This window comes from Streptomyces sp. NPDC021225 (assembly GCF_044332865.1).
Lineage (GTDB): Bacteria > Actinomycetota > Actinomycetes > Streptomycetales > Streptomycetaceae > Streptomyces.
This window is the reverse complement of record NZ_JBIRPV010000002.1, coordinates 1,132,248-1,188,956: the sequence shown is the minus strand read 5'-3', so window position 1 is coordinate 1,188,956 and position 56,709 is coordinate 1,132,248. Positions and strand designations below refer to the sequence as shown.

Here is a 56,709-nt window from a genome sequence, read left to right as displayed (position 1 = left end):
CGAGGCGGCCTTGTACCCCTGGTCGTCCTTCGAGGTCGCGGCCTGCTACGACATCCGGTTCCTAGCTCAGGCCCGCGCCGCGCGCCCGCTCCACCACCGGGCCGATCGCGTCCGCCACCGCCTCCACATCCGCCTTGGTGGAGGTGTGGCCGAGCGAGAAGCGCAGCGTGCCGCGCGCCAGGTCGGGGTCCGTGCCGGTGGCCAGGACGACATGGCTGGGCTGGGCGACGCCCGCGGTGCAGGCCGAGCCGGTCGAGCACTCGATGCCCCGCGCGTCCAGCAACAGCAGCAGCGAGTCGCCCTCGCAGCCGGGGAAGGAGAAGTGCGCGTTGGCCGGGAGGCGGCCGGCCGGCTCCGGGTCGCCGCCCAGGATCGCGTCGGGGACGGCGGCCTGGACGGCGCCGATCAGCACGTCGCGCAGCGCGCCGATCTCGCGGGCGAACTCCTCGCGGTGCGCGGCGGCGTGGGCGGCCGCGACCGCGAAGGCCGCGACGGCCGGGGTGTCGAGCGTGCCGGAGCGCACCTGGCGCTCCTGGCCGCCGCCGTGCAGCAGCGGCGCCGGGGTCCACTCGCGGCCCAGCAGCAGCGCGCCGATGCCGTACGGCCCGCCTATCTTGTGGCCGCTGACCGTCATCGCGGCCAGGCCCGAGGCGGCGAAGTCGAGGTCGAGCTGGCCGAAGGCCTGGACCGCGTCGGCGTGCAGCGGGATGCCGAACTCACCCGCCACGGCGGCCAGTTCCGGCACCGGCATGACCGTGCCGATCTCGTTGTTGGCCCACATCACGGTCGCGAGGGCGACGTCCGAGGGGTCGCGGGCGATCGCCTCCCGCAGCGCGTCGGGGTGCACCCGCCCGTACGCGTCGACGGGCAGCCACTCGACCCGCGCGCCCTCGTGCTCGGCGAGCCAGTCGACGGCGTCGAGGACGGCGTGGTGCTCGACGGGGCTGGCGAGCAGTCGGGAGCGGGCGGGGTCGGCGTCCCTGCGGGACCAGTACAGTCCCTTCACCGCGAGGTTGTCGGCCTCGGTCCCGCCCGAGGTGAAGACGACTTCGCTCGGGCGCGCGCCCAGCGAGGCCGCGAGCGATTCGCGGGACTCCTCGACGGTACGGCGCGCCCGGCGGCCGGCGGCGTGCAGTGAGGAGGCGTTGCCGGTGACGGCGAGCTGGGCGGTCATCGCCTGCACCGCCTCCGGAAGCATCGGGGTGGTGGCGGCGTGGTCGAGGTAAACCATGGTGGACCCGATTCTACGAGCCTGACCGGGGGCGCGTACGGGGCGCACAGGGAGCGCACGCCACACCCGGACCGCTTGCCTTGGAGTGCGCTCCAACTCCTACGGTCTTCGACATGAGCAACGCGAACGACAAGATCAAGCGGGAGCGGTACGAGTACGGCATGGAGGTGCTGAGCCGGATCGACGGCGAGGTGGGGCAACGGGTGGTGGAGTCGCTGGCCGACATCTCCCCCGAGCTGGGCCACCAGGTCGCGGCCTGGGCCTTCGGCGACATGTACGCCCGCCCGGAGCTGGCCCCGCGGGACCGGCAGCTGGTCACCCTCGGCATCCTCACCGGCCTCGGCGGCTGCGAGCCGCAGCTGGAGGTGCACATCAACGCCTCCCTGAACGTGGGGCTCACCCCGACCGAGATCACCGAGGCGCTGCTGCACTCGGCGGTCTACTGCGGCATACCCAAGGCGCTCAACGCCACCTTGGTCGCCAAGAAGGTCTTCGCCGAGCGCGGCCTGCTGCCCGTCCCCGCCACCAACCGCTAGAGCTGAGCGAGGGCCCTGGCGCTCCCCGGCTCAGCCCCGCATGTGCAGCAGCTTCGTCGCCAGCAGCGTGATGTGCTTGCGCCACTCCGCCGACGCCGCGTCCCGCTCCTCGGTGGCCTCGGCCGGGCCGGTCTGGGTGAGGATCAGGCGGGCGCCGTGGCCGGTGCCGTCGGTCAGCCGCCAGCGGACCAGGCCGGCCGGACGGCCGCCGCGCAACCAGTCGTAGGTCAGCTCGCGGGGCGCGGCCACGTCCACGACCGGGCCGGGCGGGACCGCGTCCGTCCGGAAGCCGATCGGCACCGCGCCGCCCTCCACGGGCTCCTCGGCGCCGGAGGGGCCGGTCAGCGCCTGCCACACCGTCTCGGCCGGGCGGACCAGCTGCCGCTCGAACCGCAGCCGCCAGCCGTCCTCGGTGATCTCCACGACCCCCTCGGCCAGCCCGAACGCCTCGACATAGCGCTCGTGCAGCTCGGCCGTGTCCCCGGCGATCCCCGCCTCCCCGCCCTCCAGCAGGGTGGCAAGCGCCGAGACGCAGGTGTGCCAGCCGGAGGCGAAGCTGGCCGCGCCGAAGCGGTCACGGAAGGTGTGGGTGAGGGTCAGCGCACAGCCGTCGCCCTCGGGCCGCAGCTCCCAGCGGAGCAGGTCCTCGCCCCAGGTGAAGGCGAAGACGCGCGGCGGGTCGAGCTCCGTGACGGCGCCGTGGGTGTCCGGTACGTCATGCCCGGGGAAGACGAAGTCCACCCGCCCGCCGACCTGTGCATCCAGCCTGACCTCGGCGGGGAACCAGTGGGCCATCAGGGCGGGCTCGGTCAGGGCCCGCCAGACCTCCTCCGGCGGATGGGCGATCCGCCGCTCCAGGCGCAGGGCGGAACGGCCGCCCTCGGTCGAGCTCAGCGTGTCCTTCACGGCATTTCTCCCGGTTTCCACCATCAGACCCGCCCCTCGCCATCCAACCACGATGGTGCTCCGGGGCGGGAAGACGCCCCGCTCAGACCTCCTCGACCGCCGTGCTGCGCCGGTTCCACGCGCGCGGCGCGCGCCATCCGAACCGCATCGCCAGCAGCCGGACCGCGAACGCCACGGCGGCCGCGAGTGCGCTGGTGGCGCCCGTGAGCGCGTCGAAGTGGATGAGCAGCGCCGCGATCGTCGCGCCCACGATGGCCGGGACCGCGTACAGGTCGCGGTCCCAGCGCAGCACCGAGGGCACCTCGTGGGCGAGGAGGTCGCGCAGCACCCCGCCGCCGATCGCCGTGGTCATGCCGAGGACGGCGCAGAAGGTGAGGCCGAGCCCGTGGTCGTACGCCTTCATGGTGCCGGTGACGCAGAACAGCCCGAGCCCGGCCGCGTCGAAGACGCCCACCGCCACCGTGATCCGCTCCACCTCGGGGTGCAGAAAGATCACGATGACGGTGGCGACGAGCGGGGTGAGGAAGTAGCCGAGGTCGGTGAAGGCGGCCGGCGGCACGGCGCCGATGACCAGGTCCCGGAACACCCCGCCGCCCAGCGCGGTGACCTCGGCGAGCACCGCCATGCCGACGACGTCGAAGTTCTTGCGCACGGCGAGCAGGGCGCCGGATATCGCGAAGACGAAGATTCCGGCGAGGTCGAGCGAGTGCTGGACGGACGGGCTGAACAGATCGATGAACACCCGACATTTTTACTCATCTGTCGGGCATCCCCTTTTCTCGGGCCGCCCCCGGCCACCCCGGCGGCCCCGCCGCCCCGGTTACTCCGGCTTCTTCTCCACCTTGTTCTCCGGCTTCTGCTCCGTCTTCGCGGCCGCCTCGGGCTCGGATACGGATTCCGGGTGGTGGCAGGCCACCTGGTGGCCGGTCGCCAGCGCGATCAGCGGCGGCTCCTGCTGCTTGCACACCTCGGTCGCCTTCCAGCACCGGGTGTGGAACCGGCAGCCGGACGGCGGCGAGATCGGCGAGGGCACATCGCCCTTGAGCAGGATCCGCTCGCGCTTGGCGCGCCGCCTGGGGTCCGGCACCGGCACGGCCGAGAGCAGCGCCTTGGTGTACGGGTGCATGGGGCGCTCGTACAGGTCCTTGCGGTCCGCCAGCTCGACGATCTTGCCGAGGTACATCACCGCGATCCGGTCCGAGACATGCCGGATGACGGACAGGTCGTGCGCGATGATCACATACGTGAGGCCGAGCTCCTCCTGGAGGTCGTCCAGCAGGTTGACCACCTGAGCCTGGATCGAGACGTCCAGCGCCGAGACCGGCTCGTCGGCGACGACCAGCTTGGGCTTGAGCGCGAGCGCCCGGGCGATGCCGATGCGCTGGCGCTGGCCGCCGGAGAACTCGTGCGGGTAGCGGTTGTAGTGCTCGGGGTTGAGGCCGACCACCGACAGCAGCCGCTGCACCTCCGCCTTGACGCCGCCCTCGGGTTTGACTCCCTGGAGCCGGAAGGGCGCACTGACGATGGTGCCGATCGTGTGCCGGGGGTTCAGCGAGGAGTACGGGTCCTGGAAGATCATCTGCACATCGCGGCGCATCGGCCGCATCCCGGCGGTGCCGAGATGTGTGATGTCCTTGCCCTCGAACTCGATCTTCCCACGGGTGGGTTCCAGCAGCCGGGTGATCAGCCGTCCCATGGTGGACTTGCCGCAGCCCGACTCGCCCACCACGCCCAGGGTCTCCCCGGGCCGTACGTCGAAGTCCAGGCCGTCCACCGCCTGCACCGCGCCGGCCTGTCGCTGCAACAGCCCCTTCTTGATGGGGAAATGCTTGACCAGGCCGGACACCTTGAGCAGGGGTTCGGGGGTCGTGGTCGCCTGCTCCGGGACCGTCATCTTCGGATCCTTCGTGTCCGTCACAGCTTCGGCGCAATCTCTTCGGTCCAGATCCGCGTGCGCTCCTCCTGCGTCATATGGCACGCGGAGAAGTGCCCGCCGTCCGCATCCTTCCCGCGCAGCTCACGCAGATCCGGCCGCTCCGTGCGCGTGATGTTGTCCTTGGGCACATCGGCGTACGGGCAGCGCGGGTGGAAGGCGCAGCCGGACGGCACATTGATCAGGCTGGGCGGGGAGCCCTTGACCGGGATGAGGCGCTCGGTCTGGTCGCGGTCGATGCGCGGCATCGAGCCGAGCAGGCCCCAGGTGTAGGGGTGCTGGGGCTCGTAGAAGACCTTCTCGGCCGGGCCGCGCTCGATGCAGCGGCCGCCGTACATCACCAGCAGGTCGTCGGCGAGCTCGGCGACGACGCCCAGGTCGTGGGTGATGATGATGACGGCGGAGCCGAACTCCTTCTGGAGATCCCGGATGAGGTCGAGGATCTGCGCCTGCACGGTGACGTCCAGGGCGGTGGTCGGCTCGTCGGCGATCAGCAGCTCGGGGTTGTTGACCAGCGCCATCGCGATCATCGCGCGCTGCCGCATACCGCCGGAGAACTCGTGCGGGTAGCTGTCCACCCGCTTGTCCGGCTGGGGGATGCCGACGCGGTCCAGGAGCTCGATGGCGCGCTTGCGGGCCACGTCCTTGGAGACCTCGTTGTGGACCCGGTACGCCTCGGCGATCTGACGGCCGATGGTGTAGTAGGGGTGCAGCGCGGACAGCGGATCCTGGAAGATCATCGCCATGTCGCGGCCGCGGAGCTTGCGCACCTCGTCCGGGTCGGCGCCCAGCAGCTCCCGCCCGTTCAGCCAGATCTCGCCGGAGATCCGCGCCTTGCGCCGGCCGTACTGCCCGGCGGTGTGCAGGCCCATGATGCCCAGCGAGGTGACGGACTTGCCGGAGCCGGACTCGCCGACGATGCCGAGCGTCTTGCCCTTCTCCAGCCGGAAGCTGAGCCCGTCCACGGACTTGACCAGGCCGTCGTCCGTCGGGAAGTGCACCTGGAGGTCACGCACCTCCAGGAAGGCGGTGGGGGCGGGGGAACCGGCCGCGGCCACCTCCCCGAGCGCGGTGCCGGTGGCCGGCAGCTCGCCGCCGGGCGTCTCAGGCGTCTCAGGCTTCTCGGACTTCTCGATTTCGGTCATCCGAGCCTCACTCGCGGGTCGACGACGGCGTACAGGAGGTCCACGATGAGGTTGGCCACCACGATGAACAGGGCCGCCATCAAGGTGACGCCGAGGATGACCGGAAGGTCCTTGTTGCTGATCGCGGTCACCGCGAGCCGGCCGAGGCCCGGCAGGTTGTACGTGGTCTCGGTCAGCACCGCGCCGCCCAGCAGGGCGCCGAGGTCCAGGCCGAGCAGGGTGAGGATCGGGGTCCAGGTGGAGCGCATGGCGTGCCGTCCGATCACGACCCGCTCCCGCAGGCCCTTGGCGCGGGCCGTGCGGATGTAGTCCTCGCCCATGATCTCCAGCATGGTGGCGCGGGTGAGCCGGGCGTAGGTCGCGGCGTAGAGGAAGGCCAGCGTGATCCAGGGGAGGATCAGGCTCTGGAACCACATGGCCGGGTCGTCGCTGATGCTCGTGTAGTCCGCGTCGATCCAGTTCAGTTGGTAGCTGAAGATGGCCAGGGAGAGCAGACCGGTGAAGTAGATGGGCAGCGAGACACCGGCGAGGGCGACGCCCATCGCGGCGCGGTCCCACAGGGTGCCCCGGCGCAGCGCGGAGACGACACCGGCGGCGACACCGCCGACCAGCCACAGCACACAGGCGCCCGCGGCGAGCGAGAGGGTGACCGGCATGGCGTCGGTCAGCTGCGGCCACACCGCCTGCTCGGTGCGGAAGGAGTAGCCGAAGCAGGGCGCGGGGCAGTGGGTGACGTCGTTGCCGTTGGCGTAGTCACGGCCGGCGAACAGACCCTCGACAAAGTGCCAGAACTGCACCAGCAGCGGATCGTCGAGGCTCAGCTTCTGTCTGATGCCCTCGATGGCCTCCGGGTCGGACTGTTTGCCGACGAAGAGGAGCGCGGGATCGGAACCGGCCCACTTCGGGATCATGAAGAAGATGGCGAAGGTCGTGAGCGTGACGACCAACAGCATCATGATGACGGCGAACAAGCGCCGGATGACATAAGCAAGCACTGTGCGCGGCCCGGCGGCGGTCCGGGGCCCCCGATCGGGGAGCGCCCGGACCACCGCCCGCGGCCATCACCTGCCCTTCGGGCCTATCGAGATCGGCGATGGTGGGGTGTGACGGTCGCTTGGCGAACCATCACTTGACGACGCCGAGCTGGGAGTAGTCGTAACGGCCGTTGTAGGCCCCCGACGAGAAGGCGTTCGTCAGCCGCGAGCTGCGCCAGGTGATGTTCTTCTCGTAGAGGAAGGGCATCTGCACGGCCTTGTCGGCGATGGCGTGGTTGATCTTCTTGTAGATCTCGCCCGCCGCGGCCGGGTCGGTCTCCTTCAGCGCCTCGTCGAAGTACCCGTTGATCTTCGGGTCGTTGGTCTCGGAGACGTTGTAGTTACCGGTCTGCTGGATGAAGCGGCCGTCGATCAGCGGCTGCTCGAAGCCCTGGCCGGTCGGGAAGTCGGGGCCCCAGCCCGTCATGGACAGACCGTAGCCGCGCTTCTTCATCACCTCGGGGGAGCCGGTGATGCTCGCCGAGGAGGCGCCGTCGATGTTGTTGACCTCGATGTCGATGCCGACCTTGGCCAGCGACTCCTGAAGCGTCTCGGCGGCCTCGACCTCGTTCGGCTGGTCCGTACGGGCGACGATGTTGGTCTTGAAGCCGCCCGGCTTACCGCACTGCTTCAGCTCGTCCTTGGCCTTGGCCGCGTCCGGCGCGCCCTTGCGCTCGAGGACGCCGTACGGATCGTAGTCGTCCGCGCCCGCGATGCTCTTGGGGAGCATGGTGGTGGCGATGTCACCGGCGGCCTGCGGGCCACCGCGGGTGGTCTGAAGCGCCTCGAAGTCGGTGGCGTAGAAGACCGCCTTGCGGCAGTGGACGTTGTCGAACGGCTTGACCTTGGTGGCGAAGTCGACGTAGCGGACGAAGCTCGTCGGGATGTTGTCGACGTTGCCCTTGTGCTGCTTGATCGCTTCGCTGCGGCCAGCCTGGCTCATGCCGGTGGCGCTGAGGAAGACGTCGTAGTCGCCCTTGATCAGCCGCTGGTCGATGGCGTCCAGGTTGGAGTTGAAGTCCACCGTGATCTTGTCCGGCAGGGCCGGGCGGATCGGGTCGGAGGACTTCTTCCACTTGTCGTTGCGGACCAGCACCGCGCCCTTGCCCGGCTTGTACGACTCGACCTTGTACGGGCCGGAGGAGAAGGGCTGGTTGGTGTACTTGGCGGCGGTGTCCTTGTCGGCCTTCACCGGGGAACCGGTGGGCATGGCCAGCATCTGCTCGAAGTCACCGTTGGGCTTGGGCAGACGGAAGATGATGGTCTTCGCGTCCGGCGTCTCGATCGCCTTCAGGCCCAGCTTGTCCTTGGAGGTGTCCTTGTACGGGCCTTTGTACTCGCCCTTCGGGTCCAGGACCTGGCGCAGATAGGCCGGGCCGCCGGAGATGACGTCCTTGGCCCAGATGCGCTCGATGCCGTACTTGACGTCCTGGGCGGTGATCGGCGAGCCGTCCTCCCAGGTGATCCCGTCGCGCAGGGTGTAGGTGTAGGTCTTGCCGTCGTCGGTGATCTTGGCGTTGGAGGTGGCCAGGTCGGGGACGAGGGTGTTGCTCTCCTTGCCCGGCTTGGGCGCGTAGGTGATCAGTTGTCGCGTGTAGAACCGCGAGAAGTCCCAGGCGAAGCCGTAGTACTGGCGCTGCGGGTCGAGCGAGTCGAAGTCCTGCTTGTTGACGAACTTGAGCGTGCCGCCCGTCTTGGTCGACTTGCTGGCGATGCCCGTCACCGCGGCGTTGAAACCGGCGCCCTCGCCCTTGTCGTCTTTGGAGCCGCCGCCGCACGCCGCGGTGGCCATCAGGGCACCGACGGTGAGCGCCGCACCGGCGATCCGCCTACTTCTCGACGAACGTAGGGGTTTCATTGTTTCTTGCAACCTCCGGGATATGGGTCCTTGGCATGGCGCCGGGGAACCTTCGGGTGACCGCCGCCTGACAGGTGCGGCAGGGGCAGATTCGTATCGGTGCGGCTGGGCCGCGGCCGCGCGGGTCGCCGTCAACGCGTCCCCTTCGGGTCGAGGGCGTCGCGGACGCCGTCACCGAAGAGGTTGAACGCCAGCACGGTGATGAAGATCGCCAGACCCGGGATGATCATGAACATGGGGTCGTCCTGATAGGTGCCGACGGCCTTGGAGAGCATCTGACCCCAGGAGGCGGTGGGCGGCCTCACGCCCGCGCCCAGGAAGCTGAGCGCCGCCTCGGTGAGGATGTTGGTGGGGATCATCAGCGTGGCGTAGACGGTGATGGGCGCGACCAGGTTGGGCAGCAGCTCCCGGAAGAGGATGTAGCGCCGGCCCGCGCCCAGGCTGCGCGCCGCCTCGACGTACTCCTTCTCGCGCAGCGACAGCGTCTGGCCGCGCACGATGCGGCCGACGTACGGCCAGCCGAAGAAGCCGATCACCGAGACCAGGATGGCGATGCGCACCCCGCTGCCGGTCAGCCCCAGCAGTTCGTTCGGGAGCACGGAGACCAGGGAGATGATGAACAGCAGCTGCGGGAAGGCCAGCAGCATGTCCATCACGCGGCTGATAACGGTGTCAATCCAGCCGCCGAAATACCCCGCGATGATGCCGAAGACGGTCCCCAGCACCACGGCGACGACCGCCGCGAGGAAGGCCACCAGCAGCGAGATCCGCGCGCCGTAGACGATCCGGCTGAACACGTCGCGGCCGTTCGACGGTTCGACGCCGAAGATAAAGTCGGAGCTGATGCCGCCCATCGAACCCTTCGGGGTGCCGAACAGCGGGTCGATCTCCTCCTGGTGGAACTCGTTGGGCGGGTGCCCCAGCAGGCTCACGATCAGCGGCGCGAAGATGGCCACCAGCACCAGGAAGACGACCACGGCCCCACCGGCCAGCGCGAGCTTGTCCCGCTTGAGGCGCGTCCAGGCGATCTGACGCAGCGACCGCCCTTCGACCGAGGCCTTGACTACATCCGCTGCGACATCGACGGATGCGTCCGGCTCCGCATCCGTGCCTGTGCTGTGCAATGGTGCCGTCATGGTGGTGGGGACCCCTCTCGACCGGTGGTGACCGGCCCACGACCTGCCGCTGTAGCGGCGTGGTTCACAAACGCAGGTGAAAGTTGTGCTCGTGGTGCGGAAGTTTTATGGAGGAGAGGCACACGCTACCCACAGGTACGGACACCTCCTGTTGCGGGAGTCTTCATCGCGCTTGTGATCACCCGCCAGCCCATCACGGCAATGGATGCCTAACCGTGATGTGGTGAGGAGTGTTCCGTTATCCGGAACACAACTCCGCTGAGCGGTGCGGAATGTCCCGTTAACAGGACTGTCAAACGGGAGTGTTAGGGCGCGAAGGGGCGCGGAGCGCAGCGCGTGAGCGCGCGCGGACGTCCCGGGGCGCGCCGAACAAGGCGGTTACCAGGCGCTCGGCGCGGGCCCCGACCGCTGGCCGCCGTGCGGCGGCGGGTATCCGTAGCCATGGGCGGGGGCGGGCTGGGCCGACCCGAACGCGTCCCGGTCGAAGAACGGACGCGCGCTGGCCCGCATCCACATCGCCACCGGGTCGTACTCGTCGGACATCGCGACGGTGGACACCGGCAACCCCTCGGGCACCGCGCCCACCGACTGGCGCATCATCACCCGGGCCGACTCCACGGCCGCGGCGCCGCCGTCGTACAGATCCAGCCCGATGGCCAGATACGGCGCGCCGAGCGCGGGCTGCACCCAGGCGCGGCGCAGCGACCGCACCGCGGGCGTGCGATGCGCGTTCTGTCCCAACAGGGCGTAGAACTGCGGGAGTTCGAGGGAGGGCTCGCTGAGCCGCAGCGGCCCCGCGGGCAGCCGGTCCAGGCCGCAGGCGATTCTGCGCAGATCGAGCCAGGGGATGCCGACGCCGCCGCCGGGGGCGTGCGGATTGAGCCACAGGCCGTACCGGTCGGGGAAGAGGGATGCCGCGATCTGGCGCCCGCTCACCACCTCGTGGGCGCGGCTCCAGCCGCTGGCGGCGAGCTCCTGAGCGGAGGTCACACAGGGGGCGTAGCCGAGCCCGCCCACGTCCATGTTGCCGTACTGCGCGTCGGGCGAGCCGGGCGCGCCCTGCCACAGCAGCATCCACACCTGGCCTTCGGCGAGGGCGTACAGCAGCGACTCATAGGCGTCATACCGTCCCGGAGCGACCTGCTGAAGCATCCGCTCGACGTGGCCGCCTCCCGCGCTCACCTGGGTCCGCCCCTCTCTCGGCCTGTCCACACCGCTACCAAGGGCGCACGGACGCGCCCCGCCACCGGTCATCCAACCAGCTTACGGGCCCCTACAGTGGTCTCCTGGGCGACTCAGCGGTCACGGTCGTAGAACGGTCGCACCCGCTCGCGCATCCAATCGGCCACCGGATCCTGCGCGATGTCCAGCAGAACCAGCTGAACCGTCCACGGCAGCGGCACCGTGCCGAGCGCCCGTCCGAGCGCGTCCACCGCGCCGGCCTGGCCCTCCGGGCCGGGGAGGTCCAGCTCGACGCCGACGAACAGCGCGGGCGGCTCCCCCTCGACGCTGGCCAGGGCGCGCCGGGCGGACCGCAACCCGGCCACCTTGCCGAACTCGAGCCCGGCGGCCGCCAGGAAGTCGACCGGCTCCTCCTGCCAGTCCGGCTCGAACAGGCGCACCCGGCCGCCGGTGACCGGGCCGTCCAGCTCGGAGCGCCCGGTGCGGCACAGCTCGGCCACGGCGGGCGGCGGAAGCGGAACGCCGACGGCGCCGCCGGGGTTCACGGCGATGCCGAGCTGGGGCGGCAGGCCGCGGGCGAACTCGACGGCCGGGGCGACGGTGAACGTCATATGGGCGCCGACGACCTGAAGGAACTGCTGCTCGGAGCTGAACACCGGCACATACGCGGCGCCTTCGATCTCCATGGTGGGCAGGTCCAGGTCACTGTTGTCCGGGCCGCCGCCGTTGGGCAGCGGGACCCAGACGTGGCTGCGGGCCAGGGTCTCGACGATCCGGGCGCCGGCGCCGGGGACGTCGACCGAGGCCGCGAGCACTTCCTCGAGCTCGTTGCCCGGGAACCCGGGAGCCTCGGAAAACGCAGGGAACGCACCGTCAGGGAACCCTCCGTGAGCCGGTGCTGGACCGTGCTGCTCCGGGATGCTCATTTCCGCCTCAACCGCCATCTCGTCCGACCTGCACAGGAACCCTAACGGCTGTATGGACTTGCGGCATCGGCGGCCGGTGATCTCCACAGCAAATCCCCAGGCCGAAGGGGAGGCAACGCCCGATCCCGGACAGCTTTTGACAGTCTTTTGACCATTTCTGAACGTAATCGTCAAGTTGCGCTCGGTTTGCGCCCCTCGCACCGTGGTGCCGAGTACGCCCATACGTCACCACAGCGAAGGAAGGTCTCATGATCCGCGCGTCTCGCAAGGCCGAAGTCCTCGTCACCTCTGTCATGGCCGGCTCCCTGCTGTTCGGCACCGCCGGTCTGTCCGCCGCCACGGTCGGCGGAAACGGGGGCACGGCCGGCGCCAAGGCCCCCGCCCCCACGGCGCTCGCCAAGGAGCCGCTGACCGCGGCCCAGACCCAGGCGATGCGCGATCTGCGCGTCCTCCTCGATCGGGTCGCCGACCTGGCCATGGCGGTGGAGGAGGCCCCCGGCGGGATGCTCTCCGAGGCCGAGCTGGTCAAGCACGCGACGGCGATCGACAGCGCGGTGAAGACCGCCCGCAAGTCCGCCGAGGCGGCCCAGGGCCCGAACGCCACCACGCAGGGCCGGGAGCGCCGCGACGACACGCCGCCCGGGCAGGAGCAGGGACAGGACCAGGGCCAGGGGCAGCAGCAGGGCCAGGGGCAGAACGCGGGCCAGGGCCAGGGCCAGGTCACCGTGCCGCCGCAGGCCGCCGACCAGGGCAACCAGAACAACCAGGGCATGAAGCCGCCCCAGGCCGCCGGGCAGGGAGAGACCGCGACCCCGCCGTACGCCCAGACCATGCCGACGGACGTCTCGACGGACCCGCTGGACGAGCTCCAGCGGGCGATCGACGACCTGCTGGACGCCGTCGCCGCGGGCGACGCGGACGCGGCCGCCGCGGCGCTCCCCCGTATCGGCGACGCCATCCTGGAGCTGCTCAACGCCCTCATCGGCCCGCTCCCCGGGATGGACCTCCCGATGACGCCCCCGATGCTGCCGCTCCCGGACGAGGCGTCGACCGTCGCCGTGGAGGCGTCCGCCCTCGCCGCCCGGACGCCCGCCCCGAAGCCGAACCCGGAGAAGCCCGGTACCGAGAAGCCCGGCGCCGCGGAGAAGCCCGGTACCGAGAAGCCGGGAGCCGCCGAGAAGCCGGGCACCGAGAAGCCGGGCGCCCAGGACCAGCAGGGTGCCCAGAAGCCCGGTGCCCAGAAGCCGAGCGCGAAGCCCAGCGCCCCGAACCAGAACGCCAACCAGCCCGGCGCCATGAGGCCCGGTCAGAAGCCCGCGGCGAAGCCCGCCGCGCCGAAGCCCTTCACCACCGCCGCCACCCCGCTGTCCGCCGCCGAGGCGACCGACGACGCCGTCGCCCCCATGCCGCTGCCGCGCCCGGTGGACGCAGCCTCCGACCAGGGTTGATGAAGGCCGTCTCCCCCTGCCCCGCCGCGCGTCACTCGAAGCCGATCCGGCGCAGTGCGCTCGCGGCCGTGCGGTCCAGCACCGCCACCGACGCGCAGCCTTCGGGCGGCCGCCCGCCCTCGGCGGCGACGACCAGCCGGCCCACCGCGCGGCGGTGCCGTCCGAAGGCGTAGCGAGAGACCGCACGGCCGCGCGCGGCCTGCCCCTCCAGGGCCACCGCGGCATCCACGTCCAGCAGCACCATGTGCAGCCGGCGGCCGGTGCGCCGGGCGTCGCGGGCCAGCCAGCGGCGCACCCAGGAGAGGGTGCCGCAGTCGTGCACCACGACGCTGGCGCCCGAGCGCAGCGCCCGGCGCAGCCCGGCGTAGTGGGCGCAGCGCACCAGCGGGCGGTAGAGGGCGTACGGCAGCCAGCGGGGCAGCCGCCGCTCCCAGCGCTCGCGGGCGTCCTGTGAGTCCACCCGCAGCACCGGGCCGCCGGACTGGTCGAGGCCGGGCACGGCCTGGCCGATCATGGTGCTCTTGCCGCTGCCGGGCAGGCCGGAGGCGACCACCATGTCCCCGGTGCGGTAGCGCAGCTCGCGCGCGCCGAGTCCGGGTCTGGACCCGCGGCCGGGTCCGGGCCCGGGCCCGGCCGCGCCGCCGCCGTCGCCGTCACCGCCGCCGCCGTCGCCGTCGCTGCCGCCGCCGCGCAGGTCGTGCACCGCCGCCCGGCGCCCCGGTCTGATCACGCCCCCGGTTGGCGCCGCGCCCTGCGTCACCGGCAGGGGCCCACATGTCGTCCCGTACGTACCCTGCCCCTGCACCGTGATCGTCCTCCTAGGTCGGTCACTGCGGCTCGTCACCGAAGAGTGTCAAGAAAAGGTAATGTCCTTCAAGGTGGTCTTCCTGTGGGCCGGACTTTCATGCCTTGTGAATCGGGGTGAGCGGCGGCGCGGGGCGAGCGGGTCTTCCCTTCTCGGGCGTACGTGCGATGATGTTGCGCGCAACTCCATACCGGCCGCTTGAATCCGCGCGGGAGAGTCCTCGGCCACCGGCAGCAGTGCCGGCCGTCCGGGGCGCCGAAGGAGCAAGTCCTCCCTTGAATCTCTCAGGCCCCGATACCGCGCGGGCGAGGCAGATCTGAAAAGCGAGCCGCTGGCGTGGCTCCACCCACGGTGCAAGCCGGACCGCTCTCCGCGACGACGTCTCCGACGCCGGCCGGGAGAAGGGGTCACGGCGAACCTCTCAGGTTCCGATGACAGATGGGGAGGACTCGTCCTCGTCGTCCTCGTCGCCGTCCCGCCCTGGAGCCAGCCCCATGACCGACGCCCCGTCCCCCTCGTCTCCCCCGTCCGCCTCGTCCGGCCCCCGCCGTACCGCGCTGGACGCGACGCACCGCGCGCTCGGCGCCACCATGACCGACTTCGCCGGCTGGGAGATGCCGCTGCGCTACGGAAGCGAGCGCGACGAGCACACCGCGGTGCGCACCCGCGCCGGACTCTTCGACCTCTCCCATATGGGCGAGATCACACTCACCGGGCCACAGGCCGCCGCCGCCCTGGACCGGGCGCTGGTGGGCCATCTGTCGGCGCTCGCCATCGGCCGGGCCCGCTACACCATGATCTGCGACGCCGAGGGCGGCATCCTGGACGACCTGATCGTCTACCGCCTCGGTGACCAGGAGTTCCTGGTGGTCGCCAACGCCTCGAACGCCCAGGTGGTGCTGGACGCGCTGACCGAGCGCGCCGCGGGCCTGGACGCGGCCGTGCGGGACGACCGTGACGCCTATGCGCTGATCGCCGTCCAGGGGCCGGCCTCGGCCACGATCCTGAGCGGCCTGACCGACGCCGACCTGGACGGCCTCAAGTACTACGCGGGCCTGCCGGGCACGGTCGCGGGCGTCCCGGCGCTGATCGCCCGCACCGGCTACACCGGCGAGGACGGCTTCGAGCTGTTCGTCTCGCCGAAGGACGCCGAGCGGCTGTGGCAGGCGCTGACCGAGGCGGGCGCCCCGGCCGGGCTGATCCCGTGCGGTCTTTCCTGCCGGGACACGCTGCGCCTGGAGGCCGGGATGCCGCTGTACGGGCATGAGCTGACCCGCGGGACCACGCCGTTCGACGCGGGGCTCGGCCGGGTGGTGAAGTTCGGCAAGCCCGGTGACTTCACCGGGCGCGCGGCCCTGGAGACGGCGGCGCGGCAGGCCGAGACCGCCCCGCCGCGGGCGCTGGTCGGCCTGGTCGCGGCGGGCCGCCGGGTCCCGCGCGCGGGGTACGCGGTCGTCGGCGCGGACGGCACGGTGATCGGCGAGGTCACCTCGGGCGCGCCCTCGCCCACCCTCGGGAAGCCGATCGCGATGGCGTATGTGGACGCCGGGCACGCCGCGCCGGGCACGGCGGGGGTGTCGGTGGACATCCGGGGCACCCATGAGCCGTACGAGGTCGTGGCCCTCCCCTTCTACAAGCGGCGCTGAGCGCCCGTCGCGGCCGCCGCCGCTCCTACCGCCTGTCCCACCAGGCAAGACCCGTTTCCCAAGCACTCCCCCGTATCCAGGAGAATCGGACTATGAACAACCCCCAGCAGCTGCGTTACAGCAAGGAGCACGAGTGGCTGTCGGCCGCCGACGCGGACGGTGTGTCGACGGTCGGCATCACCGAGTTCGCGGCCAACTCGCTCGGCGACGTCGTCTTCGTCCAGCTCCCTGAGGTCGGCACGACGGTCACCGCGGGCGAGACCTGCGGCGAGCTGGAGTCCACGAAATCCGTCAGCGATCTCTACGCGCCGGTCTCCGGCGAGGTCACCGAGGTCAACGAGGACGTGGTGAACGACCCGGCGCTGGTGAATTCCGCCCCCTTCGAGGGCGGCTGGCTGTTCAAGGTGAAGGTGACGGACGAGCCGGACGAGCTGCTCTCCGCCGACGCTTACTCCTCCTTCACCGAAAACTGACCCCCTCCTTCGATCGGGACCCTGATGTCGCTTCTCAACAGCTCCCTGCACGAGCTCGACCCGGACGTAGCCGCCGCGGTCGACGCCGAACTCCACCGCCAGCAGTCCACCCTGGAGATGATCGCCTCGGAGAACTTCGCTCCGGTCGCGGTCATGGAGGCCCAGGGCTCGGTCCTGACCAACAAGTACGCCGAGGGCTACCCGGGCCGCCGCTACTACGGCGGCTGTGAGCACGTCGACGTGGTCGAGCAGATCGCCATCGACCGCGTCAAGGCGCTGTTCGGCGCCGAGCACGCCAACGTGCAGCCGCACTCCGGCGCGCAGGCCAACGCGGCCGCGATGTTCGCACTGCTCTCCCCCGGTGACACCATCCTGGGCCTGAACCTGGCGCACGGTGGTCACCTCACCCACGGGATGAAGATCAACTTCTCCGGCAAGCTCTACAACGTGGTGCCCTACCACGTGGACGCCGAGACCGGCCTGGTCGACATGGACGAGGTCGAGCGGCTGGCCAAGGAGCACCGCCCCAAGCTGGTGATCGCGGGCTGGTCCGCGTACCCGCGCCAGCTGGACTTCGCCGCCTTCCGCCGGATCGCGGACGAGGTCGGCGCGTACCTGATGGTGGACATGGCCCACTTCGCGGGCCTGGTGGCGGCCGGACTGCACCCCTCCCCGGTGCCGCACGCCCATGTGGTGACCACCACCACCCACAAGACCCTCGGCGGCCCGCGCGGCGGGGTGATCCTGTCCACCGCCGAGCTGGCCAAGAAGATCAACTCCGCGGTCTTCCCCGGTCAGCAGGGCGGCCCGCTCGAGCATGTGGTCGCGGCGAAGGCCGTGGCCTTCAAGATCGCGGCGGGCGAGGAGTTCAAGGAGCGCCAGCAGCGCACCCTCGAAGGCGCGCGGCTCCTGGCCGAGCGGCTCACCCAGCCCGACGTGGCCAAGGCCGGGGTCTCCGTGCTGTCCGGCGGCACCGAGGTCCACCTCGTCCTGGTCGACCTGCGCGACTCGGAGCTGGACGGCCGGCAGGCCGAGGACCGGCTGCACGAGATCGGCATCACGGTCAACCGGAACGCCATCCCGAACGACCCGCGCCCCCCGATGGTCACCTCCGGCCTGCGCATCGGCACCCCGGCGCTGGCCACCCGCGGCTTCACCGCCGACGACTTCCGCGAGGTCGCCGACATCATCGCCGCGGCGCTCCAGCCGTCCTACGACGCGGAGGGGCTGAAGGCGCGCGTCACCGCGCTCGCCGACAAGCACCCTCTGTACCCGGACCTGAAGAAGTAATCGGGCCCGCAAGGTGTGTGGGGGCGCACCACCCCCGCGCCCCCACACACCCCGCACCACCACGCACGCACCCGCCGTGCAGACGCAAGGAGTTCACCGGTGGCCATCTCCGTCTTCGACCTCTTCTCGATCGGCATCGGCCCGTCCAGTTCCCACACGGTCGGCCCCATGCGCGCCGCGAGGATGTTCGTCCGCCGGCTGAAGAACGACGGCCTGCTGGCCCACACCGTCGCCGTACGCGCCGAACTCTTCGGCTCCCTCGGCGCCACCGGCCACGGCCACGGCACGCCCAAGGCCGTCCTCCTCGGCCTGGAGGGCCACTCCCCGCGCACCGTGGACGTCGAGACCGCCGACGACGAGGTGGACCGCATCCGCACCACCAAGCGGCTGCGGCTGCTCGACGCGGAGATCGGCACCGAGCACGAGATCGACTTCGACGAGTCCGCCGAGCTGGTGCTGCACCGCCGCCGCTCGCTGCCGTACCACGCCAACGGCATGACCCTGTTCGCGTACGACGCCGACGGCCGACCCCTCCTGGAGAAGACCTACTACTCCGTCGGCGGCGGCTTCGTCGTGGACGAGGACGCGGTCGGCGCGGACCGCATCAAGCTCGACGACACCGCGCTGAAGTACCCCTTCCGCACCGGCGACGAGCTGCTGCGCCTGTCCCGCGAGACCGGCCTGTCCATCTCCGCCCTGATGCTGGAGAACGAGAAGGCCTGGCGCACCGAGGCGGAGATCCGCGCGGGCCTGCTGGAGATCTGGCGCGTCATGCGAAGCTGCGTCGAGCGGGGCCTGTCCCGCGAGGGCATCCTCCCCGGCGGCCTCAAGGTCCGCCGCCGCGCCGCCACCGCCGCCCGCGCGCTGCGCGCCGAGGGCGACCCGGCGACCCACGCCATGGAGTGGGTGACCCTCTACGCCATGGCCGTCAACGAGGAGAACGCCGCGGGCGGCCGCGTGGTCACCGCCCCCACCAACGGCGCGGCCGGCATCATCCCCGCCGTCCTCCACTACTACGCCAACTTCGTCCCCGGCTCGAACCCTGACTCCCACGACGACGGCATCGTCCGCTTCCTCCTCGCCGCGGGCGCCATCGGCATGCTCTTCAAGGAGAACGCCTCCATCTCCGGCGCCGAGGTCGGCTGCCAGGGCGAGGTCGGCTCCGCCTGCTCCATGGCCGCCGGCGGCCTGGCCGAGGTCCTCGGCGGCACCCCCGAGCAGGTCGAGAACGCCGCCGAGATCGGCATGGAACACAACCTCGGCCTCACCTGCGACCCCGTGGGCGGCCTCGTCCAGATCCCCTGCATCGAGCGCAACGGCATGGCCTCGGTGAAGGCCGTCACGGCGGCCCGCATGGCGCTGCGCGGCGACGGACGGCACCACGTCTCCCTCGACAAGGTCATCAAGACCATGAAGGAGACGGGCGCCGATATGAAGGTCAAGTACAAGGAGACGGCGCGGGGCGGGCTCGCGGTGAACGTCATCGAGTGCTAGGGAAATAGGCCCTGACCAGCGCGTTGGTTTCTTTCAGCGCTGTCAGGGCCTTCCCTGCTTACTCGGCGGAACGTCCCGGGAACCTCCCTGGGACAGGCATGAAAGTCCCTGAAAAGTCCCTGGGATATCCCCTCAAGAGGGGCGTCTGACATGGAGCTTCGTGGCATTCACGTGGGCAGCCCGTATTGGTAGTTGCCCGCGCCGACCGCGGCTTCGCGAGTCCGGACCACGAACCCTCGAGACGATCAGAAGCGCGACCCTGCTGCCCAGGCGCGAGACCTTCCTACAGGTTCTCCGGGCCGCGCAGAGTACCGGCCAGGTCCCCGAGGACGCCATCTGGAGCAGGCGGTGAGCGCTGTCGGAGGGCGTACTACGCCGACCACCTCGCCGGTCGGCCCATGGACGCCGAATGGGCAGCCCACGTGATCGACTCCGTTCTCCAGGGAATCGCGGACCAGCCCCACGGCGACAGCGCAGCCGGCCGTGGCGCCTCGCCGAAAAGCTGATCACGAAGTCGGCGCGGGCCTCCTACGACACCGGGCGGCCTGGCCACCGCGCCGCCGACGGGTACCGGAGTACCCTGGGGTACTGGAGGTTCGGACATGACGACGCAGTCTGCGGAATCGAAGCCACGCACGGCAGCTCCCCTGAAGGTGGATCTCGAGACCGACCAGCTGATCACCGAGGGCGCGCACTTCCTCGGGGTGACAAAGAAAGACCTGGTGGCGGACGCGGTGCGCATGTACATAGAGCACCGCCGCGAGGAGATCCGACGAGGCATGGCCGAGTCCATGCGCGTACTGGACGGGACCACGAAGTCCCGCGTCGCGCTGCTGACGGGCATCTCCGCCGAGGACATCGACCGGCTCGGTGGGATCGGCGAGGAGAGGTAACACCCCGGTGGATCGAACGCGCCCCACTCTGCGCTGCCTGACCGAGGACCTGTGCTTACCCGTCCCGCCCATCACGACACCACTGGACGAGGTCGATCACCCTGCGCTGAACAAAGCCCAGGAGCATTTCAACGGCACCGAAGAGCGACCGCACGAACGCATCGGCGCCATCGACGACCAGGTCCTGTTCAAGGTCAAAGTCCAACGATGGCGGGGCGCGGTCTGGAAGTCCGAACCATGTCCGTGGCTCGTGGCCGCCGGCATCCGCGAGGACGGCTCAGCCGACGACTTCTACGCAGCCCTCGCCACCGATGCGAAGGCCGCCCGCAGTGCCTACAACGCGCAGCACTCCCGCCCACTGTCCACGCAGACGTACGTCGGCGGCCTGCTCCCGGACCGGGATGACCACTTGCGCTACCGCCTGGAGGAAGGCACCCGTTTCGTACGCCGACTGGAGAGCGCCATCCCCCAACTCGCCAGCGCCTCACTCCAGGACGACACCGAGCACACCATCGCGTACGACACCTTCACACTGGGCATCCAGATCCGCGCCCAGGAAGGACATGAGGCGTACGTCGCAGTACGGATCACCGGCTCGGTCCCCGGTGACCTCGTCCGCATCGTGCTGGACATCGTCCCCGGCTGCGATCGCGAAGGCTGGTTCCCCGAATCACGCCTCCCCGACCGGGACCTGCTCCCCGCGGAACAGGCATGGTCGAACGTGATGGACCCTGCCGAGGCCAGGAAGCTCCTCGGGGATTGACGGACCGGAATCGCCGAAAGATCTGACATCGCATCAGGGTCATGGCAGAAACGCCCAGGCCGATCCTATGCGGGCCCCCTTGATCCCAGCGGCCTCGTCCCAAAGCTGCCCCAACATGAGGACTCGCGGGGCTCTTCGTGATCACCCACAGAGGGCCCAGCGTCACCCAGAGTCTCCTGCGCAAGCGGGTCTTGCTTTCCTCCTGGCGACGGCCAAGGTCAGCTCGATCTCGAGCAGTCCCCTGCTCGGCAGGCTGGAGACGCCGACCGCGGTGCGGGCGTGCCGGCCGCGCTCGCCGAAGACATCGTGTAGCAGCCGGGACACGGTGTCGAGGACGCGGCTGTGCTCTTCGAAGGCGGGCTCGGCGTTGACGAACCCCCGCAGGTGCAGGACCCGTTCGACAGCGTGAAGGCCGCCCAGTTCATGCCGCAGGGCGCTCAGGGCGCGCAACGTGCAGGCCCGACCGGCACGGGCGAGGGTCTCCGGCGCGGTTGCGGGGCCGACGGGGCCACGCACCACGCCGTCGCCCTCCCGGGAGAGTTGCCCGCTGACCAGGGCGATGCCCCCGTGCACGGCGACGGGCTGGTAGTCGCCGTGGGGGCGGGGTGGTTCGGGCAGCGTCAGGCCGAGGGCCGCGAGCCGTGCCTCGGGGGTCAACGGGTGCTCCTCTCAGCGCCGTCAGCGAGGGCCACGGCGCCGCCCAGCCGCAGGCCGGTGACCGCGTCACCGTCGCGCGCGAAGCGCACGTCAATGCGGGAGGGGCGGCCCATGGCCCGGCCCTGGCGAACATGCACCGCCCCGGCGTTCGGGGCGACGCGGTCGGCGGCGAGCAGGCCGGTGACGAGCGCGGTGGCGGCGATGCCGGTGGCGGCGTCCTCGGGGTAGCCGGAGGACCGGGGGAACTGGCGGGCGTCGAAGACCGGGCGGCCTGGATCACTCACCGCGTAGGGGTAGAGGCCAGTGGAGTCCACCAGGGTGCAGGCCTCCTCGACGCGGTCGAAGTCGGGCCGTAGGGCGTCCAGAAGAGCGGGGGAGGCGAGCGGCAGCAGGGTCTTGACCCGGCTGGTGCTGGCGTTTTGCACCGGCGCCGGGGCGAGGTCGTCCCGCGTGATGCCGAGCACATCGAGCAGGAACTCGACCCGGTCGTCCGCCAGGGGCTCGACGGCGCCGAGAGGCTGACTGATCTCCACGGTGCGCCGCCCGACCGGGCCGCCGAGCCAGCCGAGGACGATGCCGCTGGGGGTGAACACGCGGACCTCGTCGCCGGGTAGGCGACCGAGCCGATCCAGCAGCCACAGGGCGCCGACGGTGACGTGGCCGCACATCGACATCTCATGGTTCGGCACCCAAAAGCGCAGGGCGAGGTCGCAGCCGGAGCCGACCGGCGCGGGCAGGACGAAGCCGCTCTCGTGGCCGGAGCGGCGGGCGACGTCCCGCATCTCCTCGTCGGTCATCGTGGCCGCGTCGACCACGATCGGCGCCGGGTTGCCGCCGCCGGGTCCGTCGGCGAAGACGGTGACGAAGTGAACTTCGGGAAACATCGGTGATCGACTTCCTTTCGGGTGTCCGGCTTTGCCAGGGTGCGGTCAGGGGGCGACGGACGTGTCGGCGGGTTCGGGAACGAGGCTGATGGCCGCGCGGCGGCGTTTCGCGGTCACCCACAGCACGACCGCGACGACCAGAGTGGCCAGTGCCTGCATCACGGGCTGGAGCAGCAGCGGGGTGTCCGGCTGCACAAAGCCCTTGGCGATCATGATGACGGAGACGACGATCGCGGCCGGAGCGGCGAAGAGCAGTTCGCGGCGCTCGACGAGGGCCTGCGCCCACTGCGGGCGGAGGGCCGCCGGGCGCAGCCTCAGGCCGAGCCAGCCGACACCCACGACGGCGATCACCAGCATGAACGTCACCGAACGCAAGGCGATGCCGATCTGGAAGCCGGCGGTGGCCTCCTCCACGAGGAAGGTCAGGCCCAGCACAGCCGTGACCAGGACGGGAACGACGGGGACCTGCCGACGGGTGGTGCGGGCGCAGGCGGCGGGCAGCAGTCCGTCCTGGCTCCACGCGTACATCACACGGGAGCAGTCGACCATCAGCGGCGCGACGGTCTTGCCTGCCACCACGACGACGAAAAGGTCGAAGACGACTGTGACGGCGCGCGGGGCGAGCACGGCGATGATGCCGGGGATGGAGGCAGCGTCCTGGTGGCCGGCCTCCGCCAGCGGGTGCACGGCGTACCAGGGAACGGCGTGGAAGACGGAAGTGGCCACGACACCGTACAGCACAATGGCCACGGCCCAGCCACGCACCAGTCCGCGGGCCAGGGTGCCGCCGTCACGCGTCTCGCCGCCGAGGGAGGGCGCGGCGCTCACGCCGCCGTAGGAGTAGATGAAGAGCACCAGGACGCCGAGGAACGCGCTGAGGCTGGGGGTGTCGTCGGCGGGGCGGTGCACGGGGTGGCCGAGGAGGGTCGCGGCGTGTGCGGCGAAGGCGTGCGGGTCACCGGCCAGGCAGACCGCGACGGTCAGCACGACGACGCCGAGCACCATGGCGAGCATGACGGCCATGACGCGCCCAAAGGAGCGGATACCGCCGAGCTGAAGCAGGGTGAAGACGAGTAGGAGGCCGGCGCCGAGCACGATGTGGCCGCCGGGGCTCTGGGCGAGATCGGCGCCGGATGTCCAGCCGACGGCCTTCAGCAGGCTGCCGAGGAAGACGGCGAAGCCGTAGCTCTGGAATCCGATCGAACCGACGACTCCGACCACGTAGAGGGCGCTGGCGGCGAAGCCGGTGCGGAGTCCGACGGTGCGAGTCATCCAGACGTAGACCGACCCAGCGCGGGGCAGTGCCTGAGCGAACCGGGCGAAGAGCCACACAGCGGGGCCGAGCAGGAAGCCGGCGGCGACGAGGGCGACCGGCACGAGGTAGGTCACGCCCGGCTGGGCGCCCAGGGCGTTGACGAGGACGAGGTTGACGCCGCTGCCGTACTCGGCGGCCAGGGTGGCAGCGGCGACGGCAAGAGTGCCCACGACGCGGGCAAGGGGGGATACGGCGGGCAGGGTTGACGCTGTCTTCTCGGGCATGGAAGACCTTCCATGGACGTACGGAACGGGAGGGAGCGCCCGGGGAGGGGCGCGCGGAGCGGGAGTCCCGGGACTGGACGAGCGGGACGGCAGGCGTGCGGAAGGGGCCGCGCGCCGCGGGCTGCGGCGCTGACGGATGGCCGACCGGGCGGAGACGAGGTCCGCCGTACGGAGCGGTGCGCGCGAGGTTGAGCGCGCGGAAGGGGGCCCGCGGGCGTGGGGCACCGGAGCACGGTGGAGCCCGCACCGGCCAGCCGATCACCTGGACCGGGTCGAACGGTGATGGATGGCGCCCGTCACTGGGTGGGAACGGGCGCGTCGGAGGAGGACAGAGTCAGACGCTCACTCCGGCAGCGGTCAGAGCCTCGCGGCCGAGGGCGGTCAGGTCGAGGCGGCGGCTGCCGTGCCGGGGCCGGATCCACTGCCGCGCGAGGAATCCCTGGGCGACGGCGGCGCCGAGTGCGCCCCCGAGGTGAGGGGCCTTCTCGGTCCAGTCAGGGCAGCCGTACGCGAAACGGCGGCGAGCGCCGAGCAGCGGTTCCCACTCCGCGACGCCGAAGTCGGGGAGCACGTCGCCCGCGGCAGGGCCGACGGCGAGGTCCCCGTCGTCGAGCGGATCGCCGACGAGGGCGCCGCGGTCGATCAGGGTGCGCAGTACACCGACCCCAAGGTGGCCGCCAACGTGGTCGTAGCAGCCGCGAGCCTCGCCACGCCCGGGCAGGTCCGGCGTGTCGGCGCAGGTGACTCCGGCGGCGGCGCGCAGGTTGGCGAGCACCTCCGCCAGGTAGGCGTTGGGCAGCCGGTAGAGGCTCTGCCGGCCCTGGCGCTCGGTGACCAGCAGCCCGGCCTTGCGCAGCACGGCGAGGTGATTGCTGACCTGGGCCTGCGACTGTCCGGTCACCTCGACCAGTTCGCTGAACGGGCAGGGCCCGTGCTGCGAGACGTGGGTGAGCGCCAAGACCCGCAGCGGGTGCGCCAACTGACGGCTCAGCTCGGCGACCGCAAGGGCCGCGTCGCCCGCCGTTGCGGAACCGTCGACCATCTCCCCTTCACCACCATGTTCCATGACTTCATGCAACATGGCGGAAGGGGGATGTGTCAATGGTTCGACTCTGTCTCACTTTCGGGATGCCGTTGATGATCTTCACTCGGTGGGGTGAAGTCTGCGGACCTCGACGGTGGTGATGTCTTCGTGGTGTTGCGCTGGTGCAGCGGGTTGGACTCGGCGGTCGGAGGGGTGGCCGCAGTGGCAATGGGTTCGGTTTCGGGGCGAGTGATTCCGCCGTTGACGGTGCGGATGGCACGGGCGAGCAATCCACGTGGCACGGCTGCGATGACCCTCAGGGTTTCTGGCGCATCACACTCGCGCGGGCGACACCAGCTTCCAGTCGATTGGACCAGGTGCCCGAGTCGGAGCGCTGGGACGGGCGGCGCCCGGACATGCCGGGGCGGGCCGCACCTGGTTCCAGATGGCGCGGGCGTTCGACGACCTGGCCGTCGACATCCGCGCGGGCGCGTTGCCGGTGCCCCGCACCCACGGCGAGGACCCGGCACTCATGATCGTCTGTCACCGCGCCGCAGACCGGGCCGAGTCGGCGCAGGCCATGGCCGAGGACCTCTTCGACGACGATTTGCACAAGCAGACCAGGAACCCTGCCCTTGCCGGAAATCTCATCCACCCTGGCGAGGACCGCTTCTTCGGGCTCCCGAAACCTTGGCCTCGGTCGCTTGAGCCGACACTCTCGCACATCTGCTGTCAGCGGGTCATGATGATCGATCGTGCTGCCGCGACTGGCTTATCTCGGTGTGAGGAACGTTCCATGGCCAAGGAAAAGAAAAACCGCAGATCAGAGGCTACGGCGGTCCACGGAAGCAGTCGAACTTGCTCCGTCGGATACCTTGTAGGCAGGCAACGGCAAAAAGTCCCCGGCCATGCCGCAAGTCAGGCTCGTCAAGCCAAATCCGCAGGTCACGCCCGTGATCAAAAGCGGCCGACATGTCGGTCAAGTACAAGGAGACGGCGCAGGGCGGGCTCGCGGTGAACGTCATCGAGTGCTGAGGGGATGGGCCCTGACCAGCGCTTTCGTGTCTTTCAGCGCTGTCGGGGCCTTCCCTGCTGACGCGGCGGAACGTCCCCGGAACCTCCCTGCGACAGGCATGAAAGCCCCTGAAGAGTTCCTGGGGAAATCCTCTCGAGACGGGTGCCTGACCTGGAGGTTCGTGGCACTCACCACACGCCGGACCACCGCCGTCCGAGCGGCGTCAAAGGGCACGCGCCGTCACCCCGACGTCACCGCGCCGACAGGCTGTATCAAATCGATCCCCTCCGAGGGATTTGTGGGTACCATTTGATACATGAATGCCGTGGAAAGCTCGCGCCTGGAGCAACGGCTGGCCGGACTCTCCGCCACCTTCACCACAGCACAGGCGCGTCAGGCTTTGCTGTCACCCCGCGACCTGGCGTCCCTGGTTGCGACGGGGGAAATAGACGAACTGTCCCGTGGCGTGTATCGGCGGGCCGACGCACCGGAGACCGCGTATGCGGACCTCTTGGCCGTGTGCGCACGAGCCCCTCGCGCGGTCGTGTGCGGTGAGTCAGCCCTGGCCCTGCACGAACTGATCGACGACATCCCCTCAGCAGTGCACATCGCCGTGCCACGGGGTTCACGCCGCCCCACGATCTCCTATCCGCCGACCGTAGTGGCCCAGTACGCCGCCAAGACCTTCAGCCTCGGCATCGAACAGTTCGAAGCAGCGCCGGGAGAGACGATCCCCATGTACAGCCCCGCCCGCAGCGTCGTCGACGCGATGCGACATCGCAGCCGCATCGGCGAGACCCTCGCCCTGTCCGCGCTCGGCCGCTACCTACGCCGCAACGGGCGTGGCGGAGTCAGTGAACTCCAGGACATCGCCCGCGAATTGGGCGCGCTGTCCGTCGTCCGCCCCGCCGTAGAGGCGGTGCTCGCCTGATGGTCAACCCGACTCGCGACACCACCGCCGGCCGGGTCTACAACGACCTGCGCAACCTGGCCCGCCGCAGCGGCCGGTCCACCGACGAGACCATGGTCGAGTACGTACTCGAACGCTTCCTCTACCGCTTGTCCGCATCGCCCCTCGGCCAGGAACACTTCGTCCTCAAGGGCGGCCTATTGCTCGCCCAGTTCGGCGCCCGCCGGATGACCCGTGACATCGACATCCTCGGCCGCGCGTTTCCCGCCGACGAAGCCGAGATCATCCGCAGGATCGCCACGATCTCCGGCACCGAGGTCGACGACGGAGTCACATTCGACCCCACGACGCTCAAGACCGTTCCCATCCGCGAGGAAGACGAGTACCACGGTCTGCGCCTGTCCATGGCCGCGTCCATCGCCCGCGCACGGCTGAAGCTCCAACTGGATGTCAGCTTCGGCGACCCCATCACTCCTGCACCACAGACCATTGACTACCCGCAACAGCTCACGTCGGAGAGCTTTGAGATCCTCGGCTACCCGATCGCCACCGTCATCGCCGAGAAACTCTCCACCGCGGTCTCGCTCGGCGACCTCAACACCCGCGACCGGGACTACGCCGACCTGTACCGCCTGATCGCCCTCAACAACCTCGACGGCGAAGAACTCACCATGGCGCTGGCCGCCACCGCCGCCCACCGCAGCATCACTCTGAAGCCTCTCAGCACGGCAATCACAGACCTCGCCGAGCGCCGCCAAACCTCCTACACCGCCTGGCGCCGCCGACAGGGCCCCACCATGGTCGGCCTCCCGGAGCTCTTCACGGAGGTGGTCCGGCAGGTCACCGCCTTCGCGGAACCCTTGCTGACAGGGGATGCCGCTACCCGCACTTGGGATGCGACAGTCCGCACTTGGGCCTGAATCAACAACGGCGCAAGGCCTCGGCAGACCGCACACGCGTATCCATGAGCCCAGCGTGCCCATCAACGCGGCGCTCCCATGACGGCGGAATGCCTGAGCCGAAGATTGGCACCTCCCGACAAGAGCGGGCATCTGTCACCAGCATGTCCGAGGCCGCCACAGTAGCGATTTCTCGGTTCATAAACCCCGTTCCGGATGCTCCACGGCCGCCCGCGTTGCACCATCGCTGCGCCAATCGCCTCCCTTCAGCCCCCTGCTGCCTGAGGGCCGGTCCCAGATCGCCCAGTACCGGCAGGTCGGCGGGCTGAGTAAGGTCACGCCCGTGATCAAAAGCGGCCGATATCTCGGTCAAGTACAAGGAGGCGGCGCGGGGCGGGCTCGCGGTGAACGTCATCGAGTGCTGAGGGGATGGGCCCTGACCAGTGCGTTCGTGTCTTTCAGCGCTGTCAGGGCCTTCCCTGCTGACGCGGCGGAACGTCCCCGGAAAGCCCCCGGGGAATCCCCTCGAGACGGGCGTGGGCGAAGGTCCGATCCGCCCGGTCCGCCGTCAAGGGCAGCGCTCAGTCCGCCCCGTCGGCGATGCCACCGCGTTCGACCGCCAGCCGGGTCAGTTCGACTCGCGTGTTGATGCCGAGCTTGGCGAAGATGTGCCTCATGTGTGTGTTGACGGTGTGTACAGACACGTAGAGCCGATCGGCGATGGCCCGGTTGGTCAGGCCGTCCACGACGAGCGGAATCAGTTTCCGCTCGGACTCGGTCAGGTTTCCCCACTCCGCGAGGCTCGTCGTGTGCTGTTGTACGGCGCCGGTGCGCACGCCGATTCGCCGCAGGCGCCGCCTGATCCGTTCGTGATCGCGTAGGGCGTCCGAGGCCGACGCAAGCTGACTTGCTTCTTCGAAGTACGGGATGGCCGACGTCGTATCAGCAGACGCGGCCATGAGCTCGCCGAGGTCCTCGCAGGCCGCGGCCAGGGCCAGCGGCCTGCCGGTGCTCCGGTAGGCGGTGATGGCGGACGCGAGTGCGCGTTGGTCGCCGTGGATCAGACCGTCCACATGGGCGCGGGCCGCACTGATGATCTGTTGGCTGTCGTCCTGTGCGGTCAGCCTGCGCAGCGCGCCGGACACGGTCCGCGCGACCGATGGGTCCCCGCCGCGCAGCGCGATACGTACGATCGCGGGCCAGTGGGACGGAGGTACCGCAAGCAACCGCGCCGGCTCACGGTCGCCGAAGCTGCCCGCGAGTGCCGCTGCCGCCGCGGCTCCCCGGCCCTCCGCGTCCGCGAGACAGGCACGCGCGAGCGACACCCAGAGGCCGTAGCGCTGCGTCTTCGTGCCGGGATCCGCTTCGACGGCGCGGAGATGACCCCTGGCCCTGGCGAGGTCACCACGTCTGACCTCCACCAACGCCAGTACGGAGCGGGCCCGCGGATTCGGCTGAGTGATCTCGAGTTCGGCCGCCACCGCCAGACTGGTTTCGGCCTCCACCGCCGCGTCGTCCAGCGCTCCCTGTTCGAGCAGCGAGCAGGCACGGCTGAGATGCCAGTGGGGAAGTGACCATCCGAGGCCCAGCGCCTCCGCCTCGCGCTGTCCCTCCCGCAGGATCCGCCCGGTGTCCGCGAGCCGGTCGGTGGCGGTCAGCACCGTCGCAAGCCACAGCGCCGGGATCCGCGGGGGCCGCAGATAGAGCACGGCGGACTCCGCGCCGGCGCGAGCGGCCGCCGCCTCGGCCAGCTCGAGGGCGCGGGCAAGACGCCCGCGGTAGAAGAACGTCTGCGACTGGAACACCATGGCACTGACGACGAGGGCCGGATCATGGCTGCGGTAGGCGGCCTCGACGAGCCCGGTGTCGGTCTGCTCGGCGGCGGTGATGTCCCCGAGGTATATGTGGCTCGTCGCCTTGGTCTTCAGCAGCCGGATGCGCAGATCGGGCGGAAGCGCGGGAAGGTCCAGGCCCTGCTGGAGGTGTGTCATCGCGGCGGCGTCGTCGCCCACGGCCTGGTGGATCTCGGCGGCCACCAGGCGTAGGCGCGCCTCCTGCAACGGCTCGAGACCGTCCGAAAGGGTGGCGTCGACCAGGGCGAGCGCCTCGTGAACCCGGCGAGTCCGGCCGAGATACTCGGCGGCGTCGGTGAGCAGGGCGATTCGACGCCGGTCGTGCGGGGGCAGCAGGCCGGCGATTCGCTGAGCGAAGTCGGCAGCCGCGTCGGGGGCCGTCGACGACAGTTCCCGTACGGCGGTGTGCACCGTGGTCACGGAGTCCTCGTCGACCGGGCCGCCCGACATCACCACGTGCCAGGCCACTTCCGCCGACCTTGCCCCGGTGACGCGCAGGAGGTCAGCCGCCTCCCGGTGCAGCGCGGTGCGTACGGCCAAAGGCAGGTTCTCGTGGACAGCCTGCCGTATGAGGTCGTGGCGGAACGCGAGTCGCGGGCCGTCGGCCAGGAGCGCGCCGGCGGTCCGGGCGGCCTCGACACCCGACAGCAGGCTGCCGACCGGCCTGCCGAGCATCCGGGCGGCCGTGCCGAGGTCGAATTCGTGGCCGAGAACGGACCCGATCTGGAGCAGTCGCACGGCATCCTCCGGGAGCCGGGCCAGACGCGAGGCGACAGTCAGCCGGAAACCGGCGGGGATGCCCTCGTGCAGGAGTGTCGCCACTCCCCCCTCCACTTTGATCGCATCCGTGTCGGCAAAAGCGCGTACCAGTTCGGTCGCCAGGAACGGGTTGCCCGCGACGCCGCGCAGCGCCTTGGCCAGACCGGGTGACGGCTTCGCCCCGAGCATGTCGGCGGCGATGCGCTCCAACTCCTGAAGCGGCAGGGGGCCGAGGGCCAGCCAACGGGCTCCGAGGTGTTCGAACTCCTCCCGCACCCTGGCGACGGTCGGCCGCTCGGTCTCCGGCCGCACCGCCAGCACCCACAGGATCCGTGAGGCGGCCAGCCGTCCAGGCAGGGTACGCAGCACGAAGAGCGTAGCCGGATCGGCCCACTGCGCGTCGTCCACGAGCACGGCCAGCGGCCCGCGGCGGGCCCGGTCCTCCAGGGCGTCCGCGATGCTGTCCAGCAACCAGAGCCGCTGGTCGTCGGCGGACGGGGCGGCATGGTCGAAATCGTCGGAGGACAGCAGCGCGGACCGCAAGGCGGCTCCTGCGGCGTACTGGTCGAGCTCGTCGGCCCGTAGAGACACCACATCGAAGCCGAGCCGCCGCGCCAGTGCGTCCAGCTCCGCGAGCAGGCGGCTCTTGCCGACACCACGCGCGCCTTCTACGACGACACAGGCACCCCACCCGTCACGCACCGAGCCCAGGGTCTCACGGAGAGCGGTAACCTCGCGGCCTCGGCCCCTCAGGCGCAGCCCGGTCACGGCCCGGTTCTCGCGCCCGCGGACCCGGCCACCCGCGGGGTCTGTGCTGCGCATGGGTCAAGCATGCCGCACAGCCATATGCCCCCTCAACGCCGGTACCTCTGGCATCGCCCGTGATTGCCCCTTTCACCCGGCGCTTCTCGGCCCCCGCGCCGCCCTCTCACCCTGCCGCGGACGGCCTGCGCAAGCGAGGCCGGGTCAGTCGGTGGGCCTCGGGGCGCGCAGGTGGGCCCGCTCCTCCAGTTCCTCGTCGTCGACCAGCGTGAGCATCGGCTGGCCCGGCGCGCACATCATGAACACGATGTACTTGGCCGGCGCGTCCGACGACGCGTTGCCGTTCTGATAGTGGATCACGTCGCCGCCAGGCTCCCAGAATGTCTCCCCAGCCTTGATCACGTGCTCCGCCTCGCCCTCGAGCTCCCACCGGACCGCGCCCTCGATCACGTAGCCGAAACAGGGCCCCGAGTGACGGTGTGGAGGAGTCCCGGGGTCACCGGGGGGCCACTCGACAAGGACGGTCATCCCCGAAGCGCCCTCGGGAATGAAGGGCGGCTTGACGTCCGCCAGCATCTTGGGTCCAAGCCCGCTCACTGATTCCATCCCGTGCTCGTGCACTGTGCTGTACCTCCGTAGGCTTGCCCGGAACGGACGATCTCGCGTCGCCGATTCCGGGCTCGGGCAACTTGCCTCACCATGGAGACAGAGCACGGCCCGCATCTGTGACACGCCGACGGCTGAAGCGTTCGGGGCGTACCGCGTACGCCTGGGCCAAGGATGACGGCCCGCTGCCGGCGCACCAGGGCAGCAATACCGAGACGCCGGAAGCCCGCCTCCCCGCTCGAGGTCGGGGCGACGGGGAGACGGGGAGACGGACGTACACATCCGGCCGGGCCGGACGTCCTGACTCAGCCGAACTGGCCGACCTTGTAGCCGCCGGCCGGCTGCCGGTTGATGATGTTGATGCGGTTGTAGCTGTTGATGACAGCGATGAGGGAGATCAGCGCGACGAGCTGGTCCTCGTCGTAGTGCTTGGCGGCGTTCGCCCAGGCCTCGTCCGTGACCCCACCGGCAGCGTCCGTGATTCGGGTGCCCTGCTCGGCCAGTTCCAGCGCGGCGCGTTCGGCCTCGGTGAAGACCGTCGCCTCCCGCCAGGCGGCGATCAGGTTGAGCCGCACCGAGGTCTCCCCGGCGTGGGCGGCCTCTGTGGTGTGCATGTCGGTGCAGAAGCCGCAGCCGTTGATCTGGCTGGCCCGGATCTCCACCAGATGCCGAGTGGCGACCGGCAGCGCGGAGTCCGACAACACCTTGCTGGCCGAGTTGATGTGCTTCAGCACCTTGGCGGCGACGGCATTGCCGTAGTAGTTGAGACGCGATTCCATGGGATCTCCTTGGCTGAGTTGCGCATACGCATGGTTCGGATGCAGATACACACCACTGACCGCACAACCCGGCAGGGCGTGACACCGAAGGTTTGTGATTCGGGTCTCCGCGGCCCTGCCCCGGTCACAGATCATCCGGTGGGGGCCCCGACGTGGGGCAGTGCGCGGGAGGCGTAGCGGAAACGCGTGCCAAGGAACGCGGCGATCTTGCTCTGGCTGAACACCCACATCACTCGGTGGATGCCTTCCCTGGACGCGGCCAGCGCCAAGATCGCAGAGGGCTCGCCGTCCCGGTAGATCATCACGCCCGTACAGCCGTTGGCATCGACCAGCCGCACATCCGCGTCCCGCCAAAACCGTGGATGGGCGGTCGCCAGGTTGGCGACACGCGCAGGACCCAGCACGGGTACCCGAGCGGCGCCCCGGATCCCGTTGCCGTCGGACAGACTGACGACATCCGGGGTCAGGAGGGCTTCCAGAGCGGCCACATCCCCCGTTCGCGCCGCCGAGACGAACGCGTTCAGAAGGCGTCGGTGCTCCGCCGCGTCCACGCTCCCCCGCTGTTCCTCCGACAGGCGCCTGCGAGCACGGCTCACGATCTTCCGCACATTGACGACACTGCGCCGAAGGATCTCAGCGATCTCGGGATATCCGTAATCGAACGCCTCACGCAATATGTACGCGGCCCGCTCAGCGGGGCTCAGCTTCTCCAACACCAGCAGCAGGGCCAGCTCCAGGACCTCACCACGCTGTGCACCCACCTCCGGATCCGCACTCGTGTCAACGGGCTCCGGCAACCACGGCCCGATATAGGTCTCCCGACGCACACGCGCCGACTGCGCAACATTGATGGCCAAACGGGTCGTCGCGCTCGAAAGAAAGGCCACCGGGCTCACCACCGCACAACGGTCGGTCTTCTGCCAGCGCAGCCACACCTCCTGCACCACGTCCTCGGCCTCGGCCACACTGCCGAGCACACGGTAGGCAATCCCGAAAAGACGCGGCCGACACTGCACAAACACAGAGACAGCCTTTTCAAGATCACTCGGTTTGGGGGACGGTTCGAGGTGCATGGTCCTGTGGTCTTCGCTGCGATCCGTGGCGGGCACTTCGTGGGCTCACAGCCCGACTATCGGTTCAAAACGTCCCTCAATACAAAGAGTGCATTCGCTTTCCCTGAATGGGAAGCATTTCTCGGTCACCCGACCAGAGTGGATCGGGCGCCATCGAAGCGCATCGCATAATCGAGTGATTTGAGCGGAGTCGCGCGACACTGGGGCGCATCGCATAAATGGGTGATTTGGGACTGCCGCCGGACTGACTCCGAGGTCACGGCGTGGATGTTGCTCCTATATCATGCAATCAGCGGACGAAACACCATGCTCCGGTCCAAGACCTCGTGGGCCGTCACGCTACGAGGACATCCACATGGCCGGTGACGGACGATGCCACCCGGCCCAGGAGCGCCGACACCGAAAGGTGTCACAGTTCCCCGGACGGTCTGGTCGTAGTGAGTGACAAACCCCGGCGATCGGAGTAGACCGTGGCTATCACGGAACAGCGTATTTCCACCATGGTGTTGGTGATCGGCACCGGAGGTGCGGGGCTACGGGCAGCAATCGAACTGGCCGAGATCGGCGTTGACGTCGTCGCGGTCGGCAAGCGCCCCAAGGCCGACGCTCATACGGCACTTGCTGCCGGAGGAATCAATGCGGCCTTGGGCACCATGGATCCCGAGGACAGCTGGCAGCAGCACGCCGCCGATACTCTCAAGGAGAGTTATCTGCTGGCCGATCCCCGCACCGTGCAGATCGTCACCCAGGGCGCCGCCCGAGGCATCGACGACCTGGAACGCTACGGCATGGCCTTCGCCAGGGAAGACGACGACCGCATCTCCCAGCGATTCTTCGGCGCACACAAGTTCCGGCGTACCGCCTTCTCCGGCGACTACACCGGTCTGGAAATCCAGCGGACGCTGATCAGACGCGCGGACCAGCTCAACATACCGGTGCTCGACGGCGTCTACATCACCCGGCTTCTGGTCCACGACGGGGCCGTTTTCGGCGCTTACGGCTTCGACCTCACCCGTGGAACGCGCTACCTGATCCATGCCGACGCCGTCATTCTCGCGGCGGGTGGCCACACCCGAATCTGGCGGCGCACGTCCTCGCGGCGCGACGAGAACACGGGCGACTCGTTCCGCCTGGCCGTGGATGCCGGAGCCCGGCTGCGCGACCCCGAGCTGGTTCAGTTCCACCCCTCCGGGCTCATCGAGCCGGAGAACGCGGCCGGCACCCTGGTCAGCGAGGCCGCCCGGGGTGAGGGCGGCATCCTGCGGAACGCGCTTGGGGAGCGGTTCATGAGCCGCTACGACCCAGCGCGCATGGAGCTGTCCACCCGCGACCGCGTGGCCCTGGCCTCCTACACCGAGATCAAGGAAGGGCGTGGGACGCCCAAGGGCGGAGTGTGGCTCGATGTCTCGCACCTGCCACGGCAGACGATCATGAACCGGCTTCCTCGGGTCTACCAGACGCTCATGGACCTTCAGATGCTGGATATCACCCGCGAACCGATCGAGATCGCGCCCACTGCGCACTACTCGATGGGTGGGGTATGGGTACGTCCCGCGGACCACAGCACCGACGTCCGTGGCCTGTACGCCATCGGTGAGGCGTCGAGTGGACTGCACGGCGCCAATCGCCTCGGGGGAAACAGCCTCATCGAGCTGCTGGTCTTCGGCCGCATCACGGGCCAGGCGGCCGCTGCCTACTCGGAGTCCCTGACCGCCCAGCCGCGGTCGGCGTCTGCCATCGCGCAGGCCCGCGCGGAGATCGACGATCTTCTCGCGGCCGACGGACGGGAGAACGTCCGCGCCCTGCAGCGCGCCATACGCAACACCATGACCGAGCATGCGGGAGTCGTACGCGACGAAGAAGGCCTGCGCGCCGGGCTGACGGAGCTCGCGGCGATCGAGAAGAGGATGGAGGACGTCGGCGTGCACCCGGACATCGCCGGCTTCCAGGATCTCGCACACGCCTTTGATCTCAAGTCCGCCGCCCTGTCAGCCAGGGCCACCCTCGAAGCGGCACTGGAGCGCCGCGAGACTCGCGGCTGCCACAACCGCAGCGACTACCCCGCCCTGGATCCCGCTCAGCAGGTCAATCTCGTCTGGTCCCCCACGACTGGTATCACCCGCGAGAGCATTCCGCCCATCCCGGACGAGATCTCCTCACTGATGGAAGAGGTCTCGACCGACGGAAAGCTTGCCGAATGACCTCGTACGGTATGAAGGGATACGCCATGGCGGCACGCCGGTCCGCTCACCTTCAGGCGCGTCAGGTGACCGCCTCCGGGGTCGCCACCTGAGCGAATGCAACAGCCGCACGGCCTCGCGGGGCCATATTCCCGGGCCCCGCGAAAGCCGGACGCCGCAGGCGGGTCGAGGTGACCCGCCCCGAAGCACCGCGCATGGTTCAGCGGCCGATCGACACGTGTACAGGGCGATCAGCGTCGGTGATTGCCGGTGATCTCCTTGTACTCCTGCGCGGTCGGCTTGGGGATCTGTGCGCCTTCGCCGTAGAAGCTCCGACTGAGCCTGGCACGCAGGCGTTGAGCAAGACGGGGTCCGGCACCCGGGTCTCCCGCGCCACCCGCAGCGCTGGAACCGATCGGCTTGTATTGCTCATGCTGTGTGAGAACGTGGAGTTGTTCTTGACTGAGCGGCTCGCGCACCTCGATGAATTCACCGTGTGGCAACCGCTTGATGATGCCGGTCTCGCGACCGTGCAGCACCTTGTCGCGATCTCTGCGCTGAAGACCGAGTGCCCACCGCTTCGTTACGGAATAGGCCAGAAACGGCACGATGACGAGGCCGACGCGAACTGCCCACGTCACTGATTCGACCGAGACATGGAAGCGAATGGCGATGATATCGTTCGCGGCACCGACCAGAGCCACCAGATAAAGGCTCAGCCATGCTACGCCGAGCGCCGTTCGCACAGGACGGTTGCGCGGTCTGTCGAGAAGATTCTGCTCACGGTCGTCACCGGTCACCCAGGACTCGATGAACGGGTATGCACCCATGGCAACGAAGAGGCCGGCGCCCGCCGCCAGTGGGATCAGGTTGTCCAGAGCCAGGGGGTGACCCCAGAAACCCACTTCCCATCCAGGCATGACCCGCAACAGCCCGTCCATTACGCCCATATACCAGTCGGGCTGCGAACCGGCCGAAACCTGGTCGGCACGGTAGGGACCGTACAGCCAGATCGGGTTGATCTGTGCCACCGCAGCGATGACGACGATGACACCGGCGACCAGAAAGAAAACTCCCGCGGACTTTACGGCGCGCACCTTGAACGGCAGCCCCACTACGTTCTTGTTACTCCGTCCCGCACCTGGATACTGCGCTTGCCTGTGGTAAAGAACCAGGAGCAGGTGAACTACGAGCAGCCCCACCATGAACGCAGGGATGAGCAGAACATGGATTGTGTTGAAGCGTGCCACCAGATCGGTTCCCGGGAACTCGCCTCCGAAGAGGAACATCGAGAGGTAGGTTCCGACCACCGGAATGGACAGGATTACCCCGTTGATGACCGCGATTCCGGTCCCAGAAAGAAGGTCACCCGGAAGGTCGTATCCGGTCAACCCCTCGAACATTCCAAGCACCAGCAGCAGGAATCCGAACAGCCAAGTGAATTCGCGAGGCTTGCGGAAAGCGCCCGTAAAGAATACACGCATCATATGGATGAGCATGGTGGCGAGAAATACCAGCGCCGCCCAGTGGTGGGCCTGCCGGATCAACAGACCGCCGCGAACGTCGAAGGAGATGTGCATAGTCGAATCGAATGCCTCAGAAACGATCCGCCCCTTCAGCGGCGCATAGCTTCCGTTGTACTCTATTTCATTCATTGACGGATGGAAGTACAGCGCCAGATACACGCCGGTAACAATGACGATGAAGAAGCTGTAGAGACAGATCTCTCCCAGTACGAACGACCAGTGATCCGGGAACGCCCTTCGCAGACCGGCCCTGAGGGGGCTGCGCACACCCCGTCGTCTGCCAGCCCATTCAGCGACCTTTTCCCCCTTGCCGCCTTTCTGTACTTCGCCCCCCGAACCTCCACCACTCATACCCTTACCACCATCCACGAACCACATGCTCATACGCTCGGGTAGTCGCTCGCCCGACTCTCGTCGGAGCGGTGCGGATCGGCGGCCGTGACGAACGCGTCCCGTGGATTCTCAACGGCGGCGAGGGAGACGAGATCCCTACCCCACAGTGCGGCAGTGAGCCATACCGCGAGAACACGGATCTTGCGCTCCCAGCTGGGCACAGCCAGGACGTGATAGCCCCGGTGCATCAGCCAGGCGGGAAATCCCCTGATGACGATGCGCTTGTACTGGAAAATGCCTCGTCCGAGGCCAAGCGTCGCTACCACTCCCAGACTGCTGTGGCGGTAGTTTCGGGTTCTGCCACCCTGGAGGCTTGCCGCGATGTTTTTCGCAAGTTGCTTGCCCTGCCGCACGGCGTGCTGGGCGTTCGGCACCGTGTGCGCCCCCGGTATGGGCGAAGCCAAGTCGGGAACAGCCGCATCGTCTCCGGCCGCCCACACATCCGGCACGGGTTCGCTGTCGGTACCCACACGGAGATCGGGCCGGACCACGAGCAGTCCCCGCCCGTCGACAGGCAGATCCGTGTGGTTGTGCACGACCGGATTCGAGGCGTTGCCGGCGGTCCAGACAATCAGCGCGGAATCGAATTCCTCTCCGCTGGAAAGCACGACATGGCCGTCTTCTACGGAGAGCAGCTGAGTGTTCAGGTGAACGTGCGCGCCACGGCGTTCCAAAGAGCGCACCACCCAGGCACCGGGCCCGTCTCCCACCTCGGGAAGGATTCGACCGCGGGCCTCAACCAGATGGAACGACAAATCGTCGAAGCTGAGTTCCGGGTAGAACTTGACCATCGCAGTCGCGAGCGACAGCAGTTCACCGAAGCCCTCGACGCCGGAAAACCCGCCGCCCACGAACGTGACGGTGAGCAGCTTTCGCCGCTCGGCACCAGGCGGCAGTGACGCGGCCTGGTCGAGCGCCGTCATGAGCCGGTCGCGTATGGCCACCGCCTCTTCCACGTGCTTCAGGCCTATCGCCTGCTGGGCCAGCCCGGGTATGGGGAAGGTGCGGGTCACGGCACCGGCAGTAACCACAAGGGTGTCGTATTGAAGTTCGTATTCCGCTCCGCTCACAGGCCGGACGGCCACCGTCCGGTCTGCGTGACGGACCTCGGTCACGGTCCCCGCAATCAGCCGGGTATTGCGCAGGTGTCGCCGCAACGACACGGCAGCGTGACGAGCCTCGACCGACCCAGCGGTCACCTCCGGCAGGAAGGGCTGGTACGTCATATAGGGACGCGGGTCGACAACTGTGACCCGTGCCTCACCCCTACGCAGCTTCTTCTCAAGGCCCCATGCGGCGTAGAAGCCCGCGTAGCCGCCACCGACAATCAAAATCTCACGCATTGGTCCCTCTGTTTGTTGTTCGACAACAGAAAGACCATGCGGGGCAGGACTGTGTGACACAGCCGTGGCGGTGGAGCCCCTCACCGGGTCGCCCGCGGGTGCGGCGCCGCTCAGCCGACGGGGCGGCGGCATGGGGTGCCGCCCTCGACCACTACGCTCATTTCGTGCCCGGGACTCGCTGCGTGACGTCCGCGCCGAACTGCCGGCCCGGCACGCGACCAGCCGCGCGATGACCGGGCACGCGTATCACCGCCCCGTACCGCCCCCGCCCCGCACCGACTCCAGCATGCCGTCGCAGTCGCGCCAGACGACGAACAGCGCGCAGCCCGGCACCACGGCGAGACCGAGCAGTGGGGCCTGGTTGACGAGCGCCAGGGACACGCCCAGCAGGCCGAGGTTCAGCAGCGCGAGCGGCCAGCGGCGCACCGACGCGTAGCAGGCCGCAAGCAGGGTGCGCCGGGAGACGGCCGGGTTTTCGGCCGGGTCCTGGGCCAGGCCGGCCATCGCGACGACTCCGGAGCTCAGGGCGAGGAGGATCACCACGGTCAGCAGCGGTGCCAGGGCCGACCCGAGGGCGGATCCCCAGAGGGCGGCCAGGTCGGCGGCCGCCACGGCGACCAGCAGCACGAAGGGGGTCCAGCCGAGGAGCGCCCGGGTGAACAGGCGCCGGTAGCCGCGGAACAGGTCGGCCACCGGCGCCCGCTCGTCGTCGGCGGCGCGCCTCAGGTAGGCGAACACCGCGGCGAGCGAGGGACCGGCCCCGAGCGAGAGCAGACCGAAGAAGACCGGGTACCGCCAGGGCTGGTGCTCGGCGGCCAGGGCCAGCAGCAGCGGCAGGTTGGTGACCGCCACGCCGAGGTTGACCACCAGGACCCGGTGGACATGGGACCAGATGAGATCCCAGGAGTCGTGGCCGACGTTCAGCCGGAGCCTGCGGCCGGTCGCTGGTGTCGGTGTGCTCATGCCCGCCACCTCACTTCATCCCGCTGGTGGAGATGCCCTGGACGAAGTACCGCTGGCCGAGCAGGAAGACCACCAGGATCGGCAGGACGGACAGCACCGAGCCGGTCATGATCATCGCGTACTCGGAGCTGTACATGCCCACGAACGACCGCAGGCCGAGCTGCACCGTCCACAGGTTGTTGTCCGTCAGATAGATGAACGGACCCATGTAGTCGTTCCAGGTGTTGACGAAGGTCAGCAGCGCCAGGCTGGCCAGCGCGGGCTTGGACAGCGGCAGCACGATCCGCGCCCAGATGCCGTACTCGCTCAGCCCGTCCAGCCGCGCGGCCTCGCTCATCTCGTCCGGGATGGTCAGGTAGTACTGGCGCATCAGGAAGACGCCGAACGCGCCGAACGCCTGGAGCAGGATCAGCGACAGGTGCGTGTTCACCAGGCCCAGCTTCTGCATGATGATGTACTGCGGCACCATGTACGCCTGCCACGGCACCGCGATGGTGGCGATGTAGGCGAGGAAGACGGCGTCGCGCCCGGGGAAGCGGACCTTGGCGAAGCCGTAGGCCGCGAAGCTCCCGGTCAGCACCTGGAGAGCGGTGATGACGACGCTGAGGAACAGCGAGTTCCCCATGTAGGTCCACAGCGGGATCTCGGTCCAGATGTCGGAGAAGTTCTCCCAGCGGAAGGACTCCGGGATCCACTGGATCGGGACCGTGAAGACCTCGTTGTCCGCCTTCAGCGAGGACACCAGCATCCATATGAACGGCACCAGGACCGCGGCCGAGAGCACCGTCAGCACCACGTACAGCAGGGCCCGGCCGAGGATCCGCCCCGGCCCGCCCGACCCGCCCGGCCCGGCCGGGCCCCGGCGGCGGGGCCCGGCGGGAGCGATGCCGCCGCGGCCACCCGGCCGCGACGGCTCGGCCGTCTTGCCGTCCTTCGGCAGCACGGTCGTCTTCATCGCTCGTTCCTCCGCTGGAATCGGAACTGGGTCACGGTGATGATCAGGACGATGAGGAACAACACCAGGGAGATGGCCGAGGAGTAGCCGAACCGGCCCTGGGTGATGCCCTCCCTGAAGATGAGCTGGGACAGCACCAGCGTGGAGCGGCCGGGGCCGCCCTCGGTCATGACCTGGACCAGGTCGAAGACCTTGAAGCTGGAGACGGTCAGCATGACCAGGACGAAGAAGGTCGTCGGCCGCAGGGACGGCACCGTGACATGCCAGAACCGCTTCCAGGCGCCCGCGCCGTCGACCCGTGCGGCCTCGTACAGCTCCGCCGGGATGGCCTGGAGCCCCGCCAGGTACAGCACCATGTAGTAGCCCATGTCCCGCCACACGCTGGTGATGATCACCGCGGGCAGCGCCCAGTCGGTGTCGGTGGTCCACCCCGGCGGATGGGCCATCCCCACGGCCTTCAGCAGCTGGTTCACCGGACCGGCGTCCGGGCTGAACAGCATGTTCCACACCACGGCCACCGCGACCAGCGAGGTGATGTAGGGGAAGAAGAAGGCCGTACGGAAGAAGGCGACACCGCGCAGCTTCTGGTTGAGCAGCACCGCGAGGCCCAGGGAGGCCGCCATGGTGAGCGGGATGTGCCCGGCCGCGTACCAGGAGGTGTTGGTCAGCGCCGTCCAGAAGTTGTCGTTGTCCCACATCCGGCGGAAGTTGTCGAACCCGATCCACTGGGGAGTGTTGTACGAGTTCCAGTCGGTGAACGCCAGCAGCAGCGTGGCGACCACCGGGACCAGGGTCAGGGCGGCGAAGCCCAGAAGGTTGGGGAGGATGAAGCTCCAGCCCACCAGCGCGGTGCGCCGCCGTCGCCGCTTGAGCGCCGTAGCGCCGGAGACCTCGCTCATTCGACTTCGGACTTCACACGGGACTCCATCTCCTGGATCCCCTTGTCGATGGACTTCTCACCGGACATCACCAGCTCGTGCTCCTCTTTGAGGATCTGGTCGATGTCCGAGGACTTCGGGCTGACCGGCATCTCCAGCTTGACCTCGTCCGGGCTCATGGCCTTCTTGGACAGGGCGTCGCTCGGCATGCCCTTGACGCCGAAGAAGTTCTTCATGACCGCGGCATCCGTGTAGGACGGAACGACGCCGACCTTGGCGATCGCGGCCGCTCCCTTGGGGCCGGAGGCCCACAGCACGAACTTCTTGGCCGCCTCGGAGTTCCTGGCCTTCTTGTTCACGGCGAAGGCGGTCGGGGAGCCGAAGCTGACCGTCTTACCGTTCGCGCTGGTCTGCGGCAGCGGTGCCATGCCCCAGTCGACGTCGTTCTTGCCCTCGGCCTTCAGCTGGAGCAGACGGGCCGCGAGCCAGGTGCCCATGGGCACCATCGCGGTCTTGCGGGTGGAGAACATCGCGTCGTAGGTGGTCTGCTGGGTCTTGGCCGTGGCGAACGGCATGACGGCTCCGGACTTCTGGAGGTCCAGGGCCACCTCGTACTGCTTCTTGAAGAACCCGTAGTCGCCGCTCAGCTGGTCCCCGCCGGTCTGCGCGGCGGCGATCGCCTGCACCACCGAGCGCCAGGTCTGGTGGTAGGTGCCGTAGACCTTGGAGGAGCCCGAACCGGTGGTGAGCTCCTTGGCCAGGTCGGCGTAGTCGGACCAGGTGAGCTTGGACAGGTCCGCGTCGCTCTTCTTGAGAAGGTCCTTGTTGTAGAAGAGGACCCAGAAGTCCTGCCGGTACGGCAGGGCGTAGTAGTCACCCTTGAGGTCGAAGGCGTCGAGGCCGGAGTACTTGGCCTTGTCGAGCTTGTTGGCGTCGGTGGTGAGCGACTGGAGCTGGCCGCGCGTGCCGTAGCGGGCGTAGTCGGTGACGTTCTTCATGGTCAGCACGTCGGTGCTGTCACCGCCGGAGAGCATGGTGGTGATCTTGTTGGAGTAGTCGGCGGAGAGGATGTCGACCGGCTGCACGTCGATGTCCTTGTTCTCGGCCTCGAAGCCGTCGATCAGCGCCTTGAACTCGGGGGTCTTCTCGTAGTCCCATACCGCGACCTTGACGATGGTCTTGCCGTCGGCGGTCTTGCCGCTGCCGCCGCTGCCGCCGCAGCCGACGGCGAACAGGGACAGCGCGACGGCCGCGGTCAGGCTTCTCACGGCACCTTTGCGGTTGCTTATCACGGGAGCGGCTCCTTGTGATGAGGGGTGTGTTGCGGGGGGCGTTGCGGGGGGGGTGGGTGTTGCGAGGTGTTCTGGTGGGAGGGCGGGGCTCAGGCGCTGAAGCGTTCAGGCGCTCAGGCCGAGCGCCAGCGCCTCCGCCGTGATCTCGGACTGGAGGGGCTGTCGCGCGATCCACCGGGCCAGCTCGTCCATGGCGTGGTCGGTGAGTCGCCCGATCTCCGTGCCGAGCGAGCCTGCGATATGCGGGGTGACCATCACGCTGGCCTGGCGCCTCAGCGGCGAGTCGAGGGGCAGGGGCTCGGGGTCGGTGACGTCGAGGATGGCGAAGAGGCGTCCGGAGGCGCACTCGGCGGCGAGCGCCTCGGAGTCGATGAGGCTGCCCCGCGCCGTGTTGATCACCGTCGCGTGATCGGGGAGCAGACCGAGCTGGTCGGCGCCGATCAGATGGTGGGTCTCCCGCAGTTCGGGAGCGTGCAGGGACAGTACGTCGACGCGCGGAAGCATCTCCTCCAGCGGGACCAGCGTGGCGCCCGCCCGCTTCACCTCCTCCGCGTCCGCGTAAGGGTCCGCGACCAGGCAGGTGGTGTCCCCGAGGATCTTGAGCAGGTCGACGACCTTGCGGCCGATCCGCGAGAAGCCCACGATCCCCACGGTCCGGCCGAAGTTCGACAGGTCGCCGTACCCCGTCACCGTGCCCCAGCCCTGGTAGGCGCGGTCCTCGTCGGCGGCGAGGAACGGGGCCTTCTTGCCGGCGAAGATGATGGCCGCCAGCGTGTACTCCGCGACCGGGATCGCGTTGGAGTCCGCGCCGCTGGTCACCCGGATCCCGCGGCGCCACACCTCCTCGCCGACCAGGCCCCGTACGCTCCCGGCGCAGTGCAGCACCGCCCGCAGCGCGGGGGCCGCGGCGACCCGCTCCGGCGTCAGCGTCGGCGCGCCCCAGGACGTCAGCATGACCTCCACCTCCGCCAGTCGCGCCCGCACCGCCGGCTGGTCGAGGTCGTCGGCCCAGACCGGGTCGCCCAGGGTCACCAGCTCCGCGAGGCGCGCGAGGCGGGCGGAGTCGAAGTGCGCGTCGAAGCTCTGCCTGTCCATGACGACCAGCGCTTGGGGTTTCGCCTGCACGGGCGTCGAGTCCTTCCCTAGGCCGGTCTGGACCGGCATCGTTCGCCATCTGGCGCGAAGTTGTTATGTCCTGCTAAATCCCGTGTTGCGTGGAACACATTGGAACCCGCTGAACACGTTGGAACAGGGATAGTGGGCAGCAGCACAGATTCGCTATAGAGCGAACACAATCGAAGCGATTCGTTCAGACTCGAACAGGCCATCAGGCCGTCGACCGAGGGGGCCCGATGAGCGCAGACCGACCTTTCGCCCTTCAGCGCAGGGAACGGCTGATGGACGAGTTGCGCCGGCACGGCACCGTGCGCGTGCGTGACCTCGCCCACATGCTCGACGTCAGCGAACTGACCGTACGGCGCGACATCACCGCCCTGGCCGCCCGCGGCCTGCTCACCAAGGTGCACGGCGGCGCCACCCTGCCGACCGACCTCGACCAGGCCCCGGCCCGCCGGCCCCGCCCCACCTCCACGCCCTTCACCATCGGCATGGTCGTGCCCTCCCTGGACTTCTACTGGCCGTCGATCGTCAGCGGCGCACGCGCGGCGGCCGCCGGGCTCGGCGTCCAGCTCCAACTGCGCGGGTCCAGTTACGACCAGGCCGAGGACCGCCGCCAGATCAGCCGGCTGATCGAGGCCAAGCAGGTGCAGGGGCTGCTGCTGGCCCCCAACCTCGAGGGCAACGGCGTCGACGAGTTGCTCGACTGGATCGGCAATCTGCCGGTGCCGACCATCCTCGTGGAGCGGCAGACCTCACAGTGGACGCCGACCCCGCGCCAGCTGGAGTGGGTGCGCAGCGACCACGCGCTCGGCATGGAGATGGCCGTACGCCACCTCCACGAGCACGGCCACCGCCGGATCGGTCTGGTGCTGTCCAAGGGCAGCCCGCACTCGACCCACCTCGCCCAGGGCTGGCTGAAGGCGTGCACGGAGCTCGATCTGCCCAGCGAGTTGGTGGTGCGCGAGAGCGTGGCCCTCGACCAGCCCGGCCACCGGCAGATCATCGAGGGCATCCTCGACCGGTGTCGCGGGTCCCGGATCACCGCGCTGATCGTGCACAGCGACCCCGACGCGATGTCGGTCGCCCAGTACCTCGCCGAGCGGGGGGTCTCGATCCCGGACGACATGGCTCTGGTCAGCTACGACGACGAGGTGGCCCATCTCGCGGAGCCCGCGATGACGGCCGTCCGCCCGCCCAAGGCCCGGGTCGGCCGGGTCGCGGTCGAGATGATGGTGTCCCGGCTCATGGAGGGCAGACGCCGCCCGGCGCAGCGCGTCGCCATCCTGCCGGAGCTGATCCTCCGCGACTCCTCGGTCAAGCGGGCGCGAGCCGTGTGACAGGCGCGCTACGGGCCGGGCGGCAGATCGACCTCGGTGGTGAGGCCGTCCGGCCAGATCAGCCGCGCCCGGTCGGCGCCGTCGGGCCCCGGGAGGACGGAGACGACGGGATCGGCGCTGTTCTGGTTGCCGCTTCCGCCGCGTTCGAGGGTCACCGCGGCCGCGAGCACCTCGCCGTACCGGACGCCGTCCGTGGCCAGCCACGGCGTCGCGGTCCGGGCGCCGAGAGGGCTGTCGTCCTTCCCGATGGCGACTCCGCCGAGCCGTAGGCCGAGCAGTCCGCGCAGCGACGAGCGCAGGGAAGCGGTGCGCGCTTCCGCGCAGGGCGCATCGGCGTACGACACCGCGTCCGCCGGGCCGGTGCCCACCCGGGTCCCGGGCGGGGCGTCGGCGGCGACCGGCCAGCCGCCCACCCGTACGCAGTCCCACGCCGGATCCGGGTCCGGCGCCGGGCCGTCCCCCGACGCCGGGGCGTCCACTCGGACGAGCCGGACCTCAACCCCCGCGCGCAGCACCGAGGCCACGGTGACCACGGGCCCGGGCGTCGTCGGACCGGTCCGGCCGGAGCCGTGGTCGGGCGAGTCGTCGGCGCCGCTGTCGACCCAACGCACCGGCCCCCGGGAGGCGGCGGCCAGCACACCGCCGGGGAGCTCGCGGGCGAACAGCGTCTCGAACCCGGTGCGGTGGCTGGCCCGGCCGGTGTCGTCGAGCAGCACGACCGCGTTGTCGACCGGGTCCGCCGCCGACGCGGCGGTCAGCGGGGGCACCGTGGCGGTGGAGTAGCCGAGCCGCGCGTACAGCGGCGAGTCCGCGCTGGTGTCGCCGGGACGCGCGTGGTCGGTGCCGTGGTTGAGCACCACCGCGATCCCGTCGCGGCGCCGCGCGGAGACCAGCCAGCCGGGGGCCGCCACCACCCGCGCTACGTCCCCGGTCTCCACCGGAAGCGGGAGTTCCGGCTCCGTCCACACCGGGTGGTCCGCGGGCAGCATCAGGCCGAGCAGACCCTTGGCCGCCCAGTACGGGGAGCCGGGCCCGGAGTAGGACTGCCGCATCGTCGGCCAGGCGGCGTGCCAGCCGAGGTTGAGCAGCCCGTCCGGGTCGGGGGCTCCCCGGTCGGTGAAGTGCCGGACGATGCCGGACGCCGCCCGGCGCACCAGTCCGGGCGGCTGCCCGCCCGCCCCCGTCACCGCGCCGACCCAGAAGGGCGCGGCGGCGGCGAAGCGGTAGCTGAGGCTGCGTCCTTGCAGCAGCGGGGAGCCATCCGCGCCGACCAGGCGCACCGCGTCATCGAGGTAGCGCGCGAGGTCGGCGCCCCAGGTCTCGCGGAGGGCCGGCGGGCACAGGGTGCCGGTGACGTCGAACAGGTGGGTCCACAGCAGCGGGTACAGGTGCAGCGCCCAGCCCGTGTAGTGGTCGAAGGCCCGCTCCTGCCCGTCGCTGAGCCAGCCGCCCGGCCGGCGCAGCGAGGCGTGGACGGCCAGGTCCTCCTCGATGTCGGCGGCCGACCACGGCCCGCCCACCTCCCGCAGGAACGACTCGACGACGATCCTGAACCAGACCCAGTTGATGGGTGGATAGGGCTGCCCGACGACGGTCCCCAGCCAGGCGATGACCCGCTCGCGCACCCCGTCGTCCAGTTGGTCCCACAGCCAGGGCTTGGTCAGCTGGAGCACCAGGGCGAGGGAGGCGGCCTCGACCTTGGCCTGCCCGAGCTGGTCGGGGCGGGGCCAGGCCTCGGGCGAGTGCGGGTCGGTGCCCGCCGCCAGGCCGCGCGCGTACCGCTCCAGCAGCCCGCCGGGGTCCGCGCCCCGCTCCCCCGCGACGCGGAAACCGGCGATCAGGAAGGTGCGGGCGAAGCCCTCCAGGCCGTCGGAGGTCGCGCCGTTGCGGCTCGCCGGGCCGGGCAGGTCGATCCGGGCCCCCTCCGGGGAGGCGTACGGGTGGGTGGCGGCGAGCATCCGGTCGGCGAGCGCGGTCCAGTGCGCCCTGGTCCAACCGGTGTACGGGGCAAGGTCCCGGTCCTCGTCAGGCGACACTGCTTCCTCCGGAAGTGGGGTTGGTGGGTGGTGGATGGATGGCGTTGCCACCTCACCCCGTGACATAGTCCCGAGTCAACGAATCCGAACAGAACCGATCAGGAGAGATAATGGGCCTGGTAGAGCCGGAGCCGGTTTCCCCCGCGTACCGCTCCCTCCGGAACCGGCTGGCCCCCGCCCTGAGCTCCACTTCCGGCCCCGATTCACTGGTCGAGCACCTGCGGAACGCCCCCGCGCGGCTGCCCGTCCCCGACGTCACCGCGCGCCCGGTGTGGGAGGCGGTGGACGCCGCCACGCGCGAGGCGCTGCTGGACGAGGCCGCGGCCGAACTCCGCCGGACCGCACCGGTCCTGACCGCCTCCGCCTGGGCGCGGACGTTCCGCGACGGCGTACGGACCGCGTACGAGGACTCCGCCCGACGGCTGCGCGAGCGGGCCACGCTGCTCGTGCTCGCCGCCACGCTGACCGGCGAGGTGGCCCCGGCCGACGCCCCGCCCGGGGCCGCGCCATACCTGGACGCCGCGGCCGACGCGCTGATGGCCCTGGCCGAGGCCAGCACCTGGTGCTGGGCGCCGCACGACCGCTTCGCCACTGCCCGCGGCGAGGTGCTGCCGGACCCGGACGAGCCGTTCCTCGACCTGGGGGCCGCCGAGGTGGTGTCCCTGCTGGCCTGGGCCGATCACGTACTGGGCCCGCATCTGGACACCCGGATCCCCGGGCTGCGCAGGCGACTTCGGCGCGAGGCGGACCTGCGGGTGCTGACGCCGTTCGAGCGCACCCGGGACTGGCACTGGATCGGCCTCGACGGGGACGCCCACAACTGGAACCCCTGGATCCATGGGGCGGTGCTCGCCGCGGCCCTCCTGCTGACCGAGGACGAGGAGCGGCGGGCGCGGCTCGTCCGGCTCGTCGTCGAGGGCCTGGACCACTACCTCGCGGTGCTCCCCGACGACGGCGGGATCGACGAGGGCGTCGCCTACTGGTGGCAGGGCGCCGGCCGGCTGCTGGAGGCCCTCGACCTCCTCGCCGACGCCGGCGGCGCCGCGCTCGACGCCCGCGACCTGCCGGTGTTCGGCCCGCTCGGCAAGTTCCCGCACCGCATGCACCTCGCCGGCGACTGGTACGTCAACGCCGGTGACGCCCCCGCCCGCCTGTGGGCCGACCAGCCCTGGCACGTGCTCTTCCAATGGGGCGAGCGGCTGGCCGACCCCGAGATCCGCGCCCACGCCCTGGCCTGCGCACGCGGCGGCCCGGCGGTACGGCCCCGGGCGGGCCTCGGCCGAGCCCTGGCCGGACTCCGCGACCCCCGCTGGCGCGATGCCCTGGCCACTACCGACACGGATGGCGACCCCGTCCCCTGGGCGGCACGGGAGACCTGGCTGCCCCGGGTCCAGGTGCTCGTCGCCAGGGAGGCCGCGGGCACCGCCGCCGGGCTGACCCTGGCGGCGAAGGCGGGACACAACGGCGAGCGCCACAACCACCTCGACGTGGGCTCGTACTGGGTCGCCCTCGACGGCCGCCCGCTGGTCGTCGACATCGGCCAACCCACGTACACCGCGGCCAGCTTCGGCCCCGACCGCTACCAGGCGTGGCCCCTCCAGAGCGCCTGGCACAACGTCCCCGAGCCCGGCGCCCCCCAACAGCCGGGCCCCGCCCACGCAGCGCACGACGTACGGGTCGCCCTCACCCCCGCCGCTGCCGCCCTGCACGCCGAGCTCGCCGGGGCGTACCCGGCGGGCCTGTTGCGCACCTGGCACCGGTCCCTGCGGCTGATACGCGCCACGCCGGACACCCCGGCCCACATCCTGATCGAAGACCACTGGACCCCGCACCCCGCCGCCCCGGTACTGCTCCGGCACGTCCTGGCCGGAGACGTCGAACTGGCGGAGGGACGGGCGCAGATCACGGCCGGAGCGAGCTCCCTGCGCCTCACCTGGGACCCGAACCGCGCCACGGCACAGCTCGAACACCGCGACCTCGACGACCCATTGCTGCGCGAGTCGTGGGGAGAGCGGCTGACGAGGCTCACCCTGACCGTCGCGGCTCCCTCCGCTGGAGAGCCGTTCACCGTCCGGATGGAGCGGTCTCGGTGAGGTTGTCGAACGGTCTTTTCAGGGTGCCCGCCAGGAGCAGGTCATGAGTGACGCGTAGTCCCCCGTCCCGGAGCGAGGGCATATGCCTTCGCCGCGCGGGTATCCGAGGGAGCGCTCATTGCGGTACCGATTCCGCGCTCGAAGGAGGCCCCATGCTGATGGCACACCCCGCGGTCCTGACACGCGGACGGCTGACGGCGGGATCGGCCTGGCAATGAACGGCATGCCCCCACACGATCTTGAGGAAGCGGCCGCCAAGCTGTCCGACCAGCGGGACCGCCTCCGCGCGGAGATCGCCACAGCGCGGGAAACCGAGTCGGACCTCCGCCGCGACTGCGCCCTGGACGCCGGGGACGTCGGCGCGGCCACCCTCGCCATCGAGGAACTGCACGCCCGCATCGACGCCGCCACCGCTCTCCTGGAACGGACCCTCGCCGCGCTCACCCGCATCCAGGACGGCACCTTCGGCATCTGCGCCACCTGTGGCGCCCCCATCGCCCGGGAACGGGTCATGGCCATGCCGCACGCAGAGCGGTGCGTCGCCTGCACCGAGCGGCAGAGTGGGCCCTGAGCGAGGCGCTAGATCTGGCCTAGGTCGATCTCCACCGGGAACGGAGCCGCGGCCTTCACCACGCCAGTGAACACGTCCCCGTCCCGATAGGTCCTGGTCGCCGGGTCGAGGACGTAGGTGTACACCAGCGGAACGCCGGTGGCGGCCTGCTCGACCCGCCAGTAGAAGGCGATCCCCGCCGTCGCGTACTGCTCCACCTTCACGATCCGGTCGGTGGTCTCCGACCCCGGGGACACGACCTCGACGACCAGCAGCACGTGCTCGGGGCGGGTGGGCGTGACGTCGATCGCCTCCGCGCGGTACACCACCACGTCCGGACGGCGGTTGGTGAGCGGCACGTCCTGAAGCCGGACGTCGAAATCCGAATCGGCATTCCAGACAGGCCCGGCGGCGGCCTCCAGGGCGTTCGCGAGGATCCGGGCCAGGCGGTTGTGCCGTTTGGAGGCGCGGGGGCGTACGACGACCATCCCCTCCACGATCTCAATGCCCGCGCACTGCTCCTCGGACCAGGAGTCGTACAGATCGGGTGTGATCTGCTCGCGCATCCACGCCGCGCCGACCGCGTCAGGCACTCGCGTCAGCCGCCGCGTCGGGCTCGGGCTCGGGCTTCGCCGCGCCGACGGGGGTGTCGCTCAGGCCGAGGCGGAGGTGCTCCACGTGGTAGAGGGCCTGGTCGAGGAGTTCGGCGACGTGGTTGTCGTACAGCGTGTACACCACGGAACGGCCCTTGCGGGTGCCGGTCACCAGGCCGAGGTTGCGCAGCAGGCGGAGCTGGTGGGAGCAGGCCGACTGCTCCATGCCGACCTCGGCGGCCAGTTCGGTGGCCGCGAGGGGGCCTTCGCGCAGCCGGGCGAGGATCAGCAACCGGGATGGGGTGGCGAGGGCCTGCAAGGTGGTGGCGACCTTGGCGGCGCCGGCCGCGTCCAGGCGCGCACGGGGGACGGTGCTGGCGGGGGATGCGGCTCCATGACCCATGCGGTCATCGTACGCCCCCGCCCCATGAATGCATGAATCATTGTTCATCCATTCCTGTTACGGTGGTGGCGTCGGATGCGTTTCCTCCCGCCCGTGAAGGACCCCTGCCGCGATGACGTCCACGCTCACCCGCCCCGCCCCCGGCGCCACCCGCGACGCGGTGGCACCCAAGCGCCGTACGCGGATCTTCGCCCTGCCCGAGGCCCGCTGGGCCACCGCCGCGCTGGTGTTGTTCCTGATCGGGCTGCCGCTCTATCTGCTGGACGCGCCGGCGTGGGCATGGGGCCCGCTGTTCGCGCTGGTCTACGTCACCGGCGGATGGGAGCCCGGCTGGGCGGGCCTTCAGGCGCTCAAGGACAAGACCCTCGACGTGGACCTGCTCATGGTCGTCGCCGCACTCGGCGCGGCGGCCATCGGCCAGGTACTGGACGGCGCCCTGCTGATCGTCATCTTCGCCACCTCCGGCGCGCTGGAGGCCATCGCCACCGCCCGCACCGCCGACTCCGTACGCGGCCTGCTCGACCTCGCCCCGGCCACCGCCACGCGCATCGCCGACGACGGCGGGGAGGAGACCGTGCCCACCGAGCAGCTACGTGTGGGCGACACGCTTTTGGTGCGACCCGGGGAGCGCATCGGCGCCGACGGCCGGGTGCTGGACGGCGCGAGCGACGTCGACCAGGCCACCATCACCGGCGAACCGCTGCCGGTGGCCAAGGAGACCGGCGACGAGGTGTTCGCCGGCACGCTCAACGGCACCGGCGCGCTCCGGGTGAAGGTCGAGCGCGACCCGTCGGACTCGGTGATCGCCCGCATCGTGGCCATGGTCGAGGAGGCCGCCGAGACCAAGGCCCCCACCCAGCTGTTCATCGAGAAGGTCGAGCAGCGCTACAGCCTCGGCATGGTCGCCGCCACCCTCGCGCTGTTCGCGCTCCCTCTTGTCTTCGGCGCCGCCCTTCAGCCAACCCTGCTGCGGGCCATGACCTTCATGATCGTCGCATCGCCCTGCGCGGTGGTGCTGGCCACCATGCCCCCGCTACTGTCCGCCATCGCCAACGCCGGACGCCACGGCGTGCTGGTCAAGTCCGCCGTGGTGATGGAGCGCCTCGGGCAGATCGACGCCGTGGCCCTCGACAAGACCGGCACCCTCACCGAGGGCACCCCGAAGGTCACGGACATCCGCCCGCTGCCCGCGTCCGGCCTGTCCGAGGACGAGCTGCTACGGCTCGCGGCGGCCGCCGAGCACCCCAGCGAACACCCCCTGGCCCGCGCCGTCGTGGACGCCGCGCGTGACCGTGATCTCGGCCTCCCGCCCGCCGAGGACTTCGCCTCCGCGCCCGGTACGGGTGTGACCGCTCGTGTCGACGGCAAGAAGCTCGCGGTCGGCAGCCCGGCCCGGCTCCTGGACGGCCGCGACGACCACCCCGCCGCAGCGCTCGCCGAGCAGTTGGAGAGCGAGGGCCGCACCGCCGTCGCGGTGTTGGTGGACGGCGCCCCGGTCGGCGTACTGGGCATCGCCGACCGCCTCCGCGACGAGGCCGCCGCCACCGTCACCGCCCTGACCGCACTCACCGGCACCGCGCCGGTCCTCGTCACCGGCGACAACCCACGCGCCGCCGCGCGTCTGGCCGACGAGGTCGGCATCGCGGACGTACGGGCGGGACTGCTGCCGCAGGACAAGGTGGCGGCGGTGAAGGAGTTGGAGACCGCCGGACGAAAGGTGCTGGTCGTCGGCGACGGCGTCAACGACGCCCCCGCCCTGGCCGCCGCCCACACCGGCATCGCCATGGGCCGCGCGGGCTCCGACCTCGCTCTGGAGACCGCCGACGCGGTGGTCGTACGCGACGAACTGGCCACCATCCCGACCGTCGTCGCCCTCTCCCGCCGCGCCCGCCGCTTGGTGGTGCAGAACCTGGTCATCGCCGGAACCTTCATCACCGGCCTGGTGATTTGGGACTTGGTCGGGACCTTGCCCCTGCCGCTGGGTGTCGCGGGCCACGAGGGCTCCACGGTGATCGTCGGCCTCAACGGCCTGCGGCTGCTGGCCGACGGCGCGTGGCGCCGCGCCCGGGGTTCCGAGGACGCGTAGGCCCTCAGGCAGCCGGAAGACCCCCGGCCCGCACGGCAGCCGTGAACGAGCCCCACGCGGCAGCCGAGAAGAGCAGGGCCGGGCCTGCCGGGTTCTTGCTGTCCCGGACGGGGACGACACCGGCGGTGGTGGCTATGCCGGGAGCGAACTCGACGCACTCCCCTTCATCCCCGCTGCTATGGCTGGACTTGACCCATTCGGCGCGGGACAGATCAAGGGCACTGCTCATTGGGCGAACTCCTCCATCACTCTGCGGATCATGGCTAACGACTCCTGCGGAGACAGAGCAGCGGCCCGTAGCCGGTCGTACCTGGCAGTCGCGCTCTCCACCTCTTCCGGGGTGTCGAACATCTGGCCAGCCATCGCCGTATCCGCATACACGATGCCCGGCCCTTCGTCGAACCTCAGAAGGGTGAAGCCTCCCGGCGTTGGGGGTGCTCCCGCCCCGAACGGTAGTACCTGAAGAGCCACGTGTGGGGACTCGGCTTCGGTCAGGAGATGAGCCATCTGCGCGCTCATGATGTCGCGCCCGCCCACCTCGGCGCGTAGGCAGGCTTCGTACAGGACGCACCACACCAGAGGTGGCGAGTCCTTCTCCATCACCTCGCGCCGCCGCATTCGCCGCTCGACCCTGGCGTCAAGCGTGTCCACGGCCTCCCGTGGATGCGCGGCCCGGAAGACAGCACGTGCGTAGTCGGCCGTCTGCAACATGCCCATGATGAACGTGGCGGAGAAGTTGGAGATGCCCGTCGCCTGCCGCTCCAACTGAACGTACGGCAGGAACCAGGCCGGATAGCCGTGCAGGCTGGCCCACTCCCGGAGCCGTGCAAACGTGCCCGGCGTACCGAAGACCTCATCACAAACCTTGGCGAACGACCGGCTGGCCAGCCTCTCCCCTGCCTCCACCTTCGCCACGTACTGCTGCCCGTAGTTGGCTCGCTCGCCCAGCTCCCGCTGGCTCATCCCCGCCCGCGTCCGCCAGGCCCGTACCTCCTTGCCGAAAAACGCAGGTCCGCTGACCTGCTCCTGCTCCTCGCTCGTCGTCTCACTCATCGCATGGATCTCCCCTCACCCCAGGCCGACTTGGTGTGTCGCCACCCCTGTTGGTTGCCGCCCCGCAACGCAACGCTGGGAGTACACACAGTAATTAAAGCCCGCAAGGCGTATCCAAGTAAGAAAGATCCACCCAAACTAGCTAACACCGAACAGGCGACCGAATGAACGACCAATGCCCCCAGTGCCGCCACTACCGCGCGCTGCGCGAGCAGGCCAAACAAGCCGGGGACTACAGCAAGGCGACCGACTACGAGGTGCTGCGCCGACGCCACCCCACCCACGCCGTCTACGTGCCTCGGCAGGCTGGAGGGCGGCGCGCGTGAACCACCCCAACGCACGCACACACAGCACCCCCGGCCCGGGCCAGCAGGCGTACGACCCGATCAGCGACCGCACAGGCGTGGTCCAGGCGATTCACGCCACCACGGAACTGCTCTTCGACCACAGAATGACGGGAAGCCGCGTCGCCTTCCTGCGCCCCGCCCGGGGCGGCGTCGAGTGGACGGCGGATGCCGCCACCCTCCGCTTCCCTCCGGAAGCCAAACCCCGCCCGTGAAACCCTGTACCGCGTGACGGACACGACTCCCTACGACCACGACCGCAACGAGCTCTCCCGGTCCGCCCTGGCGCGCCTGGTACTGAGTGACCGCGCCGTCGCCCTGGCCCAGACGGCCGGCACGCTCGCGGTGACCCGGTACGACGCGTACACCGGCCCGGGAGGGCGGGCCAGCGAGGCGCTGAGCCTGACGCGGATCGCGGATCGGCTGCTCTGCTACGCCGTCGTGTACGAGCGCGAGCGCGGGAGCAGTTGGGAGCAGATAGCCCAGTACCTGGACATGGACGCCGTCACGGCGGAGGAGCGCTTCGCGCCCGAGATCGAGCGGTGGAACACGGCGTTCGCCGTGCCCTATCGCTTGGACGAGACCGGGCGCAAGCGCATCCCCAACCTGCCGACGGCGGCATACGACCCCCAAAGCGCCTGCCGACGGCTCGACCTGTGGGCGCACGTGCACCTCACCATCAGCGACAAACACGCCGTGAGTGACGGTCTGCGCCCGAGTTCCCTGAAGGACGAGCCCTCCGCCTCGACGGCGCACGACATCGACGGGTGGATCTGCCGGCGGAACTTCTCCCCATTCATGGAGTCGTTGTCCCGGTACGTCGGCACGGACTGGGAGCCGACCGACTGGGACACAGTGGCGCTCAGCCTCGAAGGGACCGACGACAGCGACCCGGACGACGGCTGGTACGTGCACCGGATGGCCGGGGCTTGGCAGTCGGTCGAGGTCCGGCTGGCGAACGCCGCCGCAGCGACCGACATGGTGTCCGTCGTCGTCGCGGGTGCCGAGGCCGCCGAGCTGCGCCTGCGGATCGACACCCTGCTCTCAGCTTTCGCCATCGAGCCCTGATCGGCCGGATGGCGTCGACGAGTGTCTGTTCGAGGCACTGGTCGAACTACTAGATTTTTCCCCATGCCACCAGCCTCACAGTCACCACCAGCTATCCTCCGCGCTCGGAGGGTGGTCTGGCTGTGTCTTCGCGAGGCCCGCCCCATCGTGCTGGTGGTCTTCCTCGCCCGCTTCGCCGTCGGGGCTCTCGGGGCCGGGTCCGGTGACCGCTTAGGCCAGTTACCTTGGGGCCGGATCGCCCTGGGCGCCCTCGCCTGGTTCTGCGTGACCGCCTCCGCCTATCTGCTCAACGGGGTGATGGACCTCCCGGAGGACCGGGCCAACGGCTCGCGGCGACCACTGGCCTCCGGCGCGCTGCCGGCCCGCGCCGCCCGCTGGGCGATCGCCGCAGCGACCGCGGCCGCGCTTCTTCTCAGCCTCAGTGACCTGGGGCTTTTTCTATGCGTGGGCACAGGCCTGTTCCTCGGCTGGGCCTATTCCGCGCCTCCGCTCAGCGCCAAGCGCCGCAGCTGGTCCTCCTCCGTCACCGTGATCGTCATGGGCCTGTGCACCTATGGCGCAGGCGCTCAGGCCGCGGGCGGTGAACCGCGCCCGGGCTTCTGGCTGTACGCCGTCGTGATGTCGGCCTGGATGGGCCTGGTCGGCGCGATCGCGAAGGATCTGGGCGACATCCCCGGGGACCGGGAGGGCGGCCGCCGTACGCTCGCGGTGGTGCGCGGCGAGAAGGCGGCGCGTACGGTCACGGCGGTCTGCGCGCCGGCGGTGGCCCTGGCGTTCGTCGCCGGCGCCCTCGTATACGACCCGCCGCTGCTGGCCGCGGCCGTGGTGCTGGCGGGCGGCGCCGGGTGGATCTCCTGGCTGTGTCAGCATCCCGCCAGCGGGCGGGAACGCGCTCCCTACCGGGCCTTCATGGTCTCCCAGTACGTGACCCATCTGGTGATCGCGGCCGTGCTGCTGCTCAGCCTTCTGACCGGCTGAAATGAGCGGCTATAGCAGACCGGCGAGGTGCGCGCCCGGGCATCGGGCAAACCTCCCGCT

Annotated in this window: 51 protein-coding genes and 1 riboswitch; of the genes, 19 read left to right on the top strand and 32 right to left on the bottom strand. The window is 69.9% G+C overall.

Features of this window, described 5'->3' with window-relative positions:
- Positions 1-61: 61 nt before the first annotated feature.
- On the bottom strand, positions 62-1,231 hold the full coding sequence (locus ACH4S9_RS13385) for a cysteine desulfurase family protein (protein ID WP_398371723.1): 1,170 nt from the start codon (positions 1,229-1,231) through the stop codon (positions 62-64).
- A 113-nt stretch (positions 1,232-1,344) separates the two neighbouring features.
- Between ACH4S9_RS13385 and ACH4S9_RS13380 the strand changes: the two genes are divergently transcribed.
- A complete protein-coding gene (locus ACH4S9_RS13380) occupies positions 1,345-1,767 on the top strand; it encodes a carboxymuconolactone decarboxylase family protein (RefSeq protein ID WP_398371721.1) in 423 nt (140 codons plus the stop codon).
- A gap of 30 nt (positions 1,768-1,797) precedes the next feature.
- Here the strand turns inward: ACH4S9_RS13380 and ACH4S9_RS13375 are convergent, their stop codons facing one another.
- From ACH4S9_RS13375 to ACH4S9_RS13335, 9 genes are all read right to left on the bottom strand, one after another.
- On the bottom strand, positions 1,798-2,673 hold the full coding sequence (locus tag ACH4S9_RS13375) for an SRPBCC family protein (protein ID WP_398371719.1): 876 nt from the start codon (positions 2,671-2,673) through the stop codon (positions 1,798-1,800).
- 82 nt (positions 2,674-2,755) lie between these two features.
- Entirely contained in the window at positions 2,756-3,415 is a 660-nt protein-coding gene (locus ACH4S9_RS13370; RefSeq protein ID WP_311730329.1) for a trimeric intracellular cation channel family protein, read from the bottom strand.
- 78 nt (positions 3,416-3,493) lie between these two features.
- On the bottom strand, positions 3,494-4,567 hold the full coding sequence (locus tag ACH4S9_RS13365) for a dipeptide ABC transporter ATP-binding protein (protein ID WP_361189662.1): 1,074 nt from the start codon (positions 4,565-4,567) through the stop codon (positions 3,494-3,496).
- A 20-nt stretch (positions 4,568-4,587) separates the two neighbouring features.
- On the bottom strand, positions 4,588-5,751 hold the full coding sequence (locus ACH4S9_RS13360) for an ABC transporter ATP-binding protein (protein WP_398371716.1): 1,164 nt from the start codon (positions 5,749-5,751) through the stop codon (positions 4,588-4,590).
- The gene (locus ACH4S9_RS13355; protein ID WP_311730332.1) at positions 5,748-6,722 is read right to left on the bottom strand and encodes an ABC transporter permease; all 975 of its coding nucleotides are present in this window, start codon (positions 6,720-6,722) and stop codon (positions 5,748-5,750) included. Before ACH4S9_RS13355 ends, ACH4S9_RS13360 begins: the two co-directional genes overlap by 4 nt.
- A 154-nt stretch (positions 6,723-6,876) precedes the next feature.
- The gene (locus ACH4S9_RS13350) at positions 6,877-8,643 is read right to left on the bottom strand and encodes an ABC transporter substrate-binding protein (RefSeq protein WP_361189659.1); all 1,767 of its coding nucleotides are present in this window, start codon (positions 8,641-8,643) and stop codon (positions 6,877-6,879) included.
- Positions 8,644-8,774: 131 nt separating this feature from the next.
- The gene (locus tag ACH4S9_RS13345) at positions 8,775-9,779 is read right to left on the bottom strand and encodes an ABC transporter permease (protein ID WP_398371713.1); all 1,005 of its coding nucleotides are present in this window, start codon (positions 9,777-9,779) and stop codon (positions 8,775-8,777) included.
- 378 nt (positions 9,780-10,157) lie between these two features.
- Entirely contained in the window at positions 10,158-10,931 is a 774-nt protein-coding gene (locus ACH4S9_RS13340; protein ID WP_398371856.1) for an enhanced serine sensitivity protein SseB C-terminal domain-containing protein, read from the bottom strand.
- A 143-nt stretch (positions 10,932-11,074) separates the two neighbouring features.
- Entirely contained in the window at positions 11,075-11,887 is an 813-nt protein-coding gene (locus tag ACH4S9_RS13335) for an enhanced serine sensitivity protein SseB (protein ID WP_311730335.1), read from the bottom strand.
- Between the two features lie 248 nt (positions 11,888-12,135).
- Here ACH4S9_RS13335 and ACH4S9_RS13330 point away from each other — a divergent pair, with 248 nt between their 5' ends.
- Complete coding sequence (locus tag ACH4S9_RS13330; RefSeq protein ID WP_398371710.1) at positions 12,136-13,335, top strand: hypothetical protein; 1,200 nt, start codon at positions 12,136-12,138, stop codon at positions 13,333-13,335.
- A gap of 31 nt (positions 13,336-13,366) precedes the next feature.
- Here the strand turns inward: ACH4S9_RS13330 and ACH4S9_RS13325 are convergent, their stop codons facing one another.
- Positions 13,367-14,146: an AAA family ATPase gene (locus ACH4S9_RS13325; RefSeq protein WP_398371854.1), complete on the bottom strand. Its 780-nt coding sequence runs from the start codon at positions 14,144-14,146 to the stop codon at positions 13,367-13,369.
- Between the two features lie 193 nt (positions 14,147-14,339).
- Positions 14,340-14,450, top strand: a riboswitch (glycine riboswitch).
- Between the two features lie 184 nt (positions 14,451-14,634).
- Here ACH4S9_RS13325 and gcvT point away from each other — a divergent pair.
- The 6 genes from gcvT to ACH4S9_RS13295 all read left to right on the top strand — a co-directional run bounded on the left by gcvT (position 14,635) and on the right by ACH4S9_RS13295 (position 20,699).
- Positions 14,635-15,786 carry a glycine cleavage system aminomethyltransferase GcvT gene (gene gcvT / locus ACH4S9_RS13320; RefSeq protein ID WP_311730338.1) on the top strand — a complete coding sequence of 384 codons (1,152 nt, stop codon included), beginning with the start codon at positions 14,635-14,637 and terminating at the stop codon, positions 15,784-15,786.
- 92 nt (positions 15,787-15,878) lie between these two features.
- Entirely contained in the window at positions 15,879-16,259 is a 381-nt protein-coding gene (gene gcvH, locus ACH4S9_RS13315) for a glycine cleavage system protein GcvH (protein WP_311730339.1), read from the top strand.
- Between the two features lie 24 nt (positions 16,260-16,283).
- Complete coding sequence (glyA, locus tag ACH4S9_RS13310) at positions 16,284-17,549, top strand: serine hydroxymethyltransferase (protein ID WP_311730340.1); 1,266 nt, start codon at positions 16,284-16,286, stop codon at positions 17,547-17,549.
- Between the two features lie 99 nt (positions 17,550-17,648).
- Complete coding sequence (locus ACH4S9_RS13305) at positions 17,649-19,043, top strand: L-serine ammonia-lyase (protein ID WP_398371707.1); 1,395 nt, start codon at positions 17,649-17,651, stop codon at positions 19,041-19,043.
- Positions 19,044-19,645: 602 nt separating this feature from the next.
- Entirely contained in the window at positions 19,646-19,936 is a 291-nt protein-coding gene (locus tag ACH4S9_RS13300) for a hypothetical protein (RefSeq protein WP_385344326.1), read from the top strand.
- 7 nt (positions 19,937-19,943) lie between these two features.
- The gene (locus tag ACH4S9_RS13295) at positions 19,944-20,699 is read left to right on the top strand and encodes a hypothetical protein (protein ID WP_398371704.1); all 756 of its coding nucleotides are present in this window, start codon (positions 19,944-19,946) and stop codon (positions 20,697-20,699) included.
- Between the two features lie 162 nt (positions 20,700-20,861).
- Here the strand turns inward: ACH4S9_RS13295 and ACH4S9_RS13290 are convergent, their stop codons facing one another.
- The 5 genes from ACH4S9_RS13290 to ACH4S9_RS13270 all read right to left on the bottom strand — a co-directional run bounded on the left by ACH4S9_RS13290 (position 20,862) and on the right by ACH4S9_RS13270 (position 25,458).
- Positions 20,862-21,356, bottom strand: coding sequence for a RidA family protein (locus tag ACH4S9_RS13290; protein WP_398371702.1), 495 nt, complete (start codon positions 21,354-21,356; stop codon positions 20,862-20,864).
- The gene (locus ACH4S9_RS13285; protein ID WP_398371700.1) at positions 21,353-22,240 is read right to left on the bottom strand and encodes a PhzF family phenazine biosynthesis protein; all 888 of its coding nucleotides are present in this window, start codon (positions 22,238-22,240) and stop codon (positions 21,353-21,355) included. Before ACH4S9_RS13285 ends, ACH4S9_RS13290 begins: the two co-directional genes overlap by 4 nt.
- Before the next feature lie 45 nt (positions 22,241-22,285).
- A complete protein-coding gene (locus ACH4S9_RS13280) occupies positions 22,286-23,779 on the bottom strand; it encodes an APC family permease (protein ID WP_385344314.1) in 1,494 nt (497 codons plus the stop codon).
- A gap of 334 nt (positions 23,780-24,113) precedes the next feature.
- Positions 24,114-24,845, bottom strand: a complete 732-nt coding sequence (locus ACH4S9_RS13275) for a helix-turn-helix transcriptional regulator (protein ID WP_158104741.1) — start codon at positions 24,843-24,845, stop codon at positions 24,114-24,116.
- Between the two features lie 274 nt (positions 24,846-25,119).
- Positions 25,120-25,458 carry a hypothetical protein gene (locus ACH4S9_RS13270; RefSeq protein WP_398371697.1) on the bottom strand — a complete coding sequence of 113 codons (339 nt, stop codon included), beginning with the start codon at positions 25,456-25,458 and terminating at the stop codon, positions 25,120-25,122.
- A 676-nt stretch (positions 25,459-26,134) separates the two neighbouring features.
- Here ACH4S9_RS13270 and ACH4S9_RS13265 point away from each other — a divergent pair.
- Both ACH4S9_RS13265 and ACH4S9_RS13260 read left to right on the top strand, forming a co-directional pair.
- Positions 26,135-26,749 (top strand): type IV toxin-antitoxin system AbiEi family antitoxin domain-containing protein, encoded by a 615-nt coding sequence (locus ACH4S9_RS13265; protein WP_398371695.1) that lies wholly within the window; start codon positions 26,135-26,137, stop codon positions 26,747-26,749.
- Positions 26,749-27,648 (top strand): nucleotidyl transferase AbiEii/AbiGii toxin family protein, encoded by a 900-nt coding sequence (locus tag ACH4S9_RS13260; RefSeq protein WP_398371693.1) that lies wholly within the window; start codon positions 26,749-26,751, stop codon positions 27,646-27,648. Before ACH4S9_RS13265 ends, ACH4S9_RS13260 begins: the two co-directional genes overlap by 1 nt.
- Before the next feature lie 560 nt (positions 27,649-28,208).
- Here the strand turns inward: ACH4S9_RS13260 and ACH4S9_RS13255 are convergent.
- The 4 genes from ACH4S9_RS13255 to ACH4S9_RS13240 all read right to left on the bottom strand — a co-directional run bounded on the left by ACH4S9_RS13255 (position 28,209) and on the right by ACH4S9_RS13240 (position 33,459).
- Positions 28,209-31,061, bottom strand: a complete 2,853-nt coding sequence (locus tag ACH4S9_RS13255) for a helix-turn-helix transcriptional regulator (RefSeq protein ID WP_398371691.1) — start codon at positions 31,059-31,061, stop codon at positions 28,209-28,211.
- 144 nt (positions 31,062-31,205) lie between these two features.
- The gene (locus tag ACH4S9_RS13250; protein WP_358847374.1) at positions 31,206-31,577 is read right to left on the bottom strand and encodes a cupin domain-containing protein; all 372 of its coding nucleotides are present in this window, start codon (positions 31,575-31,577) and stop codon (positions 31,206-31,208) included.
- Between the two features lie 335 nt (positions 31,578-31,912).
- The gene (locus ACH4S9_RS13245; protein WP_311730343.1) at positions 31,913-32,386 is read right to left on the bottom strand and encodes a carboxymuconolactone decarboxylase family protein; all 474 of its coding nucleotides are present in this window, start codon (positions 32,384-32,386) and stop codon (positions 31,913-31,915) included.
- Between the two features lie 131 nt (positions 32,387-32,517).
- A complete protein-coding gene (locus ACH4S9_RS13240; protein WP_385344298.1) occupies positions 32,518-33,459 on the bottom strand; it encodes a sigma-70 family RNA polymerase sigma factor in 942 nt (313 codons plus the stop codon).
- Between the two features lie 500 nt (positions 33,460-33,959).
- Here ACH4S9_RS13240 and ACH4S9_RS13235 point away from each other — a divergent pair, with 500 nt between their 5' ends.
- On the top strand, positions 33,960-35,660 hold the full coding sequence (locus tag ACH4S9_RS13235) for an FAD-dependent oxidoreductase (protein WP_311730392.1): 1,701 nt from the start codon (positions 33,960-33,962) through the stop codon (positions 35,658-35,660).
- Positions 35,661-35,890: 230 nt separating this feature from the next.
- Here the strand turns inward: ACH4S9_RS13235 and ACH4S9_RS13230 are convergent, their stop codons facing one another.
- From ACH4S9_RS13230 to ACH4S9_RS13200, 7 genes are all read right to left on the bottom strand, one after another.
- Positions 35,891-37,516, bottom strand: coding sequence for a cytochrome bc complex cytochrome b subunit (locus ACH4S9_RS13230; RefSeq protein WP_398371852.1), 1,626 nt, complete (start codon positions 37,514-37,516; stop codon positions 35,891-35,893).
- Between the two features lie 29 nt (positions 37,517-37,545).
- A complete protein-coding gene (locus ACH4S9_RS13225; protein WP_311730345.1) occupies positions 37,546-38,901 on the bottom strand; it encodes an NAD(P)/FAD-dependent oxidoreductase in 1,356 nt (451 codons plus the stop codon).
- Positions 38,902-39,147: 246 nt separating this feature from the next.
- The gene (locus tag ACH4S9_RS13220; protein WP_311730347.1) at positions 39,148-39,864 is read right to left on the bottom strand and encodes a DUF624 domain-containing protein; all 717 of its coding nucleotides are present in this window, start codon (positions 39,862-39,864) and stop codon (positions 39,148-39,150) included.
- A gap of 10 nt (positions 39,865-39,874) precedes the next feature.
- On the bottom strand, positions 39,875-40,819 hold the full coding sequence (locus ACH4S9_RS13215; protein WP_385344291.1) for a carbohydrate ABC transporter permease: 945 nt from the start codon (positions 40,817-40,819) through the stop codon (positions 39,875-39,877).
- A complete protein-coding gene (locus ACH4S9_RS13210; RefSeq protein ID WP_311730349.1) occupies positions 40,816-41,718 on the bottom strand; it encodes a sugar ABC transporter permease in 903 nt (300 codons plus the stop codon). The genes ACH4S9_RS13215 and ACH4S9_RS13210 overlap by 4 nt, the downstream gene beginning before the upstream one ends.
- Entirely contained in the window at positions 41,715-42,965 is a 1,251-nt protein-coding gene (locus ACH4S9_RS13205) for an extracellular solute-binding protein (protein ID WP_311730350.1), read from the bottom strand. Before ACH4S9_RS13205 ends, ACH4S9_RS13210 begins: the two co-directional genes overlap by 4 nt.
- Before the next feature lie 129 nt (positions 42,966-43,094).
- A complete protein-coding gene (locus tag ACH4S9_RS13200; protein ID WP_311730351.1) occupies positions 43,095-44,114 on the bottom strand; it encodes a hydroxyacid dehydrogenase in 1,020 nt (339 codons plus the stop codon).
- A 227-nt stretch (positions 44,115-44,341) separates the two neighbouring features.
- Between ACH4S9_RS13200 and ACH4S9_RS13195 the strand changes: the two genes are divergently transcribed.
- Positions 44,342-45,445: a substrate-binding domain-containing protein gene (locus ACH4S9_RS13195; protein ID WP_311730352.1), complete on the top strand. Its 1,104-nt coding sequence runs from the start codon at positions 44,342-44,344 to the stop codon at positions 45,443-45,445.
- An 8-nt stretch (positions 45,446-45,453) separates the two neighbouring features.
- Here the strand turns inward: ACH4S9_RS13195 and ACH4S9_RS13190 are convergent, their stop codons facing one another.
- On the bottom strand, positions 45,454-47,481 hold the full coding sequence (locus ACH4S9_RS13190; RefSeq protein WP_398371684.1) for a DUF2264 domain-containing protein: 2,028 nt from the start codon (positions 47,479-47,481) through the stop codon (positions 45,454-45,456).
- 110 nt (positions 47,482-47,591) lie between these two features.
- On the opposite strand from ACH4S9_RS13190, the gene ACH4S9_RS13185 reads away from it, so the two are divergent.
- Positions 47,592-49,574, top strand: coding sequence for a heparinase II/III family protein (locus tag ACH4S9_RS13185; protein WP_398371682.1), 1,983 nt, complete (start codon positions 47,592-47,594; stop codon positions 49,572-49,574).
- Positions 49,575-49,797: 223 nt separating this feature from the next.
- Positions 49,798-50,145, top strand: a complete 348-nt coding sequence (locus tag ACH4S9_RS13180) for a TraR/DksA family transcriptional regulator (protein WP_358847353.1) — start codon at positions 49,798-49,800, stop codon at positions 50,143-50,145.
- A gap of 8 nt (positions 50,146-50,153) precedes the next feature.
- Here ACH4S9_RS13180 and ACH4S9_RS13175 read toward each other — a convergent pair whose 3' ends face one another.
- Together ACH4S9_RS13175 and ACH4S9_RS13170 are read right to left on the bottom strand one after the other, a co-directional pair.
- Positions 50,154-50,690, bottom strand: a complete 537-nt coding sequence (locus ACH4S9_RS13175; RefSeq protein WP_385344422.1) for a Uma2 family endonuclease — start codon at positions 50,688-50,690, stop codon at positions 50,154-50,156.
- A 19-nt stretch (positions 50,691-50,709) separates the two neighbouring features.
- Entirely contained in the window at positions 50,710-51,120 is a 411-nt protein-coding gene (locus tag ACH4S9_RS13170) for an ArsR/SmtB family transcription factor (RefSeq protein ID WP_385344276.1), read from the bottom strand.
- 112 nt (positions 51,121-51,232) lie between these two features.
- Here ACH4S9_RS13170 and ACH4S9_RS13165 point away from each other — a divergent pair, with 112 nt between their 5' ends.
- Entirely contained in the window at positions 51,233-53,206 is a 1,974-nt protein-coding gene (locus ACH4S9_RS13165; RefSeq protein ID WP_398371679.1) for a heavy metal translocating P-type ATPase, read from the top strand.
- A gap of 4 nt (positions 53,207-53,210) precedes the next feature.
- Here ACH4S9_RS13165 and ACH4S9_RS13160 read toward each other — a convergent pair whose 3' ends face one another.
- Together ACH4S9_RS13160 and ACH4S9_RS13155 are read right to left on the bottom strand one after the other, a co-directional pair.
- The gene (locus ACH4S9_RS13160) at positions 53,211-53,435 is read right to left on the bottom strand and encodes a DUF397 domain-containing protein (protein ID WP_358847350.1); all 225 of its coding nucleotides are present in this window, start codon (positions 53,433-53,435) and stop codon (positions 53,211-53,213) included.
- On the bottom strand, positions 53,432-54,259 hold the full coding sequence (locus ACH4S9_RS13155) for a helix-turn-helix transcriptional regulator (RefSeq protein ID WP_361189626.1): 828 nt from the start codon (positions 54,257-54,259) through the stop codon (positions 53,432-53,434). Before ACH4S9_RS13155 ends, ACH4S9_RS13160 begins: the two co-directional genes overlap by 4 nt.
- 164 nt (positions 54,260-54,423) lie before the next feature.
- Here ACH4S9_RS13155 and ACH4S9_RS13150 point away from each other — a divergent pair, with 164 nt between their 5' ends.
- The 4 genes from ACH4S9_RS13150 (at position 54,424) to ACH4S9_RS13135 (ending at position 56,649) form a co-directional block, all read left to right on the top strand.
- The gene (locus tag ACH4S9_RS13150; protein ID WP_361189623.1) at positions 54,424-54,585 is read left to right on the top strand and encodes a hypothetical protein; all 162 of its coding nucleotides are present in this window, start codon (positions 54,424-54,426) and stop codon (positions 54,583-54,585) included.
- Positions 54,582-54,818 carry a hypothetical protein gene (locus tag ACH4S9_RS13145; RefSeq protein WP_361189620.1) on the top strand — a complete coding sequence of 79 codons (237 nt, stop codon included), beginning with the start codon at positions 54,582-54,584 and terminating at the stop codon, positions 54,816-54,818. The genes ACH4S9_RS13150 and ACH4S9_RS13145 overlap by 4 nt, the downstream gene beginning before the upstream one ends.
- Before the next feature lie 13 nt (positions 54,819-54,831).
- Positions 54,832-55,671 carry a hypothetical protein gene (locus ACH4S9_RS13140; protein ID WP_385344261.1) on the top strand — a complete coding sequence of 280 codons (840 nt, stop codon included), beginning with the start codon at positions 54,832-54,834 and terminating at the stop codon, positions 55,669-55,671.
- Positions 55,672-55,782: 111 nt separating this feature from the next.
- Complete coding sequence (locus ACH4S9_RS13135; protein WP_311730362.1) at positions 55,783-56,649, top strand: UbiA family prenyltransferase; 867 nt, start codon at positions 55,783-55,785, stop codon at positions 56,647-56,649.
- Positions 56,650-56,709: the final 60 nt, after the last annotated feature.

Excerpts from the sequence above, each read along its gene's own strand:
- ACH4S9_RS13385 (WP_398371723.1), bottom strand. The coding sequence starts at position 1,231 with ATGGTTTACCTCGACCACGCCGCCACCACCCCGATGCTTCCGGAGGCG.
- ACH4S9_RS13380 (WP_398371721.1), top strand. The coding sequence starts at position 1,345 with ATGAGCAACGCGAACGACAAGATCAAGCGGGAGCGGTACGAGTACGGC.
- ACH4S9_RS13365 (WP_361189662.1), bottom strand. The coding sequence starts at position 4,567 with ATGACGGTCCCGGAGCAGGCGACCACGACCCCCGAACCCCTGCTCAAG.
- ACH4S9_RS13360 (WP_398371716.1), bottom strand. The coding sequence starts at position 5,751 with ATGACCGAAATCGAGAAGTCCGAGAAGCCTGAGACGCCTGAGACGCCC.
- ACH4S9_RS13350 (WP_361189659.1), bottom strand. The coding sequence starts at position 8,643 with ATGAAACCCCTACGTTCGTCGAGAAGTAGGCGGATCGCCGGTGCGGCG.
- ACH4S9_RS13345 (WP_398371713.1), bottom strand. The coding sequence starts at position 9,779 with ATGACGGCACCATTGCACAGCACAGGCACGGATGCGGAGCCGGACGCA.
- ACH4S9_RS13340 (WP_398371856.1), bottom strand. The coding sequence starts at position 10,931 with ATGCTTCAGCAGGTCGCTCCGGGACGGTATGACGCCTATGAGTCGCTG.
- ACH4S9_RS13335 (WP_311730335.1), bottom strand. The coding sequence starts at position 11,887 with ATGAGCATCCCGGAGCAGCACGGTCCAGCACCGGCTCACGGAGGGTTC.
- ACH4S9_RS13330 (WP_398371710.1), top strand. The coding sequence starts at position 12,136 with ATGATCCGCGCGTCTCGCAAGGCCGAAGTCCTCGTCACCTCTGTCATG.
- gcvT (WP_311730338.1), top strand. The coding sequence starts at position 14,635 with ATGACCGACGCCCCGTCCCCCTCGTCTCCCCCGTCCGCCTCGTCCGGC.
- gcvH (WP_311730339.1), top strand. The coding sequence starts at position 15,879 with ATGAACAACCCCCAGCAGCTGCGTTACAGCAAGGAGCACGAGTGGCTG.
- glyA (WP_311730340.1), top strand. The coding sequence starts at position 16,284 with ATGTCGCTTCTCAACAGCTCCCTGCACGAGCTCGACCCGGACGTAGCC.
- ACH4S9_RS13300 (WP_385344326.1), top strand. The coding sequence starts at position 19,646 with ATGACGACGCAGTCTGCGGAATCGAAGCCACGCACGGCAGCTCCCCTG.
- ACH4S9_RS13285 (WP_398371700.1), bottom strand. The coding sequence starts at position 22,240 with ATGTTTCCCGAAGTTCACTTCGTCACCGTCTTCGCCGACGGACCCGGC.
- ACH4S9_RS13280 (WP_385344314.1), bottom strand. The coding sequence starts at position 23,779 with ATGCCCGAGAAGACAGCGTCAACCCTGCCCGCCGTATCCCCCCTTGCC.
- ACH4S9_RS13275 (WP_158104741.1), bottom strand. The coding sequence starts at position 24,845 with ATGGAACATGGTGGTGAAGGGGAGATGGTCGACGGTTCCGCAACGGCG.
- ACH4S9_RS13265 (WP_398371695.1), top strand. The coding sequence starts at position 26,135 with ATGAATGCCGTGGAAAGCTCGCGCCTGGAGCAACGGCTGGCCGGACTC.
- ACH4S9_RS13260 (WP_398371693.1), top strand. The coding sequence starts at position 26,749 with ATGGTCAACCCGACTCGCGACACCACCGCCGGCCGGGTCTACAACGAC.
- ACH4S9_RS13255 (WP_398371691.1), bottom strand. The coding sequence starts at position 31,061 with ATGCGCAGCACAGACCCCGCGGGTGGCCGGGTCCGCGGGCGCGAGAAC.
- ACH4S9_RS13250 (WP_358847374.1), bottom strand. The coding sequence starts at position 31,577 with ATGCTGGCGGACGTCAAGCCGCCCTTCATTCCCGAGGGCGCTTCGGGG.
- ACH4S9_RS13245 (WP_311730343.1), bottom strand. The coding sequence starts at position 32,386 with ATGGAATCGCGTCTCAACTACTACGGCAATGCCGTCGCCGCCAAGGTG.
- ACH4S9_RS13240 (WP_385344298.1), bottom strand. The coding sequence starts at position 33,459 with ATGCACCTCGAACCGTCCCCCAAACCGAGTGATCTTGAAAAGGCTGTC.
- ACH4S9_RS13235 (WP_311730392.1), top strand. The coding sequence starts at position 33,960 with ATGGTGTTGGTGATCGGCACCGGAGGTGCGGGGCTACGGGCAGCAATC.
- ACH4S9_RS13230 (WP_398371852.1), bottom strand. The coding sequence starts at position 37,516 with ATGAGTGGTGGAGGTTCGGGGGGCGAAGTACAGAAAGGCGGCAAGGGG.
- ACH4S9_RS13225 (WP_311730345.1), bottom strand. The coding sequence starts at position 38,901 with ATGCGTGAGATTTTGATTGTCGGTGGCGGCTACGCGGGCTTCTACGCC.
- ACH4S9_RS13220 (WP_311730347.1), bottom strand. The coding sequence starts at position 39,864 with ATGAGCACACCGACACCAGCGACCGGCCGCAGGCTCCGGCTGAACGTC.
- ACH4S9_RS13215 (WP_385344291.1), bottom strand. The coding sequence starts at position 40,819 with ATGAAGACGACCGTGCTGCCGAAGGACGGCAAGACGGCCGAGCCGTCG.
- ACH4S9_RS13210 (WP_311730349.1), bottom strand. The coding sequence starts at position 41,718 with ATGAGCGAGGTCTCCGGCGCTACGGCGCTCAAGCGGCGACGGCGGCGC.
- ACH4S9_RS13195 (WP_311730352.1), top strand. The coding sequence starts at position 44,342 with ATGAGCGCAGACCGACCTTTCGCCCTTCAGCGCAGGGAACGGCTGATG.
- ACH4S9_RS13185 (WP_398371682.1), top strand. The coding sequence starts at position 47,592 with ATGGGCCTGGTAGAGCCGGAGCCGGTTTCCCCCGCGTACCGCTCCCTC.
- ACH4S9_RS13180 (WP_358847353.1), top strand. The coding sequence starts at position 49,798 with ATGCCCCCACACGATCTTGAGGAAGCGGCCGCCAAGCTGTCCGACCAG.
- ACH4S9_RS13175 (WP_385344422.1), bottom strand. The coding sequence starts at position 50,690 with ATGCGCGAGCAGATCACACCCGATCTGTACGACTCCTGGTCCGAGGAG.
- ACH4S9_RS13170 (WP_385344276.1), bottom strand. The coding sequence starts at position 51,120 with ATGGGTCATGGAGCCGCATCCCCCGCCAGCACCGTCCCCCGTGCGCGC.
- ACH4S9_RS13165 (WP_398371679.1), top strand. The coding sequence starts at position 51,233 with ATGACGTCCACGCTCACCCGCCCCGCCCCCGGCGCCACCCGCGACGCG.
- ACH4S9_RS13160 (WP_358847350.1), bottom strand. The coding sequence starts at position 53,435 with ATGAGCAGTGCCCTTGATCTGTCCCGCGCCGAATGGGTCAAGTCCAGC.
- ACH4S9_RS13155 (WP_361189626.1), bottom strand. The coding sequence starts at position 54,259 with ATGAGTGAGACGACGAGCGAGGAGCAGGAGCAGGTCAGCGGACCTGCG.
- ACH4S9_RS13150 (WP_361189623.1), top strand. The coding sequence starts at position 54,424 with ATGAACGACCAATGCCCCCAGTGCCGCCACTACCGCGCGCTGCGCGAG.